Annotated in this window: 43 protein-coding genes and 2 tRNA genes (2 of these 45 only partly in view); 24 read left to right on the top strand and 21 right to left on the bottom strand. The window is 62.1% G+C overall.

Features of this window, described 5'->3' with window-relative positions:
• Window positions 1-889: the 3' portion of a tetratricopeptide repeat protein gene (locus tag ABAC460_RS30635; RefSeq protein WP_023452438.1), read on the top strand. It extends 641 nt beyond the left edge of the window; 889 of the gene's 1,530 nt are visible here — the last part of the coding sequence; its start codon lies off the left edge, out of view; it ends in the stop codon at window positions 887-889.
• Here ABAC460_RS30635 and ABAC460_RS30630 read toward each other — a convergent pair.
• The gene (locus tag ABAC460_RS30630; RefSeq protein ID WP_023452437.1) at window positions 886-2,061 is read right to left on the bottom strand and encodes a 2OG-Fe(II) oxygenase; all 1,176 of its coding nucleotides are present in this window, start codon (window positions 2,059-2,061) and stop codon (window positions 886-888) included. The genes ABAC460_RS30635 and ABAC460_RS30630 overlap by 4 nt on opposite strands.
• A gap of 31 nt (window positions 2,062-2,092) precedes the next feature.
• A complete protein-coding gene (locus ABAC460_RS30625) occupies window positions 2,093-2,917 on the bottom strand; it encodes a universal stress protein (RefSeq protein ID WP_023452436.1) in 825 nt (274 codons plus the stop codon).
• A 99-nt stretch (window positions 2,918-3,016) separates the two neighbouring features.
• Here ABAC460_RS30625 and ABAC460_RS30620 point away from each other — a divergent pair, with 99 nt between their 5' ends.
• Window positions 3,017-3,652: an HD family hydrolase gene (locus tag ABAC460_RS30620; RefSeq protein WP_235075768.1), complete on the top strand. Its 636-nt coding sequence runs from the start codon at window positions 3,017-3,019 to the stop codon at window positions 3,650-3,652.
• Window positions 3,653-3,655: 3 nt separating this feature from the next.
• Window positions 3,656-4,561: an NUDIX hydrolase gene (locus ABAC460_RS30615; RefSeq protein ID WP_023452434.1), complete on the top strand. Its 906-nt coding sequence runs from the start codon at window positions 3,656-3,658 to the stop codon at window positions 4,559-4,561.
• Here ABAC460_RS30615 and ABAC460_RS48155 read toward each other — a convergent pair.
• From ABAC460_RS48155 to ABAC460_RS30585, 6 genes are all read right to left on the bottom strand, one after another.
• Window positions 4,558-5,433, bottom strand: coding sequence for a hypothetical protein (locus ABAC460_RS48155; RefSeq protein ID WP_023452433.1), 876 nt, complete (start codon window positions 5,431-5,433; stop codon window positions 4,558-4,560). The genes ABAC460_RS30615 and ABAC460_RS48155 overlap by 4 nt on opposite strands.
• Before the next feature lie 77 nt (window positions 5,434-5,510).
• Window positions 5,511-6,155, bottom strand: coding sequence for a hypothetical protein (locus ABAC460_RS30605; RefSeq protein WP_023452432.1), 645 nt, complete (start codon window positions 6,153-6,155; stop codon window positions 5,511-5,513).
• Window positions 6,156-6,259: 104 nt separating this feature from the next.
• Entirely contained in the window at window positions 6,260-7,075 is an 816-nt protein-coding gene (locus ABAC460_RS48150) for an OmpA family protein (RefSeq protein WP_023452430.1), read from the bottom strand.
• A gap of 142 nt (window positions 7,076-7,217) precedes the next feature.
• Entirely contained in the window at window positions 7,218-9,887 is a 2,670-nt protein-coding gene (ppdK, locus tag ABAC460_RS30595; protein ID WP_081716460.1) for a pyruvate, phosphate dikinase, read from the bottom strand.
• An 87-nt stretch (window positions 9,888-9,974) separates the two neighbouring features.
• Entirely contained in the window at window positions 9,975-12,023 is a 2,049-nt protein-coding gene (glyS, locus tag ABAC460_RS30590; protein ID WP_023452428.1) for a glycine--tRNA ligase subunit beta, read from the bottom strand.
• Entirely contained in the window at window positions 12,023-12,943 is a 921-nt protein-coding gene (locus ABAC460_RS30585; RefSeq protein WP_023452427.1) for a glycine--tRNA ligase subunit alpha, read from the bottom strand. Before ABAC460_RS30585 ends, glyS begins: the two co-directional genes overlap by 1 nt.
• A gap of 116 nt (window positions 12,944-13,059) precedes the next feature.
• Here ABAC460_RS30585 and ABAC460_RS30580 point away from each other — a divergent pair, with 116 nt between their 5' ends.
• Together ABAC460_RS30580 and ABAC460_RS48900 are read left to right on the top strand one after the other, a co-directional pair.
• A complete protein-coding gene (locus tag ABAC460_RS30580; protein WP_023452426.1) occupies window positions 13,060-14,373 on the top strand; it encodes an AmpG family muropeptide MFS transporter in 1,314 nt (437 codons plus the stop codon).
• A 95-nt stretch (window positions 14,374-14,468) separates the two neighbouring features.
• Window positions 14,469-14,936 (top strand): DUF6157 family protein, encoded by a 468-nt coding sequence (locus ABAC460_RS48900; RefSeq protein WP_081716455.1) that lies wholly within the window; start codon window positions 14,469-14,471, stop codon window positions 14,934-14,936.
• On the opposite strand, the gene ABAC460_RS30570 is transcribed toward ABAC460_RS48900, so the two are convergent.
• From ABAC460_RS30570 to ABAC460_RS48145, 3 genes are all read right to left on the bottom strand, one after another.
• Window positions 14,874-15,722: a 4-(cytidine 5'-diphospho)-2-C-methyl-D-erythritol kinase gene (locus ABAC460_RS30570; RefSeq protein ID WP_023452424.1), complete on the bottom strand. Its 849-nt coding sequence runs from the start codon at window positions 15,720-15,722 to the stop codon at window positions 14,874-14,876. The two genes, ABAC460_RS48900 and ABAC460_RS30570, sit on opposite strands and share 63 nt — an antisense overlap.
• Window positions 15,719-17,503, bottom strand: a complete 1,785-nt coding sequence (locus tag ABAC460_RS30565) for a tetratricopeptide repeat protein (RefSeq protein WP_031236473.1) — start codon at window positions 17,501-17,503, stop codon at window positions 15,719-15,721. The genes ABAC460_RS30570 and ABAC460_RS30565 overlap by 4 nt, the downstream gene beginning before the upstream one ends.
• Window positions 17,504-17,624: 121 nt before the next feature.
• Window positions 17,625-18,716 carry a GDSL-type esterase/lipase family protein gene (locus tag ABAC460_RS48145; RefSeq protein ID WP_023452422.1) on the bottom strand — a complete coding sequence of 364 codons (1,092 nt, stop codon included), beginning with the start codon at window positions 18,714-18,716 and terminating at the stop codon, window positions 17,625-17,627.
• 234 nt (window positions 18,717-18,950) lie between these two features.
• Here ABAC460_RS48145 and ABAC460_RS30555 point away from each other — a divergent pair, with 234 nt between their 5' ends.
• The 3 genes from ABAC460_RS30555 (at window position 18,951) to ABAC460_RS49565 (ending at window position 30,971) form a co-directional block, all read left to right on the top strand.
• Window positions 18,951-21,371, top strand: a complete 2,421-nt coding sequence (locus tag ABAC460_RS30555) for a HAMP domain-containing sensor histidine kinase (protein WP_155914588.1) — start codon at window positions 18,951-18,953, stop codon at window positions 21,369-21,371.
• A gap of 9 nt (window positions 21,372-21,380) precedes the next feature.
• Window positions 21,381-22,031: a response regulator transcription factor gene (locus tag ABAC460_RS30550; RefSeq protein WP_023452420.1), complete on the top strand. Its 651-nt coding sequence runs from the start codon at window positions 21,381-21,383 to the stop codon at window positions 22,029-22,031.
• 333 nt (window positions 22,032-22,364) lie between these two features.
• Window positions 22,365-30,971: a beta strand repeat-containing protein gene (locus tag ABAC460_RS49565; protein WP_023452419.1), complete on the top strand. Its 8,607-nt coding sequence runs from the start codon at window positions 22,365-22,367 to the stop codon at window positions 30,969-30,971.
• 42 nt (window positions 30,972-31,013) lie between these two features.
• Here ABAC460_RS49565 and ABAC460_RS30540 read toward each other — a convergent pair whose 3' ends face one another.
• Window positions 31,014-32,696 carry an electron transfer flavoprotein-ubiquinone oxidoreductase gene (locus ABAC460_RS30540; RefSeq protein WP_023452418.1) on the bottom strand — a complete coding sequence of 561 codons (1,683 nt, stop codon included), beginning with the start codon at window positions 32,694-32,696 and terminating at the stop codon, window positions 31,014-31,016.
• 255 nt (window positions 32,697-32,951) lie between these two features.
• Here ABAC460_RS30540 and ABAC460_RS30535 point away from each other — a divergent pair, with 255 nt between their 5' ends.
• A complete protein-coding gene (locus ABAC460_RS30535) occupies window positions 32,952-33,626 on the top strand; it encodes a uracil-DNA glycosylase (RefSeq protein WP_235075767.1) in 675 nt (224 codons plus the stop codon).
• Window positions 33,627-33,857: 231 nt separating this feature from the next.
• Complete coding sequence (locus tag ABAC460_RS30530) at window positions 33,858-35,570, top strand: lytic transglycosylase domain-containing protein (RefSeq protein WP_235075766.1); 1,713 nt, start codon at window positions 33,858-33,860, stop codon at window positions 35,568-35,570.
• A 5-nt stretch (window positions 35,571-35,575) separates the two neighbouring features.
• Here the strand turns inward: ABAC460_RS30530 and ABAC460_RS30525 are convergent, their stop codons facing one another.
• Together ABAC460_RS30525 and ABAC460_RS30520 are read right to left on the bottom strand one after the other, a co-directional pair.
• Window positions 35,576-36,253: a glycosyltransferase gene (locus tag ABAC460_RS30525; RefSeq protein WP_031236472.1), complete on the bottom strand. Its 678-nt coding sequence runs from the start codon at window positions 36,251-36,253 to the stop codon at window positions 35,576-35,578.
• Window positions 36,254-36,297: 44 nt separating this feature from the next.
• A complete protein-coding gene (locus ABAC460_RS30520; RefSeq protein ID WP_023452414.1) occupies window positions 36,298-37,536 on the bottom strand; it encodes a class I SAM-dependent RNA methyltransferase in 1,239 nt (412 codons plus the stop codon).
• A gap of 160 nt (window positions 37,537-37,696) precedes the next feature.
• On the opposite strand from ABAC460_RS30520, the gene ABAC460_RS30515 reads away from it, so the two are divergent.
• The 3 genes from ABAC460_RS30515 (at window position 37,697) to ABAC460_RS30505 (ending at window position 39,388) form a co-directional block, all read left to right on the top strand.
• On the top strand, window positions 37,697-38,161 hold the full coding sequence (locus tag ABAC460_RS30515) for a hypothetical protein (RefSeq protein WP_023452413.1): 465 nt from the start codon (window positions 37,697-37,699) through the stop codon (window positions 38,159-38,161).
• A gap of 92 nt (window positions 38,162-38,253) precedes the next feature.
• Window positions 38,254-38,766, top strand: a complete 513-nt coding sequence (locus tag ABAC460_RS30510) for a hypothetical protein (RefSeq protein ID WP_155914587.1) — start codon at window positions 38,254-38,256, stop codon at window positions 38,764-38,766.
• 172 nt (window positions 38,767-38,938) lie between these two features.
• Window positions 38,939-39,388 carry a glycine zipper 2TM domain-containing protein gene (locus ABAC460_RS30505; RefSeq protein WP_023452411.1) on the top strand — a complete coding sequence of 150 codons (450 nt, stop codon included), beginning with the start codon at window positions 38,939-38,941 and terminating at the stop codon, window positions 39,386-39,388.
• A gap of 164 nt (window positions 39,389-39,552) precedes the next feature.
• Here ABAC460_RS30505 and ABAC460_RS30500 read toward each other — a convergent pair whose 3' ends face one another.
• A complete protein-coding gene (locus tag ABAC460_RS30500) occupies window positions 39,553-40,746 on the bottom strand; it encodes a glycosyltransferase (RefSeq protein ID WP_235075765.1) in 1,194 nt (397 codons plus the stop codon).
• 115 nt (window positions 40,747-40,861) lie between these two features.
• On the opposite strand from ABAC460_RS30500, the gene ABAC460_RS30495 reads away from it, so the two are divergent.
• A complete protein-coding gene (locus ABAC460_RS30495) occupies window positions 40,862-41,947 on the top strand; it encodes a glycosyltransferase family 4 protein (protein WP_023452409.1) in 1,086 nt (361 codons plus the stop codon).
• Window positions 41,944-43,014: a glycosyltransferase family 4 protein gene (locus tag ABAC460_RS30490; protein ID WP_023452408.1), complete on the top strand. Its 1,071-nt coding sequence runs from the start codon at window positions 41,944-41,946 to the stop codon at window positions 43,012-43,014. Before ABAC460_RS30495 ends, ABAC460_RS30490 begins: the two co-directional genes overlap by 4 nt.
• Window position 43,015: 1 nt before the next feature.
• On the opposite strand, the gene ABAC460_RS30485 is transcribed toward ABAC460_RS30490, so the two are convergent.
• Entirely contained in the window at window positions 43,016-44,149 is a 1,134-nt protein-coding gene (locus ABAC460_RS30485) for an acyltransferase family protein (RefSeq protein ID WP_023452407.1), read from the bottom strand.
• 204 nt (window positions 44,150-44,353) lie between these two features.
• On the opposite strand from ABAC460_RS30485, the gene ABAC460_RS48140 reads away from it, so the two are divergent.
• Together ABAC460_RS48140 and ABAC460_RS30475 are read left to right on the top strand one after the other, a co-directional pair.
• Window positions 44,354-44,866, top strand: a complete 513-nt coding sequence (locus tag ABAC460_RS48140) for a gluconate 2-dehydrogenase subunit 3 family protein (protein WP_023452406.1) — start codon at window positions 44,354-44,356, stop codon at window positions 44,864-44,866.
• 36 nt (window positions 44,867-44,902) lie between these two features.
• Window positions 44,903-46,618: a GMC oxidoreductase gene (locus ABAC460_RS30475; RefSeq protein WP_023452405.1), complete on the top strand. Its 1,716-nt coding sequence runs from the start codon at window positions 44,903-44,905 to the stop codon at window positions 46,616-46,618.
• A 19-nt stretch (window positions 46,619-46,637) separates the two neighbouring features.
• Here the strand turns inward: ABAC460_RS30475 and ABAC460_RS30470 are convergent, their stop codons facing one another.
• The 4 genes from ABAC460_RS30470 to ABAC460_RS30455 form a co-directional block, all read right to left on the bottom strand.
• Window positions 46,638-49,328 (bottom strand): valine--tRNA ligase, encoded by a 2,691-nt coding sequence (locus tag ABAC460_RS30470; RefSeq protein ID WP_023452404.1) that lies wholly within the window; start codon window positions 49,326-49,328, stop codon window positions 46,638-46,640.
• A gap of 80 nt (window positions 49,329-49,408) precedes the next feature.
• Entirely contained in the window at window positions 49,409-49,936 is a 528-nt protein-coding gene (locus tag ABAC460_RS30465) for a DUF2497 domain-containing protein (protein ID WP_031236468.1), read from the bottom strand.
• A gap of 191 nt (window positions 49,937-50,127) precedes the next feature.
• Window positions 50,128-51,552: a TolC family outer membrane protein gene (locus tag ABAC460_RS30460; protein WP_235075764.1), complete on the bottom strand. Its 1,425-nt coding sequence runs from the start codon at window positions 51,550-51,552 to the stop codon at window positions 50,128-50,130.
• A 273-nt stretch (window positions 51,553-51,825) separates the two neighbouring features.
• A complete protein-coding gene (locus ABAC460_RS30455; protein ID WP_023452401.1) occupies window positions 51,826-52,455 on the bottom strand; it encodes a protein-L-isoaspartate O-methyltransferase family protein in 630 nt (209 codons plus the stop codon).
• A gap of 197 nt (window positions 52,456-52,652) precedes the next feature.
• Here ABAC460_RS30455 and ABAC460_RS30450 point away from each other — a divergent pair.
• From ABAC460_RS30450 to ABAC460_RS30445, 3 genes are all read left to right on the top strand, one after another.
• A tRNA-Cys gene (locus ABAC460_RS30450) sits at window positions 52,653-52,726 on the top strand.
• A 150-nt stretch (window positions 52,727-52,876) separates the two neighbouring features.
• Window positions 52,877-53,299, top strand: coding sequence for a MarR family winged helix-turn-helix transcriptional regulator (locus ABAC460_RS48135; protein ID WP_023452400.1), 423 nt, complete (start codon window positions 52,877-52,879; stop codon window positions 53,297-53,299).
• A gap of 46 nt (window positions 53,300-53,345) precedes the next feature.
• Complete coding sequence (locus tag ABAC460_RS30445; protein ID WP_023452399.1) at window positions 53,346-54,335, top strand: glycerophosphodiester phosphodiesterase family protein; 990 nt, start codon at window positions 53,346-53,348, stop codon at window positions 54,333-54,335.
• Here the strand turns inward: ABAC460_RS30445 and ABAC460_RS30440 are convergent.
• On the bottom strand, window positions 54,318-55,451 hold the full coding sequence (locus ABAC460_RS30440) for a methyl-accepting chemotaxis protein (protein WP_023452398.1): 1,134 nt from the start codon (window positions 55,449-55,451) through the stop codon (window positions 54,318-54,320). The two genes, ABAC460_RS30445 and ABAC460_RS30440, sit on opposite strands and share 18 nt — an antisense overlap.
• A 313-nt stretch (window positions 55,452-55,764) precedes the next feature.
• Here ABAC460_RS30440 and ABAC460_RS30435 point away from each other — a divergent pair.
• The 4 genes from ABAC460_RS30435 to ABAC460_RS30420 all read left to right on the top strand — a co-directional run.
• Window positions 55,765-55,840, top strand: a tRNA-Asn gene (locus ABAC460_RS30435).
• Window positions 55,841-55,945: 105 nt separating this feature from the next.
• Window positions 55,946-56,734 carry a CatB-related O-acetyltransferase gene (locus tag ABAC460_RS51115; RefSeq protein WP_023452397.1) on the top strand — a complete coding sequence of 263 codons (789 nt, stop codon included), beginning with the start codon at window positions 55,946-55,948 and terminating at the stop codon, window positions 56,732-56,734.
• Between the two features lie 98 nt (window positions 56,735-56,832).
• A complete protein-coding gene (locus ABAC460_RS30425) occupies window positions 56,833-57,060 on the top strand; it encodes a hypothetical protein (protein ID WP_023452396.1) in 228 nt (75 codons plus the stop codon).
• 52 nt (window positions 57,061-57,112) lie between these two features.
• Window positions 57,113-57,671 carry the 5' portion of a 2OG-Fe(II) oxygenase gene (locus tag ABAC460_RS30420; RefSeq protein ID WP_023452395.1) on the top strand. 80 nt of this gene lie beyond the right edge of the window, so only the first 559 of its 639 coding nucleotides appear in the window; the start codon lies at window positions 57,113-57,115; its stop codon lies off the right edge, out of view.

Below are 57,671 nucleotides of genomic sequence, written 5' to 3'. Positions count from 1 at the left end.
AGTCCACTATGACCTGAAGCTGCGGCCGCTGACGGCGAGGGAAAGCCTCAATGGCAAGCACCTGTTCGTATCCGCCGAACAGGGATTGGGCGACGAAATCCTGTTCGGTTCGCTGCTGCCCGATATCGCCGCCGCCATCGGCCCGCATGGCCGCTTGGGCATAGGGGTCGAGCCCCGCCTGGTTTCGCTGTTCCGGCGCAGCTTTCCCGATGTCCAGGTGGTCGCTCATCGTACACGCACCCTGGACGGCCGCATCATCCGCGACTTCCCGGGTTTCGATCCGAAACCGTTCGATACCTATGCCCTGGCCGGAGACTTTCTGCCGGTGTTGCGGCGCAGCCCCGAGGATTTCGCGCATCCCAGGGCCTTTCTGACGCCCGATCCGGAACGCCAGGCGTTCTGGCGGCAATATCTCGACCGGTTGGGGGATGCGCCGAAGGCTGGCCTGCTGTGGAAGAGTCTGAAAACCGGCGCCCAGCGCGACCGCTATTTCGCCGGTTTTGACCTGTGGAAAGACCTTCTGACGGTTCCGGGCGTTACCTTCGTCAACGTTCAGTACGGCGATTCGTCGGCCGAAATGGCGGCGGCGCGGGCGGCCGGACTGATGGTCCATACGCCCGAAGGGATCGACCTGAAGGACGATCTCGACGACCTGGCGGCGCTGTGCTCCACCCTGGATGTCGTCATCGGGCCGTCCAACGCCACGACCAATATCGCTGCGGCCTGCGGCGCACAGACCTGGCTGCTGGGCGGCAAACATAGCTGGTTGCGGCTGGGTATGGAGCCTTTCCCCTGGTACCCGAAGGTCCTCTATTTCGAAACGCCCGGGCCGGGCGACTGGGCGCAAGCGTTTGCGGCGATTCGGCAAGGTCTCAGCCAGTTGGCTTAGGCCTTGTAGGGTTCCATCCCCGGATCGAGATAGGCGTTGTTGCCTTCCCGGACCTTGGCCGCCGCATCGTCATACAGGAACGGCAGGAAGGCATAACGCTGGCCCTTGGTGATCTTTGACACCGCGTGAAGCAGGGCGCAGGAGAACACTACGGCGCCACCGACCGGCGGCTTGAAGCTGCGCGGGCCATACTCCGGGAAGCTCAGTTCGCCGCCTTCAAATTCCTCATTGAGATTGATCGTCACCGCGAACCGGCGGTGCGCGGTTCCCTTGGTGACATTGTCGCGATGGGCCCGGAAATGGCCGCCATCCTCTTCGGTGTAGCAGCCGATAATATAGCGCTCCATGCGCGTGGCATCGAAATTGTGGATCTTCTTCACCTCAGGCACGATGCGGCGAATAACACGGGCCTGGAGCTGTTTGATCAGTTCGCGGTCCTCGATGGTCACGTCGCGGCGGCGTTTGAAGCTGTGGTCATGAACCGGCTTGGTGACGCCGTCGATTTCGCGCATCACGCCGCTTTCTTCATGGTCGCCGGCTTCGTAGATGCCGATCAGCTTGCGGCAGAATTCCGGCTCGAAAACCCGCGGCAGATACAGGACCGGCGCCATCAGTTCGGTGCCGGCAAAGCGTTCCGGCGCCGGCAGGGCGTCCAGAAGGGCAAACAGGCCCGGCAGGTTGGCGCCATCCTCGGTGATCGGCAACACCTTCATCAGGCGCAGGGTCGGATCCAGCAGCATCCAGAAGCGGCGATAGTTCAGAGGTCCCTGTTGCGGCAAGGCTCCGTACAGGCGCGAAACATTACCGTCGAAATCCCAGAAATGCCTTTGCCCCGGCATATACTCCTTCAGCCGCTGCTGTTCACGGTCCTGGGGGTCGATGCTGATGCCGAAAAAGCAGATCTTGGTATCGTCGAACAGGTGACGATGGGCCATCACCGCGGCCATGGCGTTCTGCGCGATCGGATCGCCGGCCGAGCCGAAGAAGGCCATCAGGACATAGCGTCCGCCTACCGACGAAAAAGCGTAGTTCGGATGGCTGGTGCAGACCTGATGAAACCACGGCGCGGGATCGCCCGGCGCCAGATTTCGGTATAACGGCTTGGGCGGCGGGGCAACCTCGGCGATGGTGTCGTTGAGGTCCTGTTCGGGGGTGTCGGTCTGTGCAGTCATACCGCTAAATTAGCTGGCTTTTTGGCCTTCATCAATGCGCCATGTACAGGTTCAGCAGGGTGTTGTGCAGAAGCGCGCGTGTGGTGCCGCCGAAGGCAAATTCGCGCAACCGCGAGCGCCCGAAGGCGCCGGCCACCATATAGCTGGCGCCGTGGCGCTCATTGGCATCCAGCAACAGCGGCACAATATCGCCCTTGGGCAGCGGATCGACCTCGGTCGCGATGCCGTGGGCGGCATAGTAGTCGGCCAACCGGCTCAGTTCGGCGGGGCTGTCGCCGATGGGCGCACCGATGATGACGACCTTGCCGGCCTTTTTCAGCAGAGGCGCCGCGCGGCGGGCGGCGCGCGACGACGGTTCCTTGCCGTCCCACGCCACCAGGGCGGTGCCGCCCAGATCCAGCGGCTTGCGGGCGATGAACACCCCGGCCCGCTCCTCCATCAGCACCTGCTGGAAGGCTTCGGACAACAGGCCCTGGCCCTTGGCGCTGGTCTCGCCAAAGACCACCAGGTCGGACAGGCGGGTTTCCAGCGCCAGGTCCTGCCACACCGGGGAATGCAGAACGGTAAAGGTCTTGGCGTCATAGCCAACCGCACCGAAGTGCGCGCGGGCCGTCGCTTCAGCTTCCTCGGCAGCCACCTTCAGGCTGTCGATGGTCGACATCTGGACCGTGCCCATAAAACCTTCGCCCAGCCACGGCGCCAGTTCGGCCGGATCGGGCGGGGCAAACAGCACGTTCAGCCGGGCGCCAAAGGCAGACGCGATCTGCGCCCCCAGTTCCAGCACGGTGGTTTCGGTAGCCGCACCGCTGACCGGTAGGCTGATGCGCGACCAGGCCTGGGATTTTGCAACGGTCATAAGTGCCTCCGTTTTTTGTGCATAGACAGAATCAGACCGCGACGGCGGTCGAGGCCCGCATTATACAGGATCGGCGATAAATTCCCCATGCGACATACCATGCCCGCCGTCCCTGCGAAAAAAACTGCCCGAAAGCACGTCCGCGATTCTGCGCCGCGGGCGTGGCAACGCATGCTGTCCGGCCGGCGGCTGGACCTTCTGGACCCTCACGCCATCGATATCGAGATCGACGACATTGCGCTGGGACTGTCACGGGTGGCGCGGTGGAATGGCCAGACCCTGGGCGAGCACGGTTTTTCCGTCGCCCAGCACAGCCTGATCGTCGAGGATATCTGCGGCCATATCGATGCGAACATCACCGTGCCGCACCGGCTGATGGCGCTGCTGCACGACGCGCCGGAATACGTCATCGGCGATATGATCTCGCCATTCAAGGCCGCGCTGGGGCTGGACTACAAACGCTTCGAAGCGCAGCTGGAACAGGCGATCCATGTCCGTTTCGGCCTGCCGGCCCTGATGCCGGCGGCGGTGAAAAAGCTGATCAAACAGGCCGATCACGCCTGCGCCTATTTCGAAGCAACGCAACTGGCCGGGTTCAACGACGCCGAGGCGCGGCAATATTTCGGCGAACCGCCGGAGGGTTATGTCCTGCGACTGGAGTCCTTGCCGTCACGGGCGGCGTCCGAAGCCTTCGTGGCGCGGTTCGACACTCTGATCCGTCAGATGAAGGCGTAATCCATGGGCCTGGCGATCGAACTGTCGGCAGTGGTGGTGACGGTGCGGGCCAATGAGGCCATGGTCCTGTGTCTCAACCTGCCGGCCGGCGGGTCGGCCACGCGTGCCCTGCCGTCCGGTCCCTTCGCCCCGGAAAGCCACCGCACCTTCGACCTGGCCCTGCGCGCCTTCGTGCGCGACCAGACCGGTTTCGATCTCGGCTATGTCGAACAGCTCTACAGTTTCGGCGACGAAGGCCGGGAAACCATGGCGGTCGCCGGCGCCGACAGGGTGATTTCGATCGGCTACCTGGCCCTGACCCCCGGCGGCGATTTCAAGGGCCGGATCAATGCCGACTGGGTGCCGTTCCATCGCTTCTTCCCGTGGGAAGACTGGCGCAGCGGCGAGAGTAATGCGGCGCTGGACGCCTTGCGGCCGGCGCTGGATGGCTGGGCCGATACCGATCTGCGCCGAAGCCGGGTCGATACCCTGTTTCCCGCCGACTTCGACAACTGGAATGAAGAGCGTGTGCTCGACCGGTACGAATTGCTGTATGAAGCCGGCCTGATCGCCGAAGCCGAACGCGACGGTATGGCGGTGCACAGCGGCGAGCCCATGGCGTCGGATCATCGCCGCATCCTGGCTACCGCTCTGTCGCGACTGCGCGGCAAGGTGAAGTACCGGCCGGTCATCTTCGAACTGATGCCGGAGCGGTTCACCCTGCTGGAACTTCAGAAGTCGCTGGAAGCCCTGACCGGTGTCAAACTGCACAAGCAGAACTTCAGAAGAGCCCTGGAACGCACGGGATTTGTTGAACCTTTGGGCGCCATGCGTGAAGACACCGGCGGCCGGCCGGCGGAACTTCACCGCTATGACCGCGACCGTTTCCGCTTCAGTCCGTCGTCCGGTTTGAGCCTGCCGCGGGCTTAGTCCGTTTCGCCGCGCATCCGGCCCGACAGGTAAAGTTCGACGCGATTACCATCGGCGCGAATGGCAAGGCCGGGCTCCCCACCGCCGGCGCCACGATCGGCGCCACCAACATCGCCGGGACGTCCACCCATGCCGCCGTTGCCGCCATAGGTCGGGCGCGCCAGCATGGTCGGCCGGCTGGGTGGCAATTGATACTGGGCAAAAGAACCCCCGACGCCGGTGTTGTTGCCCCCCTGCCCGCCACCTTCGACCCGTCCCGGTCGGCCGGAGTCGGCATAACCGCTGTTGCCCATGCCTCCTACGCCGAAAGGACCGTTGGGAAAGCCGCCACCACCTCCGCCGCCGGCGGTACCGTCACTGGTGCTGCCCCCGCCACCGCCGCCTCCCCCGCTTTCGACTGCGCCGCCTTCGGCCACGGCAATGGTCATCGGCGAGCGCACGACGATCGCGTCGCCACCCTTCGTGCCGTTCCGTGGCCCCGGACTGGGGCCACCATCGCCGCCGCGGCCACCGCCGCCGTAGACCTTTCCGTTGATGGCCAGTCCCAGGGTCACGCCCTGTGGCCATGTACCGGTGTCGAGGGCCGTGCCGCCATCCGGCGCGCCCATAATGACAACGTCTTTCGGTACGACAAAGACGATCTGCGCGTCAACGGCACCGTCATAGCCCGCCTGATCGGCCAGACTGCGCAGATTGCCTGACTGACGTACCTCAAGGGTTTGGACGGGCTTTTTCTTTTTCGGCAACTGCCCCCGGATAGTGACAACCGAATCCGAAGCCCCCTCATCCGGCGTCTGAGCCTTAACGGGCAAGCCCTGAAATCCCGACAAGATCACGGCGATGCCGCAGATCAATCCATGCACGTACCGCATACGTCTTCCCCCATGTTGATGAACACAGGTTATATCGTATACGAAACTATGGCAAGGTCAGCCGATACCGAAATCAATCAGTGCAGGCGCGCCAGACGCGCCGCCTGGGACATCCAGTTTTCACGGGCGATACGGCGCGAGGTCGGCAAGCGGTTGGCAACCCAGGCGACATGTTCCGGCGACCAGCCGGCGATCTGCCAGAAATGGAAGATCCCCAGCGAATTCAACTGCAGTTGCTGGTCGGCCGTGATGCCTGAAATCACCGTCAGATCGTCGACGGGACCTTGCGGCGCGCCCAGACGCACCGGTTCAAGACCTGAACCGGCCTGTTGTACCGCGGCTTCGACGCTTTCTGGCGTCATGGCCGCCAGGCTGGAGACCCGGCGCACGCTGCCAAAATCGTCGACCTGATGCATGGCCATGCCGTTCTGCGCCAACTGCTGCGACGACGGGTTAAACGGCATGTAGGGCGAACGGTCGGGTTCGGGCGCCTTGACCACACCGGACGTAAAGGCCTCGGCGGCGGCATCGAGATAGGTCACAGGTTGCGGGCGGACCGCGGCCGGTTGCTCGACCACGGGTTCGGGCACGGACCAGTCAACGGCTTCGTAGGAACGGATCGGCCGCGCCTTGCGCTTGCCGGCCATAAGCCAGCCGATCACGGCGAAAACGACGAAAACGCCGGCCAGGAAGAGAACGGATTGCAGGACTAGCGACGGCATATCAGCTCACCTTACGGGCGATGAAGCCTGTCGCCAGACCGAGAAAAGCCGCGCCAAGCAGCAGGAAACGCAGTTCAAATAACAGATGCAGCATTTTGCTTCCCCTATCCGGCTGTCGCGCGGATAACGATACGGCGGTTGGCGGCGCGCCCTTCAGGCGTCGCATTGTCAGCAACAGGCGCCGCGCCACCCAGACCCTGAACCAGGATGCGGTCGGCGGACACGCCGCGCTTGACCAGGCCATCGGCGGCGGTCTGGGCGCGAGCCTGGGAAATCAACTGGTTAGCCTTGGCGTCACCCGTTGCATCGGTATAGCCGGCAACGATCAGTTTGACACCGGTCGGGCATTCGGCCAGGACCTTCGAGACGTCATCGAGCAGCGGCTCGCTGTCGGCCATCAGTTCGTAGGTGCCGAAACGGTATTCAAGCTTACGCTTGGCCATGGTGGCGGAGATGCGGTCATCGCAGGTGCGGGCCACTTCGATGGCGGCGTCGCGGGCGTTGTCGCCAGCGACCGCCGGCAGGTTGGCCTGAGCGGTGACGATGGTGGTCGCCTTCTCGCCCTTGATGACTTCCCCCGGCACCTTGAGGGCCGATGGATTGGCGGCAGCGACCTGAACCGGCGTACCCTCGGTCATCGACACGAAACGGACCTCGGAGACCTTGCCGTCCAGCTTGGCGACAACCGCCTTGGCCTGTTCCAGGTGCGATTTGGGATCGGTGACCGTATCGCCGACGCTCAGAGTCACGGTCTGGCCCGACACCTCGGCGCGGACATCGCTGAAACCGTTGTCGGCCAAAGCCTTGACAACGCTGGCGCGGACGTCGTTTTCGACGCCCGGCAGGGTCTTGTACAGACCGACCACACCCAGTGCGACCAGCCCGGTCAGACCCACGACCCAAACGGCCCCGGCTTTCATGCAAGCACCCCACGCGTTGTTTTGTTAACTAAAGGTTATCGCGTTTGACCGAGGTCGGCAACCAGCCAAAACAACCCGTGAGGGACAAATTTCAATGAGACGGCCGGGTGTGGCGCAATTGCCCACTACCCGGCCAACTTGACTATTGATTTCCCGCCGCAATCGCAGCCTGTGCCGCTGCCAGACGCGCCACTGGGACGCGATAGGGCGAGCACGAGACATAGGCCAGGCCGACCTTATGGCAGAAGGCGATTGAAGCCGGATCGCCGCCATGCTCGCCGCACAGGCCCAGCTTGATATCCGGACGCGTCACCTTGCCCTTGGCGACCGCAATCTCGATCAGGGCGCCGACGCCATCCTGGTCCAGGCTGACGAACGGGTCCTTCTCGAAAATACCCTTTTCGATGTAGGGGTTAAGGAAGCGGCCTGAGTCATCGCGCGAGATGCCGAAGGTGGTTTGGGTCAGATCGTTGGTACCGAAGGAGAAGAACTCGGCCGTTTCGGCCAGCCTATCCGCCATCAGGGCAGCGCGCGGCAGTTCGATCATGGTGCCGACCTTATAGGCCAGGGTCTTGCCGCGGGCGGCAAACACCGCCTTGGCCACCTGGTGAGTCAGGGCCGACAGATTGGCCATTTCTTCCTTGGTGGCGACCAGCGGGTGCATGACTTCCGGCAGCGGATTGCCGCCGCCTTCGACCACGTCGATCGCCGCATTGAACAGGGCGCTCAACTGGCTTTCGTAGATTTCCGGGAAGGTGATGCCCAGCCGGCAACCGCGCCAGCCCAGCATCGGATTGGTTTCGGACAGTTCCTTGGTGCGCTTGTACAGCTTGTCCGCGCCGACGCCCGAGGTTTCGGCGACATGGGCGATGTCTTCCTCGGTATGCGGCAGGAATTCATGCAGCGGCGGATCCAGCAGGCGGATCGTCACCGGCAGGCCGTCCATGATCTGGAACAGTTCGGTGAAGTCCTTGCGCTGCATCGGTTCGATCTTGGCCAGGGCCTTGCGGCGGCCGGCCTCGTCGTCGGCCAGGATCATTTCGCGCACGGCGGTGATCCGGTCTTCGTCGAAGAACATGTGTTCGGTGCGGCACAGGCCGATGCCCTTGGCGCCGAAGCCCAGGGCGGTACGGGCATCGGCCGGGGTTTCAGCATTGGTGCGGATATCCAGGCGCTTATATTCGTCGGCCCAGGCCATGATCTGATGGAAGTCTTCCGAGAATTCCGGCTCGATCATGCGGATCGAGCCCTTCATGATCTCGCCCGTCGAACCGTCCAGGGTGATGATTTCGCCATGGCGGTAGGTCTGGCCGCGCGAGGCGAACTCACCGCGTTCGGCATAGATCTGCATCTCGCCGGCGCCGGAAACGCAGGGACGACCCATGCCGCGCGCCACCACGGCGGCGTGCGAGGTCATGCCGCCGCGCGCCGTAACGATGGCTTTCGCGGCATACATGCCCTTGATGTCTTCGGGGCTGGTCTCGTCGCGGACCAGGATGACGTCCTCGCCGGCGGCGGCGTAACGCACCGCGTCCTCGGCGGTGAAGACGATCTTGCCCGAGGCCGCGCCTGGCGAGGCCGGCAGCCCCTTGGCGATGACGGTCTTGTCGGCCTTGGGGTCCAGCATCGGGTGCAGCAGTTGGTCCAGCGTGCCCGGATCAATGCGCATCAGGGCTTCCTGCGCCGTGATCAGGCCTTCGCGCGCCATGTCGACGGCGATTTTGAGCGCCGCCTTCGAGGTCCGCTTGGCGTTGCGGGTCTGCAGCATGTACAGCTTGCCCTGCTCGACCGTGAACTCGACGTCCTGGACGTCGCGATAGTGGTTTTCCAGCGTGTCGACGGTCGACTTGAACTGGGCGAACACTTCCGGCAGCGATTCTTCCATCGACGGCGAACGCTCGCCCATGTCTTCGCGCGCCTTGCGCGTCAGGGCCTGGGGCGTACGGATGCCGGCGACGACGTCCTCGCCCTGGGCATTGAGCAGGAATTCGCCGTAGAGGTCGCTGTCACCGGTCGACGGGTTGCGGGTAAAGGCGACGCCGGTGGCCGAGGTATTGCCCATATTGCCGAACACCATCGACTGGATGTTGACAGCGGTGCCCCAATCCTCGGGGATGTCGTGCATCTTGCGATAGAACTTGGCGCGGTCGTTCATCCACGACCCGAAGACCGCCTTGATGGCGCCCCACAGCTGGTCCTTCGGATCCTGCGGGAAGTCGCGGCCCAATTCGGATTTCACCATGGCCTTGTAGTCGGCGATGATGCGTTCCCAGTCTTTCGCGGTGATGTCGGTATCGACCGTAATGCCCAAGCGATCCTTATGGTCGTCCAGAATGTCTTCGAAGCTGTGGTGGTTCACACCCAGCACGACATTGGAATACATGGTGATGAAGCGGCGGTAACAGTCCAGCGCGAACCGGCGGTCGCCGGTAAGGGTCGCCAGGCCTTCAACGGTGGCATCGTTGAGGCCCAAGTTCAGGACGGTGTCCATCATACCCGGCATGGAGGCCCGGGCGCCCGAGCGCACGCTGACCAGCAGCGGGTTGCCGACATCGCCGAAGCCCTTGGCCGTGGTCTTTTCGAGGTGGGCGAGACTGGTCTCGACCTCGTCAACCAATCCGGCCGGAAGCTCGGAATTGTTCTGATAATAGTGGACGCAGGCTTCGGTCGTGATGGTGAACCCGGCCGGAACCGGCAGGTTCAGCGACGACATCTCCGCCAGATTGGCGCCCTTGCCGCCCAGCAGCGCCTTCATAGACGCATCGCCGTCGGCCTGACCCGCTTTGAAAGCATAGACCCAGTGCTTAGACATGAAACTTTCCCTCTTCATGTTTATTTTTTTGTTTCAGGCACGCATGGAACGCTTTGTTCCATTTAGTTCTTTTGTCAGGCCGCCACGTCAGGCGATTTTGCTCAAATCCGCGATCGGCGCCGACAGGTCGCATATCCCACGCAGTATGGCCAGGCGGTTGGCTTTGACGCTTTCGTCCTCCGCATTGACCAGTACTCCGTCCAGGAAGCTATCAACATTTTGCCGCAATGCAGCAATGCTTTTCAAGGCCCCGGCGTAATTTTCTTCCGAAATGTGAGAAGCGACCGTTGTCCGGGCTGTGTTCAGAGCCTCCAGAAGGGTCTTTTCCAGCGGGTCGATGCCGTCATAGGCCTGAGGCGAGACGTGCGATACGTCTGTCTTGCTGGCCGCCAGGATGTTGGCGGCGCGCTTGTGGAGGGTCAGCAGATCCTCACCTTCGGGCGTGGCGATGACCTCTTCCACGGCGGCGATGCGGCCGATGGTGTTGACGACATCGTCGCTGCCAAGGGCCGCTTCCAGAACATCGAAACGGCGGCCTTCGTCGCGAAGCTGAACCTTCAGACGGTCGGCGAAGAAATCGAGCACCTCGGGACGGACAGTGTCGACCTCCTGCACGGACACCGGCAGTTCGCCGCGGCTACGATACCAGGCGTCGACCAGGCCGCCCAGATGCAGGGTCACGCCCTGCTCACGGATGATGCGCAGGATGCCCAAGGCCGAACGGCGCAGGGCATAGGGATCTTTCGAGCCCGTCGGCTTTTCACCGATGGCAAAGAATCCAACCAGGGTATCGATCTTGTCAGCCAGGGCCACCGCGGCGCTAACCTTGCCGGCCGGCACCGAGTCCGATGGTCCCTGGGGTTTGTAATGTTCACGGATGGCGTCGGCGACTTCGGGCTTCAGCTTTAAGGCATCGGCGTAATAACCGCCCATAACACCTTGAAGTTCCGGGAATTCCCCAACCATCTTGGAGGCCAGGTCGGCCTTGGCCAGGCGGCCGGCTTCACGCGCCAGGGCGACATCGGCGCCGATATGGCTGGCGACATAGTCGGCCAGTTCGGTGATACGCTCGACCCGCTGCGCCATGGTGCCCAGCTTGACGTGGAAGGTGGTGCCTTTCAGACGCTCCAGCCAGCCGTCGAAATTGCCGGGCTTGTTGTCCTCATTCCAGAAGAAGACGCCGTCGGACAGACGCGCCGACAGCACCTTGGCGTTGCCGCGCTTGATCTCGACACCGCCATCCGTGGCGCGGATATTGGCGACGATGATGAAATGGGAGGCCATCTTGCCCGTCGCCGTATCGCGGACAGCAAAATACTTCTGGTGCGTCCGCATCGAGGTCTTGATGACCTCCGGCGGCAGGGCCAGGAATTTCGGATCCATGTCGCCCAGGATGGGGATAGGGAACTCGTTCAGGCCCGCGACCTCTTCCAGCAGGCCCTGATCCTCGATCAGTTCGCAGCCGGCGTCTTCGCAAATCGCCATGGCTTCTTTCAGGATGAAGGCCTGACGTTCGGCATGATCCAGGATGACGGAATTGTCGGCCAAGGCCTTGTGATAGCTGGCAAAATCGCCGACGTTCAGCGCCTTGCCCGAACCCAGGAAGCGGTGGCCTTCGGTCAGGCTGGACGCCGTCAGGCCTTCCAGCTCGAACGGCACGATCTGGCCGTCGAACAGGAACAGGATGCGCTTCAGCGGCCGCACCCAGCGGAAGCTGCTGACGCCCGAACGCATCGATTTCGGCCACGGGAAGGCCAGGATGACCTCGCGCAGCATGTCCGGCAGGGCGTCGATCGTGCGGCGGCCAGGCTTTTCGATCCGCGCCATCCATACGCCGTTTTCGACGGTAAGCTGGTCCTGGGTCAGGCCGACCTTGCGCAGGAAGCCGGCCATGGCCTGCTCCGGCGCACCTTCGCGCGGTCCCTTGACCTCTTCGCTGACGGCCGCCTGTTCAGCGGGCAAGCCCTCGACGACCAGGGCCAGGCGACGTGGCGCGACATAAGCCTTAATCGAGTCAAAGCTTAAGCCGGATGTGTTCAGCTTGGCGCCGAAGAGGCGTTCGAAGTCACGCGCCGCCCCCAGTTGCATACGGGCGGGGATTTCTTCACTGAAAAGTTCGATAAGCAGTTGCGGCATCAGATCGTCCCCCGCGCAGTCTGGGCGACGCCCGCTTCTTCCTGACGCGCCCATTCCTGGGCGCAGGCCTTACACAGATCACGGATGCGACCGATATAGGACTGGCGCTCCGCCACGGCGATGGCGCCGCGCGCATCCATCAGGTTGAACAGGTGCGACGCCTTCAGCACATGGTCATAGGCCGGCAGGACCAGGGGATAGCCCAGGCTGTTCGGCGTATTGAGGATGCGGGTGACGTTGCGTTCCATGTCCTCGAACTGGCGCTTCAGGGTGGCGACATCCGACGCTTCGAAGTTGAAGGCCGAGAACTGGCGCTCCTGCTCACGGAAGACGTCGCCGTATGTGACGCCGGCCTTGTTGAACTTCAGGTCATAGACATTGTCGACATTCTGCAGATACATGCAGAGGCGTTCCAGCCCGTAGGTCAGTTCGCCCGACACAACATCGACCTCGATGCCGCCGACGCCCTGGAAATAGGTGTACTGGGTGACTTCCATGCCGTCGCACCACACTTCCCAGCCCAGACCCCAGGCCCCGACCGTCGGGTTTTCCCAGTCGTCCTCGACAAAGCGGATGTCGTGCAGGTTGACGTCCAGGCCGATCGCCTTCAGCGAACCGAGATAGAGGTCCTGCAGGTTCTCCGGATTGGGTTTCAGGATGACCTGGTACTGGTAATAGTGCTGCAGCCGATTGGGGTTTTCGGCATAGCGGCCATCGACCGGACGGCGCGACGGCTGGACATAGGCGCAGTTCCACGGCTTGGAACCCAGGGCGCGCAGGACGGTGGCCGGATGCAATGTACCGGCGCCGACCTCGACATCATAGGGTTGCAGGATGACGCACCCCTGTTCGGACCAGTAATGATGCAGGGTCAGGATCAGGTCCTGGAAGGATAAGGGCTCTTTTGCGGAGTCGGCCATGGTGTTGAAATCGCCTGAAAATGTGGCGCGAACATAGAGGGACGCCTCCTGAGCCGCAAGCCAAAAACCCGGTAAATTTGCTGTCCGCAAAAGGAGAATCCGTCTTTCATGGCTCCATGACCGATGCCGACGTCAAACCCAGCCTGAAAACGCGCCTCGACCACGTCGCGACGGCGCTGAAACGGCCCACGACATGGACCTTGCTGGGCCTCGGATTCTCGTGCGCCCTGCCCGTCCTGCTGATGGGCGGCACCTTGAACTTCTGGTTAAGAAGCCACGGTATCTCGTTGACGGTTATCGGTTTTGTCGGCTGGGTCAGTATCATTTACGGGCTGAAATTCCTTTGGGCGCCATGGATGGACAAGGCGCGCATTCCGTTTCTCTATGACTGGCTGGGGCAACGACGCAGCTATATGCTGCTCAGCCAGTTGGGTGTCGCGGCCGGGTTGGTTTTGATGGCGGTTATCGGACCGCAGCACCTGTGGGTCTTCATCGCGGCCATGCTGTTCCTGGCCTTTGCCGCCGCGTCGCAGGAGATCGCCGTCGATGCCTGGCGGGTCGAGCAAACCCAAAACGAGGCCGATCAAGCGTTGAACCCCGCCTTCTGGGCCTATGGCTGGCGCGCCGGCATCCTGATCACCGATTCCCTGATCCTGGTCCTGTCCAAGCGCGTCGGCTGGCCCATCTCCTACGCCGCCATCGCCTGCCTGCTGGTGGTCGGCATCGCCGCCACCTTGTTCGCCCATCGCACCGAAGCCGAACTTCAGGTGAAAACTCAGGTCCGCAATTTTCGCGAACTGGTCGTCGATCCCTTCGTCAGCTTTTTCAAGGAACACAAGGGTACGGCGGGGCTGATTCTGCTGACCCTGGCGCTTTACCGCCTGCCCGACTACCTGACCAATATGGCGGGAACCATGTATGCCGATACCGGCATCGACCCGGACGCCATCGCCGCCATGCGCGCCGGAGTCGGGTTGTGGGCGTCCTTGCTGGGGATCGCCGCCGGTGGCGCCTGCCTGCTGGTGCTGGGCTTGCAGCGCGCCTTTATCCTGGGCGCCGTGATCGGACCGGTGTCCAATATCTGCTTTTCGTGGATGGCGGTGGCCCATGGTAACCTGGGTGTGTTCGCCTTCACCCTGGTCGCTGACAATTTTTCCAACGGTATCGCCGAGACCGCCTGGGTCGCCTTCATGACGCGGATGACTGGCCGCGACCACACCCTCACCCACTACGCCCTGATGTACAGCGTGGCGGCTTTGACCGGCAAAATTCTGAAAGGTTTTACCGGCATGGCGGTCGACGTGCTGACGCCGACTCTGGGGCTGTTCAACGCCTATTCGGCCTTCTTCCTGAGCACCGCGGCGTTCGCGATTCCGACCGTGATTCTATGCCTCGTCCTGCGACAAAAAGGGGCCTTCGCCACGCGCTGATTCCTATGGTATCTTTACGTCGTCCGGGTGTTTTATGACGCAAAACCCGGCGCAGTCCGGCGTAAAAATCTCAAGGATTACAGGGATTAAGTGCCATGAAGATTACCAATACGTTCATCGTCGTCGCCGACGACACCAGGGCGACGCAGGGATCGATTCCACCGGCTAAGGACGGCGGACCATCGCTGGCGCGCCTGCATTACGACCTGCTGGGCGAACATCCTTACGAATACGATCTCGACAGTTTCAACTTCGAAGTCTTCTGCCGCCGCAACGGGGTGCCTGACGAGCAGCGCGACCTGCACCGCGCGGCCTTCTTCTCCAAGGGCCATCCGTGCATGCGGGCGTCGCCCCTCACCAAGCAGTACGGTTTCGGCGCCCATTACAACAGTTCCGGCAAGATCGCGCTCTATCCGATGGATTCGGTGGCTTACCGCAAATTCCTCAACGACCCGGAGGTCAGGGTCGAAATGGCCATGCGCTCGAAACGGCCAGCGGCCTCAACGCAGGGTGCACGCCCGCACCCAGGCGGTCGGCCAAAGTGCCTGCATCCGGCGGCTTAAAATCTCCGCCGCCTCCGAGGTGGCGCACAGGGCGAAACAAGTGGCCCCCGAACCGGACATCCGCGCCAACAAGGTTTGCGGCTGCGCATCCAGGCTGGTCAGGATATCGGCGATAACGGGTTGCAGGCGAATCGCCGCGGGCTCCAGATCGTTGCGGGTGTGGCGCAAAGTGGCAACGACATCTTCGGCCCCATCAAACAGGGCCTTGGCTTCGATCTCATCGAACCGCGCCAGATGATCGAAGCCGTTGTAAACGGCTGCGGTGGAGCATTCGACCATCGGATTGATCAGGACGCCGGGCAGTTGCGGCATCACAACCGGTCTGAGGATTTCGCCATAACCTTCTGCAAAGGCTGATCTATTCCACAGACACATGACGCCATCGGCGCCGATCGTGGCGGCGATGGCTTCCAGGTCTCTATCCGGCATGTCCGGCGCGAACGCACAGCGCAGCAGGTGTAGCGCCGCGCCGGCATCGGCGCTGCCGCCACCCAGGCCCGAAGCTACCGGCAGGTTCTTGGTCAGATGCAGGCCGGTATCGACCGTCACGCTCGTAGCCGCCTCGAAACGGCGGACAGCTTTCACGATCAGATTGTCCTCGCCCGTGCTCAGACCATCGCCGAATGGCCCGTCGATCGTCAGGCCACCCTGCCCGGTCAGCGTGACCTCGTCCCCGATGTCGGCGAACATGACCAGGCTTTGCAGCGGGTGATATCGGCGCGCATCAGGCGCCGCCACGTGCAGGTACAGATTGACCTTGGCCGGCGCCAGGCGTGACCGGATCATCGTTGCGACGAAGCGGCCGTTTCGTTCAGCGCGGTGACCTTGACGGTGTTGCCGGCGGCCGCGACCGCTGCCTGGGCGTCGAGTTTCTTCTGCACCGAAGCCGCCTGCTTGTCGCTGGCGCCCAGGGTCAGCACGCGTTGCCACTCATAGGTCGCTTCGACATCGCGACCCAGGGCCAGGTAGACATCGCCCAGATGCTCGTTGATCTCGGCATCGGATGGCGCCAGTTGGACAGCCTGTTCGATATAGATCAGGGCCTGGTCGTAATTGCCCTGTTTGTAATACCCCCAGCCCAACGAATCGAGCATGGCGCCGGACTTCGGGTTCAGCGCCAGGGCCTGGCGGACCAGTTCAATGCCTTCCGCGACCTTGTCGCCGCGATTGATCCAGCCGTAACCCAGGAAGTTGAGAACCTCCGGCCGCGAGCCATTCAGGGCGCGCGCCTTGTTGATCGCTTCCTCGGCCTTGTCCCACTGATCGGCAGAATCATACAGCATGGCTTGCAGGAACCAGGTCTGCCAGGTGAAGTCGTCGCTGCCGACACGGGCGATGCGCCCGTTCAACAGCTCAAGGGCACCGGTGACGTCGTGGCGTTCGTTCAGAAGCGAGGCCTTTTCCATGACCAGACCGAGATGGTTCGGATCCCGCGCCAAGGCCTGGTCAGCAAGGTTGAGCGCGGCCGCGCTGTCGCCCTTGGAACGCAGATTCCAGATGCGGCGCAGGGTGGCTTCGTTGGCGTAGGCGGAATTGACCGGGACGCTGGCCCAGGCGAGGTCAGCCGCACCTGGGTCACGCAGTTCCAGCTGAATCTGGCCCAGAAGAATGCGGCTGCGTTCCGGTGTTTCATCCAGGTGCAGCGACAGGCGAAGCGTCGCCAGAGCCATTTCGGAATCGCGCTCGCTGAAGGATATGGTCGCGGCCAGGAACAGGGCCTGGGCCATGCTCTGCCTCAGGTCCGGCAGGGGCGGCTTGGCGTAGTTGGCGCCATCGATGCGCTGGATGGCCTGGACGGCCGTGGGGTCGTTCGTTTGAGCGGCGACCTCGGTCCAGACAGCGCGGGCGTCGGCCTTACGGCCGCGGCGCTCCAGGAAACCGGCATAGTCCGGCCCGAACAGGAAGGCCGCCGCGCCAGGCTGATACAGCGAGGTGTAGATGGTTTCGGCGTCCTTGTTGCGGCCGCGCAGTTCATGGATGCGGGCGCGCTCGGCCTGGACCAGCATGATCAGCAGCTTGTCGCGGTCACCGCTGCCCAGGGCGCCATCGCCCGATGTGTCGACGGCGCCTTTCCAGTCACCGTTCATGGCCTGGATGTAGGGCTTCAGCAGCACGGCCGCACGGCCATCGCTGTTGACGGCCAGGGCAGCGTAGATGTTTTTCCGGGCTACCGGCGCCTTGCCAGCCTTGACGGCCGTCACGGCGCCGATCAGCGGCACCATGAAGCGGCTGGTGTCCGAGGTCGCCGTCACGCCTGGCGCCAGGAGGGAGGCCTGGTCGATATTGCCGTTGAGGATACCGACCAGGAAGGCTTTTTCTTGCAACTCGACGTTTTGAGGATCGCTGAGCGCCGCCGCGCCCAGGGCGTCGGCGGCCGTGCCGATATCGCCCTGGTTCATGGCATAGCGCCCGACCAGGAAGTGGGCATAGGGACTTACGTCGCCGCCCAGTTGACGGCGGGCATCGGCGAAGATGGGGCGCGCATCGGCGGTAAAGGCAAAGGAACCCAGGACCAGGGCAGCCGTAAGGACGGCATAGGAGGGCAAACGAACCGAACTCAGTTTCACGTTACAGGCATCCGAAATGAGAAAAATGACCAGCCCTCAGAACTTACCGAAAACTTATAACGGTAAATTTGTTAATAGAAAAGCCATTCGGCGCGATCGTGATTCAATCGTGAGGACGCGGTCAGGAGGCCAGCGCATCGCGGAACAAGGGCTCCAGTTCGGCCGCCATGGCAGCATGTTCCGCGGCGATCGGATGAGCGTTGACCGGCCGGCCCGGATAATGGCCGATCCTGGCACGCGTGACCTTCGGCGAGTTCAGCCGGTTGACCGCCTCGTCGAGATAGGCGTTGCAGGCGGACAATTTCGGGATGCCCCCATCACCCAGCATGGGTGAATTGATCACGAAGATATGGGCGTTCGGGGCGTCCCGGCGGATCTTTTCGACGAACTCGACATAGGCCTGGACGAAGTCGGTCTGGTCGGGGATGCCTTGGCTGAAATCGTTGGTCCCCAGACAGATACCGACCGCATCGGGGATCCAGCCCTGATGGTTCCAGAGCTGGTTTTCGTCCGGCGCGGCGCGTTCGTAGAACTGCGGCACATTGACCCCGCTGCGGATGCCCTGCCAGTCGCGGATCAGGCCACGTCCGCCGCACGACACCAGATGGCACTGCGCCCCCAACTTCGCCGCCAAAACCTTGCCGTAGGCCTTGCCGGCATTGGCGAAGGCAATGTCGTTGCGCGTATCGTCCAATGGGACATCGCTGGCCTCGCCGCAGGTGATGGAATCGCCGATCAGCATGATCTTCTTTGCCGGCAACGGCGCCGGATCGAGAAACCGCCCTGCGTCGATCGATGCGCCCGACACATCCCACACGCCCTGCCAGCTTTCGTTACGGCGCAGAATGCGGACATTGTGCTCGCCGGCAGGACCTTCGAAGACGACCAGGTCCTGCGCCCCCTTGGCAAGATGCACGGTCCGCACCGGCCCGCCATCCGTCCAGATGTCAAGATAGACATTGTCGCTTGAGGCCGAGGTTTTCAGAACCAGCTTTGCGGCCTCGAAGTGCAGCCGCAACTCCACCCCTGGGAAGCCAGCGCGCACCACGCCGTCAGGCATGTCCGCCGTACGGCCTTCCCATTGCAGTTGCGGGCTGCGCGCCGTCAGCACCAGGGGCTCGGGCGCACTGGTCTTTTTGCTTCGCGCCAAGGCAGGTGACCCGACCAGGGTGGCGGCCGCGGACAGGGCGAAGGCGCGACGATCGATAGGCATGAAACATCCCCGTAAGATTTGTTATTTTGATTTGATTTATGCGCCGATGAACCAGATTCGTCCAGTTTGGCCGGATTCGTCCAGTTTGGAATGAGCGCGCCATGCAGCGAGGTTGCGCGCCAGCCCAGGCACGCAGCGAAAGAAAATCACCTTTGACATCGGGCGATACGGCGTTATCCACTTACCTGGGAAGACCGTGACGTCAAAAAGCGGTCGATAGGGAAACCGTGAAGCGTGCCTTGGCTGATGTGGAATCCGACGGCGGTCAGCTACTTGGCGCAGTTGGCTTTGAGCCTGGCCATATCGCTATATTTTTTGCGTCGCGTTTTGTTGGCCAAGCGCCAAGGCAGGGACTGGACAACTCTGGTGTGGCTGTTCGGGACCGTAGCAGCCCTGGTTCCCATCATCGCCCTGAACCTCCTGAGGTCGGCGCTCTTGCCTTCACTGATGGCCTACGCCCTGCCGTGGATCAGTCCATTCTGGGCAATTTCCATCTGCGCCTTCATACAGTTTGCTTACCGCTTTCCGCAAAGCTTTGCGATGGCGCCGTGGGAAGCGCGTTGTGTACAGTGTCTCTCGCTGGCCTTTTTCGGTCTTGAAGCTGTCGTTGCCGTATGGCGCTTCGTTGATACGCTGCGGGGAGATGTCTGGTTTCGACCTGGGTACATGGATTATCCTGTCGTTGCCGGCGTAGGCTGGGGCCTGCTGGTGATGATACGCCAGCTCTTTCGCGCTTCCGCCGTTGAAACTTCGCAGGCGGTGGGACTGCACCGCGTCAGGCTGATGCTTTGGCAGGCCCGGAGCCGCGATGCCTGGGCCGCCCGCGCCTATGTCCTGTTTGCGCTCCTGCCGCTGGTCCAGGTCCTGCTGTACTTCCTGCGTGCCCATTCGGTGATCGGCATCGACTTCACCGAAATTGCCGTCACGTGGATCATGCTCGCCATGTTGTCAGGTTATGCGTTGGTGTTTCTGAACTACATGCCCGAACAGAGTTCGTTTCAGGTGAAGATTGCCGGCGGAACCATGACCATTGTTCTGGCTGTTATCGTCGCGGTGTCATGGATGATGGCCCCGACCTACACCGCCGCTTATCGCAGCGACGATCGTATCCGTTCAAATCAGACCTACCGCTTCGAGCCGGATGGGCAAGGCGGGTACAGGGCTTCCGCTATCCCCTATCACTACGACGCGACCGAAGGCGTACCCGTTGACATGGCAAACGGACGGATCGGTCTGCCGTTCGCTTTTCCCTTTTTTGGCAAGTCTTACCATGCCGTCTATGTGCGCGAAGACGGCATGGCGGGATTCGAAAGGGTCACCACCTGGGCCGAGGCGCAGTTTCGATACGGCCGCCAGCCAGGCATCTATCCCGTTGCGGTAGAACTGGGCGGTTACCGGTTCGACGCCCCCTGCGACGCGTGCAGCCTGACGGCAAGGGCCGAAGACGGCAAGGTCGTCGTCACCTGGGACCGGCTGACCGAAACCATGAATCCGGTCAACCGCTACAGCTTCCAGATGACGCTGTATCATGACGGCGCCATCGACCTGTCCTATGCCGAGGTGCCGCAGGCCCTGCACTACGACCTGGCACTGACCAACCTGAGCGCGTGGATGGTCGGTATCACGCCCGGAGGCGGGCGGGTCCAAGTCGTCGGCTTGCGCAATCTGCCAGTCCACACAGCGCCTGGCGAAGGCCTTATGGTCGATCACTACCTAGACTTTCTTCGCTATGTTGACCGGGCCTACGCGCCGGTGGCCGGGTTCCTGCTGGTTGCCGTCCTGCTCACCCTGCTCCTGTTGCCGGCCTTCCTTCGCGGCAATCTGGTCCAGCCGCTGATTCGCTTGTTGACGGGCGTCGAAGCCTTCCGCAAAGGAGATCTGGCGACGCGGGTACCGGTAACCTTCCATGATGAAATCGGTTTTCTGACCACTGCATTCAACGACATGGCAGGAGCCCAGCAGGCCCTGATCGATACGCTGGAACAGCGAGTCGCGGAAAGGACCCGGCAGATTGCCGATATGACCGCCCGCAACGCACGACTGGAAGAACGCTTCCGTCTATCGGGTGATCTGCACGATACGGTCAGCCAGACTCTTTTTTCCGCCGCCATGCTGGCTGACAGTCTGCCCGACCAGATGCGCCAGGATCCTGCTACGGGTGAACGGGCCCTGTCGCGCCTGGGCGGGCTGAGCCGGCACGCCCTGGCGGAAATGCGCAACCTGCTGACGGATCTGCGCACCGCCGGACCGGCGGAGCGAGCACTGGGCCCCGCTCTGGAGTGGTTGGCGCGTGATTTCGAAAGTGTGCACGGCATCACGGTTGAGCTGAATATCTCCGGCGACGCCGCCCTTCCTGCCGAGGTTCATGCGACCTTTCATCGCTTTGCGCAGGAAGCCCTCAATAACATCACCAAACATGCTGGCGCGACCTGTGTAAGAATAGGTTTCGATGGCCTCGGCACCCAGGCCCTTCTGAACGTCAGCGACGACGGACGCGGTTTCGATCCTTCGGCGGTCGGTTCAATGCATCTGGGTTTGCAGATCATGCGGGAACGGGCGGACAGGATCGGCGCCGAACTTGACATCACCTCCGCCCCCGGCCTAGGCACGACCCTGACCCTGATCTGGTTGCCAGAACATGACGCAAGAACATGATGCCCGACCATGATAAATGAAACCATTCGAATCCTGATCGTCGACGACCACATGGTGGTTCGTGCGGGATTGGTCCAGGTCATTAGCACCAAGCCCGGGCTTCAGATCGTGGGCGAAGCCGCCAACGGCGAAGAGGCAATCTTTCTGTGTCAGAAAGTGCGGCCGGATATCATCATCATGGACATTCGCATGCGCGGCATGGGCGGCGTCGCGGCGATCGAATCCCTGAGCAAATATTATCCCGAAACACGCATCCTTGCCCTGAGCACCTTCGACGATCCGGCGTCCGTTGAGCGAGTCATGACGGCCGGCGGCCGGGGCTTTCTGGCCAAGACACTGTCGGCGGCCGACCTGACAGACGCTGTATTCCGGGTCCATGCCGGCGAAATCGTCATCAAGGTCGATAACGACAGCGCGCCACCGGAACCCGTGGCGGCCGGGACCGTTGAGGCGTTCGGACTGGGCGTCCAGCAAAGACGCGTTCTCGCCCTGCTGACCAAGGGCTACACCAATGCCGATATTGCCGGGTATATGGATATTTCACTACCGACGGCGCGATATCATGTGAGCGCAATTCTCCTGAAGCTGGGCGTCGCCAACAGAGCCGAAGCCGCTGCCATGGCGGTCCGGGATCGCCTTATCGGCGACTCCGACTTTTGAATATCTCGTCTTGGGTGCGTCGACTGTACGAATGTACAGCGCTGCCTGTCCGTCCGGTCAGTTCCCTTCAACTATCAGTGGGTTACCCTGACTCTTGAGGCGTGGTTCCACGCAATTCAGATGTAACCCTACGGGTAAAGGCTTGTCTCGTTGCGGTAATTGGATAAGTTGCCGCGCATTCGTAAGTCTTTAACCCTCCGCGGGGGGCGGTGAAGGTTGAAGCCAGGTTTCGGCGCTCGATACGCGTGCAGCGCAATTCACTGCGCGCCGTTTGGGCCAGCCTGTGTCTTCACGTGCTTTTCCGGCTCCCGTCAATCATGACGGAGTTCTACGATGAAGAAAACGCAGTTCGGTTTCGGCGCTGACGAAACCGATGGTCTGGCCGCAACGCCGCAGACACGCGCGGTACTGAACGATGTCACGGTGCCTTCCATGGCAGCGCAGCAACTCTTGTCGTCCTCCGTAAAGGCTTCGATCTTCTCCGCGCCCCCAGCCGCTACGCTTGACTACGTCGCGGGCAGCGAAAGCCGGGTGAATACCTATACTACCAACGACCAGTACTATCCGTACATCGCCGCACTGACCGGCGGCGGATACGTTGTCGTCTGGGCAAGCGCCGGCCAGGACGGGGACGGTTACGGCATTTACGCTCAGCGTTACAATGCTTCCGGCGTTGTCCAGGGCAGCGAAGTCCACGTCAGCACGGCGGCGGCGGATGTCCAGAGCTGGCCTGCCGCAGTGGGAATGTCGGACGGCAGTTACGTTGTCATCTGGCACAGCAACAACCAGGACGGCGGTGCCTATGGCGTCTACATGCAGCGGTACAACGCCTCCGGCGTCGCTCAGGGGACCGAAACGCGTGTCAACACGACGACGGCGGGCGAACAATCCTTCCCGGCGGTTGCTGCCCTTAGCGGCGGGGGCTATGTCGTTTCGTGGCAATCGCCGGATGCCTCAGGTTTTGGCATCTATTCGCAACGCTACAACAATTCCGGTGTCGCCCAGGGCGCCGAAACGGCGGTCAATACCACGACCGCGAACAACCAGCGTAATCCCGGCGCCGCCAGCCTCAGTAACGGTGGCTATGTCGTAACCTGGGAATCCAGCGGGACCGACGGCTCGGGTTTTGGCATCTATGCTCAGCGCTACAATGCCTCCGGCGTGGCGCAAGGCTCCGAAACGCGCGTCAACACCTACACCAGTGGAGACCAGTACCGTTCGGCGGCCATTGGTCTTTCCGGCGGCGGTTATGTCATCGTATGGGAAAGCTCCGATCAGGATGGTGATGATTTCGGCATTTACATCCAGCGCTTCAACGCGTCGGGCGTCGCGCAGGGTTCGGAGACGCGCGTCAATACAACGACCGCGGGCTTGCAAAGTTTCCCGTGGATTTCGACACTGAGCGACGGCGGGTTCGTCGTCGCCTGGTACGGGCTGAACACCACCGGATCCTACGAGGTCTACGCCCAGCGATATAATGCTACCGGCGTCGCCCAGGGCAGCGAAAGCATCATCAACACCACCACGTCCGGCGCGCAGGTTAATCCGATCGTGGCGACCCTCGTTAATGGTGATTACGTCGTGGCCTGGGCCAGCGCCGGCCAGGACGGGGACGGTCAGGGAATCTATCGCAAACATCTCCAGGCCAACTATGAGCCGGTCCTGACCGGCACAGCCACCACCCTGGCGGCCGGGAATGAGGACTCGCCTTATTCCGTGACCCGGGCTCAGCTTGTCGCGGGTTTCACCGACCAGGATGGCGAGACCCTGGATGTCTCCGGCCTGAGCGCCAGCAGCGGTACGGTGGTCAATAATGGCGACGGCACCTGGACGATGACGCCGACCGCGAATTTTAACGGCACCATGACGCTTACCTATTCAGTAACCGACGGGCTGGAGTCTACCGCCGCCACACTGACCTATGCGGTCAACGCCGTAAACGACGCTCCGGCCGGTACCCCGACGGGCACGGTCGCCAACGGCGTCGAAGACACCACCCAAACCATCCTGGCCACCACACTGCTTCAGGGCCTCTCCGACGTAGAGGGGCAGGCCCTCAGCGTCTCGGCCATTTCCGCCGATCACGGCCCCCTTTCAACGACTGACGGCGGGTGGATTTTCACGCCCACCAACAACTACAACGGATCTGTTACCTTAAGCTATTCTGTCACCGACGGCACCGACGTCACCTCCGGATTCACCCGTACCTTCAGCCTGAATGCCGCCAATGATGCGCCGGCGGGCACGCCCACCGGAGTGGTGGCTGACGGCAGCGAGGACACGGCCCAGCTCATCCTCGAATCCCTCCTGTTGGAAGGCCTGACCGACGTCGATGGCCAGACCCTGACCGTATCGGCCATCTCGGTGGATCATGGCACCCTGATCGCCACGACTGGGGGATGGACCTTTACGTCGGCGGCCAATTACCACGGCGCGGTGACCCTGACCTATTCCGTCACCGACGGCACCGACACACTGTCAGGCCTGACCCGCACCTTCACCCTGGCCTCCGTCAACGATTCGCCGGTGGGCGTAACGCCCGTCCTGGCCTCGGCCACAGAGGACGTGGCTTACACTGTGACAAACGCGCAGTTGCTTAACGGCTTTACCGATGTCGACGGCGACACATTGAGCGTCCAGAACTTCGCTGCGACCTATTCTGCCGGATATGTCGGCGGGACGCCGACGGCGGGTACGGCGGCGACGGCGAATGTCTATAGCGGCATCAAGCTCGCCGGCGGCAACTATGTCGAGTCCTACCGCTATTACAGCGGGGCCTTTGTCACCGTCAGCAAGATCTATGACACCGCTAACAACCTGGTTGCGACCATCAATGCCGGGGGTACGATGGTTGCGCTGGCAGACGGCAGTTTCGTCATACTGACGGCCGCGGGTTCCAGTCAGCTCGATGCCTACGCCACCCGATACAGCGCGACAGGCACCGTTTTGAACAGCCAGGTCGCGTTGACCAATAGCTCGGCTTTCCACGAACAGTATCTTGCCGCCACCGGTCTCAGTGACGGCGGCTACGCCCTGACCTGGACGCAATACCCCATCGCCGGCGGCAACCCCGTCGTCAAGTTCCGCACCTTCAATGCCGATGGAACGCCATCCGGTTCGGAAGTCTCCGCGACATCCGGCGCCGGCAATGCCCAGGTTAACTCACAGGTCGTTCAACTGTCCAACGGCACCATTGTCGTGAGTTGGTCACAGGACGGCGCCGACGGCAGCGGTTACGGTGTTCTCGCCCAACGGTTCACCGCGGCGGGGACATCTCTGGGTGACGCGACGGTGGTCAATACGCTGACAGCAAACCAACAACATGGCGTCCGAATGACGGCGCTCTCCGGCGGCGGCTATGTCGTGAGCTGGTCCGACAACACGGCCTGGGCCCGCAAGTTCCAGGTCTACGACGCCAGCGGCGTAAAGGTTGGCACGGAGACGACGCTGGCCAACACCTATGTGCACTGGCTGAATAATCAATCGGTGTCGCTGGCCTACGTGGCGAGCGAAATCTCGGCCCTGCCAGATGGCGGTTTCGTCATTGCGTCATGCGTGACCGACGGCAAGCAATTCAGTCTGTTCCGTTATGATGCCTCGGGTAACCTGTTGGGCTCGCCGTCTGGCATACCGACCGATGTGAGCAATGTGTTCAGCAGCAATCTCTACGCCTTTACCCTGGCGGATGGCTCTGTCCAAGTCATGTGGCTCAATGAAGGCAACGGCAACGCGTTGATGAACCGCAATTTTGCGGCCGGCGACGGCGGCACGGCTACGGTTTCGTTCAATTCCGGCACCAATACCTATTCGATTACCCGCCCCGCAGACACCAATGGCCTGTTGACCATCAGCTATGACGTCAGCGACGGCCAGGGTGGAACCAAGACTATCTCGACCACCCTGAACGTCAACGCGGTGAACGATGCGCCACGCGGGTCCGCAACGACGACGCTGACTGCGATCAACGAAGACGGCACGATCGTCGTTACCCGCGCCCAGCTCCTGGCCGGCTATTCCGATCCGGACACCGGCGCCAATCTCTCCATCCGCAACAACATCGTCACCACCAGCAGCGGCACAGTCAGCTACAATGGCAGCGCTGGAACCTGGACCATTACGCCGGCAGCCAATTACAACGGAACGGTCACACTCAGCTATACAGTCTGGGATGGTTCGGCCAATGCCACCAACGGCGGCTCGCTGACCGTCACGGTTAACGCTGTCAACGACAATCCGACCCTGACCAGCGCCAAGGCGACCGTCACCGGCACCGAAGATATTGCCAAGATCATTACCCTGGCTCAGCTTAAACAAGGCTATTCCGACGTTGACGGCGATACCTTGTCCATATCGGGCATTACCGCCGACCACGGTACCGTAACTCTCAACGGAGACGGTACCTACACCCTGACGCCGGAGGCCAACTATAGCGGCACGGTGACGTTGAGCTACACAGTCAGCGATGGCAATGGCGGAAGCCTTGCCGCCACTCTGGGTGTTTCGTTCGCAGCGGTCAATGACGCACCGTCCGGTACCCCTAACGGCACTGTGGCTGACGGGACCGAAGACACGGCCCAGACCATCCTGGCAGCAACCCTGCTGGAAGGATTCAGCGACGTGGAAGGTCAAAGCCTGTCCGTGTCGGCGATTTCAATTAATCACGGCGCCCTGGCCGTCACGACCGGTGGATGGATCTACACGCCGGACGCCAACTACAATGGCCCGGTGACCGTAACCTTCACGGTCAGCGACGGCAATGGCGGTACGCTAAGCGGCCAGACGCGTACCTTCATCCTGGGCGCGGTTAACGACGCTCCGTCTGCCACCACCGCGACTTTCTCCGTCTCAGAAGATGGGGCGTTGAACGGGAACCTGTCTGGTAGCGATATCGAAGGATCAGGGCTTTCCTATGCCTTGAGCGGCGGTCCATCCCACGGCACGCTGAACCTCAATTCGGATGGCACCTTCACCTACACGCCGGACGAAGACTACCATGGCAGCGATAGCTTTGCCTTCGTGGTCAACGACGGAACCGTCGACAGCGCACCGGCCACCGTCAACCTGACAGTTACCCCCATCAACGATGCGCCTTCGGGTACGCTCACCGGTACGGTTGCCGACGGGATCGAAGACAACTCCCAGACCATCCTGGCGGCGACCTTGCTGGAAGGCCTGAGCGATGTCGACGGCGACGACCTCACCGTCACAGCCATCTCGGTTGAACACGGGACGCTGACCGCCATAGACGGCGGGTGGACGATTACACCGGACGAGAATTACAACGGCGACGTTACGCTTACCTATACGGTCAGCGATGGAACGGCCGATGTCACAGGTCTGACCCGCACCTTCACGCTGGCGGCTGTCAATGACGCGCCGGCGTTCAGCGGTGAACTGTCACTGCCCGATGTTGCCGAAGGTGCCACGCCCTATGTCGCCATCGACGATCTGTTGTCCGTGGTCAGCGACGTCGATAGCGACCTGAGCATCACAGTGATCTCGGTGACCGATGGCTCCGGCAACGTCATCGGCACCGCCACCGGGTCCGGTGGTGTCTTGTCGGCGCCCTTGGCTGGATATGACATCGAACTGGCGGATGCCAATTACAATGGCGATGTCGTCCTGGTCTACACGGTCAGCGACGGCGAGCATTCGGTCGAGGCCACAGCACGCTATACCGTGACTCCGGTCAATGATGCACCTTCGGGCACGCTCACCGGCACGGTTGCCGACGGGACCGAAGACACGTCCCAGACCATCCTGGCAGCGACCTTGCTGGATGGGCTGAGCGATGTCGACGGCGACGACCTCACCGTCACAGCCATCTCGGTTGACCACGGTACCCTTACCGCCATCGACGGCGGGTGGACGTTTACACCGGACGAGAATTACAACGGCGACGTTACGCTTACCTATACGGTCAGCGATGGAACGGCCGATGTCACAGGACTGACCCGCACCTTCACGCTGGCGGCCGTCAATGACGCGCCGGCGTTCAGCGGCGAACTGTCACTGCCCGATGTGGCCGAAGGTGCCATGCCCTATGTCGCCATCGACGATCTGTTGTCCGTGGTCAGCGACGTCGATAGCGACCTGAGCATCACAGTGATCGCGGTGACCGACGGCTCCGGCAACGTCATCGGCAGAGCCACCGGGTCCGGTGGTGTCTTGTCGGCGCCGTTGGCTGGATATGACATCGAACTGAACGATGCCGACTACAATGGCGACGTCGCCCTGGTCTACACGGTCAGTGACGGCGAGCATTCGGTCGAGGCCACCGCTCGCTATACCGTGACTCCGGTCAATGATGCACCTTCGGGCACGCTCACCGGCACGGTTGCCGACGGGACCGAAGACACGTCCCAGACCATCCTGGCCGCGACCTTGCTGGAAGGGCTGAGCGATGTCGACGGCGACGACCTCACCGTCACAGCCATCTCGGTTGACCACGGTACCCTGAACGCCATAGACGGCGGATGGACGTTTACACCGGACGAGAATTACAACGGCGACGTTACGCTTACCTATACGGTCAGCGATGGTACGGCCGATGTCCCGGGCCTGACCCGCACCTTTACCCTGACAGGTGTCAATGATTGGCCCGAACTGGTAACGACCCCGGCGACGCTTATCGACGGAATAGAGGACACAGCCTTCACGTTATGGAAGGGGCCGCTGTCCTATGGCTATGCAGATCCCGAAGGTGAAAGCCTGACGGTCACAGCGCTTTCGGCCGATCATGCAACGGTGGTCGGAGAGGATGAGTCCGCCTTCACGCTTTCGCTGGAGCCAGACTTCCATGGGGTGCTGACCATCATCTACACCCTGAGTGATGGCCAAGGCGGTACGGTCGAGGTGACACGAACGGTTCAAATCCTGTCGGTCCCCGACATCATCATGGGCACCCCCGACTCCGAAACCGTGACGGGCACGGCCGATGCCGACGAAATTCATGCCCTCGCCGGTGACGATGTGGTCGATGGCCTGGGCGGCGGCGACATCATGTTCGGCGGCGCCGGCAACGACACTTATATCGTCAGGGACGGCGACGTCGTCTCGGAGGACCTGGATAGCGATGGCGACGACGGTGGCGTCGATCTGGTTCGTTCATTCGTCACACATGCGCTTGGCGATTATGTCGAAAATCTCGAAATGCTGGGGGCCGGTGCTGAATGGGGCATCGGAAACAGTCTGAACAACCGCATCACCGGCTCGGCCGCAGCCAACCTGATCGATGGCCGGGCCGGCGCCGACACCCTGACGGGTGCCGTCGGCAACGACACATATGTCGTCGATAACACTGGCGATGTTGTGATCGAGGCCGACGGAGACGGCAACGACCTGATCCTATCGTCAGTCAGCTACAGCCTGACCGCGCGCTATATCGAAACCCTGACCCTGACGGGTACCGCCAATGTAGACGCCATGGGCAATACGCTCGCCAACGCCCTTAACGGCAATACCGGCCATAACCGGCTGGATGGCGGCCTGGGCTTCGACACCCTGACCGGCGGCCAGGGCGACGACACCTATGTGGTCAACGTCGCGGGCGACATCGTCGTCGAACAGGCCGGCGAAGGTACCGATACGGTTGAATCGGCCGTCAACTGGGGGCTGGCCGACCATTTGGAGAACCTGGTCCTGACCGGCACCGCCGCCCTGCGCGGCACCGGTAACGCGCTGAACAACGTCATCACCGGCAACAGCGGGAACAACCTATTGCTGGGGGGGCTGGGTAACGACACCTACTACGTCCAGAACACCGGCGATAACGTCACCGAACTGGATGGCGAAGGCACCGACCTGATCTGGTCGAGCGTGAGCTACAACCTGACCGGCCGCTACGTCGAAACCCTCTCGCTGACCGGAAGCGCCAATATCGACGCGCTGGGCAATGGCCTGGCCAATACCCTGATCGGCAATGACGGCATCAATCTGCTGACCGGCCTGGCCGGACACGACCGCCTCGACGGCGGCCGCGGCGCCGACACCATGATCGGTGGCACCGGTAATGACACCTACGTCGTTGACGCGGCGGGCGATGTGACGACGGAAAACGCCAACGAGGGCATTGACCTTGTCGAAGCCCGCATCAGCTGGAGTCTTGGAGCCAACCTCGAAAACCTGACACTGATCGGTTCGGGCGACATCAATGCCACCGGCAATGCCTTCAACAACCTGCTGACCGGCAACGGCGGCCACAACCGCCTGGACGGTGGTCCAGGCATCGATACCCTGGCCGGCGGTGGCGGCAACGACACCTATGTCGTCCACTCGATCTCGGATGTTGTGACCGAAAACTCTGACGAAGGCACCGACACAGTTGAAAGCGCCATCGCCATGACCCTGGGCGGAAATGTCGAGAACCTGACCCTGACCGGTACGGCGACGATCAACGGCACCGGCAATGCGCTGAACAACGTCATCACCGGCAACAGCGGCGCCAACATCCTGGCCGGCGGACTGGGCGACGACACCTACTACATCCAGAACGCCGGTGACAACGTCGTCGAACTGGGGGGCGAGGGCAAGGACCTGATCTACTCTACAGTGACCTACACCCTGAACCAGCGCTACGTCGAAACCCTGGTCCTCACCGGTACGGCCAATATCAACGCCACCGGCAACACCAATGCCAACACACTGGTCGGCAATGACGGCAATAATATCCTCAACGGCAAGGCTGGCCCCGACCGGCTGACCGGCGGCCTGGGGGCGGACGTGTTTTTCTTCGAACTCGACTCGGCCAAGGATACCATCACCGACTTCTCGGCCGCCCAGAACGACAGCATCAATATCCATGCTTTCGCGAACGGCGCGGTCAATGCCGGCTGGGTCAGCCAGATCGGCGCAGATACAGTCATCAACCTGGGCAACGGCAATACGATTACGGTGCTCAACACCGTGCAGGCCGACGTGCTCAGCCACATCGTCTGGTGATCATGAACCGCTGCGGAACGCGCCGGCGTTCCGCAGTATCGCCTACATGTTCGGATAGTTCGGACCGCCGCCGCCTTCGGGCGTGGTCCAGACGATATTGCCCGTCGGATCCTTTATGTCGCACGTCTTGCAGTGAACGCAGTTTTGCGCGTTGATCTGCAAACGCGGCTTGCCCACATCCTGGCCGACAATCTCGTAGACCCCGGCCGGGCAGTAGCGTTGCGCCGGCTCGGCGTACTTGGCCAGGTTGATGTCGATCGGGATATGCGGGTCCTTCAGGACCAGGTGAACCGGTTGATCCTCCTCGTGGTTGGTCGAGGAGATAAAAACCGAGGACAGTTTGTCGAACGACAGGACGCCGTCAGGCTTGGGGTACTTGATCGGCTTGAATTCGGCCGCCGGTTTGATCGACTGGGCGTCGGACTTGCCGTGTTTCAACGTGCCCGAGCCGGTGAGCAGGCTGAAGCCGCCCAGCAGGCTGGTGGCGAACATCTCGACCCCGCCGACGATGGTGCCCAAGGTCGTCCCCAGCCGGGTCAGGATCGGCTTGACGTTGCGGACCAGCTTCAGCTCGCGCTTGATATCGGAATGGTCATAGGCGGTCTGGTAGCCGTCCAGTGTGCGCGGGGCTTCACCGGCCGTCAGGGCCTTGATGGCGGCGTCTGCGGCCAGGATGCCGCTCTTGATGGCATTGTGCGAGCCCTTGATGCGCGGGACGTTGACGAAGCCGGCCGAGCAGCCGATCAGGGCGCCGCCCGGGAAGACCAGCTTCGGCACAGACTGGAAGCCGCCTTCGTTGATGGCGCGGGCGCCATAAGCCACGCGCTGGCCGCCTTCCAGCACCTCGGCGATGATCGGATGGTGCTTGAAGCGCTGGAACTCATCATAGGGCGACAGATAGGGGTTCTGATAGTTCAGGTGGACCACGAAGCCGATCGAGACATAGTGGTCGCCGAAATGGTACATGAACGAACCGCCGCCGGTCTTCTCATTCAGCGGCCAGCCCAGGGTGTGCTGGACCAGGCCGGGTTTGAATTTCGACGGCGAAACCTTCCATAGTTCCTTGATGCCGAGGCCGTATTTCTGGACATCAGCCGTGGCGTCGAGGTCGAACTTGCGGATGACCTGCTGCGACAGCGAACCGCGCGCTCCTTCGGCGAAGAAGGTATATTTGGCCAGCAGGTCCATGCCGGGGACGTAGTCGGGCTTGTGGTGACCGTCGCGGCCGATGCCGGCGACACCGGCGACCACGCCCTTCACGGCGCCTTCTTCACCATAGAGAACTTCGGAACAGGCCATGCCGGGATAGACTTCGACCCCCAGAGCTTCCGCCTGTTCGGCCAGCCACCGCGTCAGATTGCCCAGAGAACCGACATAGCAGCCATGATTGCTCATATAGCCCGGCATGGGCAGCCAGGAGATGTCGAGCGCGCCCTGGGGGCCGAGATAGATGAACTTGTCTTCGCTGACCTTCGTGTCGAGCGGCGCGCCCAGTTCCTTCCAGTTCGGGAACAGTTTCGCCAGCCCCGAGGTGTCGAACACGGCTCCGGACAGGATATGGGCGCCGATTTCCGAGCCCTTTTCCAGCACGGCGACGGTGACCTCGATGCCGGCCTTCTGCGCCTTCTGTTTCAGCCGGATAGCCGCGGACAGCCCGGCCGGACCTCCGCCGACGATGACCACATCATATTCCATCGCCTCGCGTTCAACCGGCATATCGACCATAATTCGCTCTATCTCCCGACGGGTAGTCCCCGTTTTGTTTGAACTTGCCCGCGCGGCCCGCTATGACAGGCTTTGCGTTTTTGAAGGCCCCCCATGTTTCCGTCCGACGATCTGGCAAAGGAGATAGAGAGCTATCTCGGCTTTCTCATCGACCATGAGCTGGAAGAGTCTTACGCGAATGCGCCTCTTAATCGGACTCTGAGCGAAAATAAATCACCAAATCCGCGTGCCGCTGCGGCAGTCACGCAAATTCGTGTGACCCCTGTGGCTTCGGGGCCGCAAGGCGGCGCCGTCAACGCCTTGAAGCCGCAAAACCTTGCCGGGCTTGATACGGGCGCGGTATTGCACGAGGCGAAGCAACGCGCGGCGGCGGCGCGGTCGCTGGACGAGCTGTATGCCGAACTGGAGGCCTTCCAGCATATGCCGATGCGGCATGAAGGGGCGACCCAGATCGTGAAGTTCCGCGGCGCCGCCGATCCCGACCTGATCGTGGTCGGCGAAGGCCCGGATGCGGAGGAGGATGCGTCCGGTCAGGCCTTTGCCGGTAAGCCCGGCGCCCTGATCGACCTGGCGCTGGCGGCGGCCGGGGTCGAAGGACGGACCTTACTGACGCCCTGCGTTTTCTGGCGCCCGGCTGGTGGTCGGCCGCTGACGGATGAAGATATCAGCCTGACGGCGCCTTTCATGCAGGCCCTGATCCGGCTGGCCCAGCCCAAGGCGATCCTGCTTTTGGGCGCCGGCGCCGTGTCGGTGGTGCTGAACCTGGACCAGCGTTTAAGCGAGCTGCGCGGGCGCGTCGTCGGCTATCATGGCGAGCCGAATGTACCGTCCATGGCCAGCTACCCGGCCAACTTCCTGCTGCGCCAGCCGCTGGCCAAGGGATTGTTCTGGCGCGACCTGCTGCAATTGAAGGTTAATGCCGGTCTGTAAAGTCGAGTCAAAAGAAAGTGACTCAACCGGCTGGGAATGTGGCTTGCGGCATCACCCTTCCTGTCACAATGTTACGGTGACAATGCGCAATGGGTTGCCCAGGCGTAAAAGTTTCATTAGTCTCCCGTTCTTTCGGCCAGCCGGTCGCCGCCTCCAGGTGTAGTTTTGACGTCCAACCGCCAAACCCTGTGTTGTCTTGCCGCCGTGCTGATGGTTATGTCAGCGCCCGCCATGGCGCAGGATTTCCTGAACCCGGACTTTGCGGCCCCGACTGCGGCGGATGCCGCGACACCGGCGACCGACCAGACCATCATCGTCAACGAAGCGCCCCTGCCCTATGCCCTGGTCGCGGGCCAGGCCAAGACACCGAAAACGGCCGTCGCCCAGAGCCTGCCCCTGTCGCCCTGGGATGCCCAGCTCTACCAGGCCGCTTTCCAGATGATCGAGGCCGGCGATTTCGAGGCCGCCGACGCCAAGCTGGCCGAGGTCAAGGACCAGCGGCTGATGGGCTACGCCACCTTCAACAAACTGTTCCATCGCAAATACACCTCGACCTACGAAGAGCTGATGGCCTGGCTGGGCACCTATGGCGACCAGCCGATGGCGATGCGTGTCTGGGGCCTGGCCAAGCGCAAGAAACCCGATGGCGCTCCCGATCCGGCCTTCCCGTCCCTCGGAGCCGCGGTTCCGGCCGGCGAAATGGCCGCTACGGCCAACGGCGCAGTGCGCCTCAACGCTACAGGTTCGCTGAACAGCGCCCCCCAGGCGACCTACAATCCCGGTGCGCCGACCGGCGAGGAATTGACTCCCAAGTCGGCGCGGTCGGCCTATAACAACGGTCAGCTGGAACAGGCGGTCAAGCTGGGCAAACAGATCGGCGACCATTGGGTGGTCGGCCTGGCCAATTGGCGTCTGGGCCGCTACGACCAGGCCATGGCGGCGTTCAAGTTCGTCGCCAGCGATCCCAGCCAGAACGCGTGGAGCCAGTCGGGCGGCGCCTACTGGGCCGGCCGTGCGGCCATGAAGCTCGGCAAAAAGGACGAGGCCGAGGGTTACTTCAAGATCGCGGCCAGCTTCCCCTTCACCTTCTATGGCCTGGTGGCCGAACAACGTCTGGGCGTCACGCCCGCCGTGGCCCTGTCGAAGAAGGGTGAGTTGCCGACCTTCTCCGGCGAAACCCGCACGGCGGTGACCGCGGCCCTGGACGGTGACTTCGCCTGGACGCAGTCGCACCCCAAGGCCCAGCGGATGAACGCCCTGATCCAGGTCGGCCGCGTCGGCGATGCCCAGGACGAACTTCAGGCGGCTATCCAAAGCGCCACAAGTGGTGAAGAACGCGATCGCTGGCTGGCCCTGTCGGCCCAGACCCAGATCCCGGTCAGCCAGCTCAAGCGCACCGACAAGCTGTTCGATGCCACGCTGTATCCGATCCCCGATTTCGCCCCCAAGGGCGGCTATACGGTGCCGAAGGCGCTGATCTATGCCTTTGCCCGCAAGGAAAGTAAGTTCAACCCAAAGGCCTATTCCTATTCCGGCGCCTACGGTTTGCTGCAGCTGATGCCGGCAACGGCGGCCCTGGTCGAGAACGATCCCAGCTTTACGGCCACGCCGAAGCAACTTCTGACGCCGGAGGTCAATCTGCGGGTCGGTCAGAAATACATCCAGCGCCTGTTCGACGCCAAGGTGATCGAGGGCGACCTGCTGCGGACGATCGCTGCCTATAATGCCGGTCCGCGGCCGGTGAAGGACGCCGTCGACAGCCTGGGGCCGGATGCCGATTCCCTGCTGTTCCTGGAGTCGATCCCGGTGGCCCAGACCCGGCAATATGTCGAGGAAGTCGCCGCCAACTATTGGATCTATCGCCAGTTGATGGGCCAGCCGACCAAAACCCTTGGCATGGCAGCTAACGACGCGCGGATCATCGACGCTTCGGCGGATAAGTAAGAAGCTTACGCCGCCCGCTTGACCATCGGCGGTTTCGGCGGAACACCCAGCAGATACAGCATGAACCGCGCACTCTTGGTCATCAGGCCGACCGCCCAGCCGCGCGCCTTGAACCGGCGGGCATTGGTGGTGAGCGAGGTCGTCATCGGCCGCAGCCGCGCCCGTCCCAAGGCCATAGCCAAGGCCACGTCCTCGAACGCCGCCTGGTCCTTGTATCCGCCGACACAGTCATACAGGGCGCGCGACAGCAGCAGGCCATGGTCGCCGCTGGGCATGGCCAGCCAACGCGAGCGCAGGGACAGCAGCTCGGCCCATAAAGAGGCCAACCACGACGGGTCATCGAACTTCAGGTGGAAGAAGCCCGCTTGGGTGGGATGCTTGTTGATATGGTTCTGGACCTCGTCCATCCAGCCGTCGCCCAGTTGCGAATCCGAATGCATGATCATGATCCAGTCGCCTTTGGACGCGCGGCAGCCCTGCCACAGTTGAAGGCCGCGCGCGGCATCGGTCCGGATGATCTTGCACCCGGTCGATTCGGCGATTTCCAGGGTCGAATCCTCCGACCCGCCGTCGACAATGATCACCTCGCGAATCAGCCCTTCGACGACACCCGGCACGAGCGACGACAGGGTGCGCACCAAATGGTCTTCGGCGTTCAGGACAGGCATGACAATGGAAATCACGTACGCGACTCTCTGAGAACTTCTGTAACTTAAGGGGCTAATTTTTAGCGAGAGAAGACGCCCACCAGCTCCACGTGGGCGGACCACAAGAACTGATCTATCGGCGTCACCCTGTCCAGCGAAAAACCTGCGTTCACAAGGATTTTAGCGTCACGGACAAAGGTCTGTGGATTACAGCTCACCGCCACGGCGCGGGCGACGGTGGAGCGGGCGATTTCGGCGGCCTGGGCTTCAGCGCCGGCGCGAGGCGGGTCGAAGACGATGGCGTCGAAACCCTTCATTTCCTCGGCCACCATCGGCCGGCGGAACAGGTCGCGGACCTCCGGCGTGATGGTTTTCAGCCCCGGCGCCGAAGCCAGGGCCGCTTTCAGCGCCGCCACGGACGGCGCAGCGCCGTCGGCGGCATAGACCACGGCGGTTTCGGCCAGGGGGAAGGTAAAGGTGCCTGCGCCGCAGAACAGATCGGCGACCTTCTTCGCGCCGGCGACGGCCTGCGTGACCAGTGAGGCCATGGCGGCTTCAGCCTGTGGCGTGGCCTGTAGAAAGGAACCCGCCGGCAGGGCCACGGTTGCCTTGCCGAAACGCACCCGGGGCTGACGCGCCTGATAGAGGATGTCGTCGCCCAGGGTGACGCGGGCGAAGTCAGCTTCTCCGGCCGTCATCGCCACCTGCATGCGGGCATCGGCCGACAGTCCACCGGTGCGGGTACGCTCGACGCCGGAAATGTCGATGTCGAGCCCCGTCAGGGAGGCGGTCACATGCAGGATCGGCGCCGACTTGGGGTGTTCGAACAGCGGCGCCGCCAGTTGCCGCAGCATGGGCAGGGCCGCGACAATGGCTGGATCCGAGATCGAACAGACCTCGATCGGCACCAGCGACCACGACCGTCGTGCCTTGAAACCGATCTGGATGTGCTTGCCCTGTTTGCGGGCGTGCAGACCGACACGGCGTCGCGACTGCGGCGGCGTGGTGAAGCCCGGCAGAACCTCGGTCTCCAGCCCGCCACGGCGCAGTTGGGCTTCGACCACCTCGCGCTTCCAGGCGCTGTAGGCGTCCAGGTCCCAGTGTTGCAGGGTGCAACCGCCGCAGGCCGAGAAATGCGGGCACGGTGGGGTGACGCGCTGCGGACTGGCGTCCATGACCTCGACCAGTTCCGAACGTTCCTTACCCTGGTGCACCAGGACCCGTTCGCCGGGCAGGGTCAGGGGCACGATCAGGCCGCCGGCGGTAATACCGTCGCCCTGGAAGCCGACCTTGTCGATAAGTGCTTCGAAATCCGCCATGACTGCCTGTTGTAAAAAGGGAGACGCCCAATAAGGCCCCTGCCATCCTATGTCAAATTCGCCTGGAAGGCGTACCCTGTTTGCCTCGTCCACGCACGCGGCGAAAATGGCCGCGACGGGTGGGCGTCGCTTTCCATAATTCGTTCAGGATATTTCGAACATGACCAGGTTGAAGTCCGCACTGTTAACCATGATCCTGTCGGCCACGGTTGCCGCCGTCGCCCTCCCCGCCGCCGCCCACTGCCCCGACGGCAAGGCTCACAGCCATAAGACGGTGAAAAAGAAGGTCAAAAAAGCCAAGGCCGTGGCCTGCAACTGCGACAAGCCTGTAAAGGCGTCGCCTGTGAAGGCCAAGGCGGTAAAGGTTAAACGCAAAACCTCCCACCCTGCCCCGGCGCCCAAGCCGCGCGACTATGCCTGGCGCAGCAGCGACACCTATTTCAACGACCACAGCGAGCGCAGCCCGGGTGTCGACCTGAACCGGACATCGTGGGAATCGTCGACCGTCACCACCCGCGTTGTGTCGCGCCGCGTGGTCTATATCCGCCTGGAAGACGGCCGGCTGCTGCGTGATCGTGACGACTGCCGCGACCAGCGTCATCACCACGTCTGGCAGGCTTATTGATTCTTTGTACGAAAAGCGAAGATCGGCATATCTTCCTGCGGCGCAACGACCGACATAAAAAGGGTTAATGTCCTTTTCGGTCGAGGCTTCCCATGCCGCACTCACCTCTTATTCGTACCGCTGCAGTGGCCCTGGCGCTCCTGATGGCGGCGCCTGTCGCCATGGCGCAGGATTATACCGAAGATGGCTACCGCCGCGACGACGGCCGCCGCAGCGACAATGATTATGACCGCCGTGACGACCGCGTGCCCTATGCTGGCGCCGATCTCGCCTATGATTATCTGAGCGGCGAATATTATCGCTACGAAGGCCCGCGCCAGCAGGATCCACGGGCGCGCGAACAGACCGGCTATCGCGACGGCACGCTACACACCAAGCCCAACCACGGTTACTATGCCGGCGTGAACTGGTTCGGCGGCCATCGCCGCTATCGCGGCTGCGGCTGCTCGGCCTGGTATGGCCGCAGCCATGGTTATTATCGCGGATCGTCCTACGAACCCTATGAACGCAGCAACGGCTATTTCGAGCGCTACGCCAGCAGCAACAGCAATGACTGGGGCTATCGTGATCGCCGGCAGTATCGCTTCTACAACTGGGGGTATTGACCCTGACAAACCCCGCTTCGGCGGGGTTTTTTATGGCCATAACAAAGTTCGCTTTATGAACGAAGATGAACGAACCTATCAAGCACCGTTCATATTCGCTCCTTTATACAGGTCACATCAGCCGGCGGTGAGATCACCTGACCCGGTAAACCTCCGGGAAGGAACCCACACCATGATCCGCATGACCGCGACCCGCAAGTTGATCGCCGCTGCCATTACCGCCACGGCCATTGCCGGCTTCGCTCTGCCGGGCATCGCCTCGGCCGAAAGCTGCCGCGGCCAGAAGAAGGACGCTCAGCGCAATGGCGCCATCGCCGGTGCCGTGATCGGCGCCGCGGTCGGTGGCACGGCCTCCAACACCCGCAACAAGGGCCTGGGCACCGTGGCCGGCGCCGTTGTCGGTGCGGCCGTCGGTTCCTCGATTGCCAAGAACAACACCAAGTGCCGTTACGACTACGGCTACAACGACTATTACGACAGCGGTTACAATAATAACTATGACAATGGTTATGACCGTTATGACGACCGCTACGACCGCCGCGATGACCGTTACGACCGTCGTGACGACCGCCGCCACAGCCGTCATGACCGCCGCGACGATCGTTACGACCGCCGCTACTAAGCTTTTCTGATCAGATCCCTGAACGCCTCATGCCCCACCCGTGGCATGAGGTCTGGAAGCCCGATGCATCCCCCCGCGCATCGGGCTTCATTTTTTGCCGCTCAAGCGCCGCGAGGCTCGCGCAAACGTGCGCGGCGGGCAGTCGCCCGCTGGAAAAGTAGGTTTTATTTCTTCGGCGTCCGCCATGACAGCAGCATCGCGCCCCAGAAGTTCCACACCGAGCTCAGCACGGCGGCCAGGATACCGGCCGGGAACCAGTGGATTTTCAGTTCTTCCTTCATGAACAGCGCCAGGGCCAAGCTGATCAGGGCACCGACCGAACAGGCGACATAGAAGCCCAGCAGGCCGCGCAACAGGCCCCAGCCCTGAAGGCGTTTGTCGCGGAAGGTCAGGATGTTGTTGATGAAGAAGTTCCAGGTCATGGAAATCAAGATCGCCAGGCTGTAGCTGACCACGTCGTCGGTCCGGAACTGGAAGCGGTATAGCGGCAGGTAACTGCCATCGCGGAACAGCAGGTGGGCCAGGATCAGGACCGCCGAATAGACGACGACGCCGCTCAAACCCACGCCGACAAACATCACGAACCGCGCCGGCAACAGACCACGGCTGCCTTTTTCGATCAGCACGGCGACCAGGTCGAGAACGACGCGCACATCCAGCTTCGACTCGCCGCCCTGGCGCTGGCGCAGCGACGCCTTGACCTCGGCAAAACGCGGCTTGATCTTGCTGGACGAAGCGATGTCGAGCAGAATCTTGAAGCCCAGGCCGGTCAGTTTCTGACGCGCCGACAGGTAATAGTCGCGCGTCATCATGAAACAGCCGCTCATCGGGTCGGACAATGGCACTTTCAGGATCAGGCCGGTTGCCCAGGTAAAGGCCTTGGAGCCCAGGTCGCGGATACCGCTCAGGCCGGTTTCGGTCTTGCCGATATAGCGCGACACGCAGACTAGGTCCTTGTCGCCCTTCAGGATCAGTTCGGCCAGTTCGCGGATGGCGGCCGGGTCGTGCTGACCGTCGCCATCCATGACACCTAAGAACCGACCGCGCGCGATGTCCCAGCCCTTCATGGCGGCCGAGGACAGGCCGCGCTCACCAACGCGGACATGCAGGCGGACATTGGGACGGGTGGCCGCGACGGCGCGGACCTCGTCGGCGGTATTGTCCTTGGAATCGTCATCGACCACGATGATCTCGTGGCTGATCCCCGCCCCCCCATCCTTCCCACTGAGAATGTCACAGATCTCCTCGATGACGGCGCGGATGGCGGCGCCTTCGTTCAGGGTACAGATGACCAGGCTGAGATCGGGAGCGTTCGGATCGACCGGAGCAGACGAAGGGGTGAGAGTATCGGTCGACAAAAAAAGCTCCATTAAAAGCGTTCCGCTCCATAATGGTTTCAGCGGCGGAAAACAATGGCCTGCTTGTGCGGCTATCCTGAGGCGGCTACAGAGGAACAGCCTTGTGGAAAGCCCAATGAAGATCGCCATCGTCCTGCCGCCGGAGTTCAAGTTCTGCGCCCGCCGGCCCCATTCCATCGAAACCGTCATCCGCACCTTTGCCGCCTATAATCCGTGGGGGCATGAGTTGCGCATCTTCTGCGACTGTGGCGCCGAGGCGCGCTGCGACATTCCGGTGGTGGAATTACCTGTCGGCGCAGGCCGTTCTGCGCGGCTGAAGGCGGCGGTGGCGGCGTTAAAAGATTTCGAACCGGACTATATCGAAGTCCATCATGAGGCGCGGCTGGCGAACCAGATCGCCCGCGCCCTACCCGCCGTCCCGACCACCATCTACCGCCACAACTATATCAAGCCGCCGAAGAACATCTTCCAGCGCCTCGACCAGAACTGGCGCTACGGCGCGCTGGACCGGTTTCTGTTCGTCAGCAATGACACCCGCGCGCATTTTCTGGAGGCGTTTCCAAAGTTCGCCCCGCGCGCTTTTTCGATCTTCAACCCGATTGATGCCGCCAAATGGACCGGAGATCCGGAGGCCAAGGACAAGACCATCGTCTTTGCCGCCCGCGCCATCGTCGAAAAGGGCCTGGAACCGCTGTGCGACGGCCTGGCGGAGGCCCTGCCCCGGCACCCGGACTGGAAGGCCATGCTGATCCTCAGCGCCTTTGACGACGCCAACACCTGGGCCCAGGCACAGGTCGCCAAGCTGAGAGGTCTGGAAGATCAGGTGAGCATCCTGACCAACCAACCCTTGGCGGTCGTACAGGCAAACCTCGCCAGGGCCGCCATTTCCGTGATCCCGTCCGTGTGGAAAGACCCCTTCCCGCTTTCGGCGTTAGAGGCCCATGCCGCCGGTACGGCGGTGATCTCGTCGGGAACCGGTGGTCTGCGCGACATCAGCGGCGACCAGGCCGTCTATCTCGACAAGGTCGAAGGTCCCGATGTCGCGGCGGCGATCGATCGGCTGATCGGTGATCTTGGTCTGCGTCGGCAATTGGCGGCCTTTGGTCAGGCCCGCGCCCGGGTCGAACACACCATTCCGCGGCGCGCCGAAGAACTGAACTCCATCCGCGAAGGCGCCGTCGCCGCCCGGAAAGCATCATGAAGATCGCCATCGTCCTGCCGCCGGGCTATACCTTCTGCGCCGTCGAGCCCAACTCGATCGAGACGGTGATCCGTACGCTTTCGGCCGGCAGCACGGATGACATCCGGGTTTTCTGCGAAACCGGCGCCAAGGCGCGGGACGATATCCCGGTGACCGAGATCGATCCCGGCGGCAACCGACTGGTCCGACGCAAACGGATGATCGACGCCGTGAAGGCCTTTGCCCCCGACTATATCGAGTTCCACCAGCACGCCATCTCGGCCTCGGCGATCGCTGGCGCTTTGAAAGCGATCCCGAACAGCCTGTATCGCCACAACTACGTCAAGAAGCCGAAACACCTGATCGATCGCTGGCGTAACGTCTGGCGCAACCGTTCGTTCAACAGCTTCATCTTCGTCAGCGAAGCGGCCAAGGCGAACTTCCTCAGCAACTACCCGCAATATGCCGGGCGGACCTATGCGGTGGCCAATCCAATCGACGCGTCGCTCTGGCCGGGCGATCCTTTGGTCAAAGACAATACGATCATCTTCTCCGGCCGGGCGGCGCCGGAAAAAGGCCTGGCGCCCCTATGCGACGCCCTCGCCGAGGTCCTGCCGCGCCATAGCGAGTGGAAGGCCGTGCTGGTGCTGAACCGGTTCGGTGTCCATGGTGATTGGGCCCAGGCGCAGATCGACAAGCTGCCGTCTGCACAGGTCACGGTGCTGAAGGACCAGCCCCTGGATGCGGTCAAGGCGCAGATGAAATCCGCCGCCGTTGCCGTCATGCCGTCGGTGTGGGAGGAACCCTTCGGTCTGGTGGCCTTGGAAGCCCATGCCGCCGGCTGTGCCGTCGTGTCATCAGGCAGCGGCGGCCTGCGTGAAGCCTCCGGCGAGCATGCCGTCTATGCACCGGACGTCACTGGCCAGGCTCTGGCCAAAGGTCTGGAGCGGCTGATCGACGATGAAGCCCTGCGGCTGAATCTCGCCCACTCCGGCCAGGCGTTCGTACGTGAGATTCACACCCGCGACCATCGTGCCACTCAGCTACGCAACATCCGCCAGGAGATCGTGGCCAAGGCAAAAGCCTAGACTACCCGGCTTTCAACAGTCTCCCTGCCAGCCAGCGCCGAAGCGGTTCGTCGTACAGCTTGAGGCAGGCCCAGGCGATGGCGACGGCCGCCACGAAGACACCCGCGCCGACCAGCGCGCCTTGTTCCGGCGGAATTTTCTTATCCACCACCCAGCCGGTGTAGATGTAGATCAGCGGATAGTGAGTGATATAGAGCGGATAGGACAGGTCGCCGAAGAAGCGCGCCATGCGCACCGAAACGCCATCGACGTCTTTTTCGCCGGCGCCGATCGCCACGATCAACGGAAACAGCAGGATCACGCAGGCCGAGTCGTAGATACCGTTGAGCCACAGCTTGTCGGTCCCGCCGAAACGCGGCAGAGCCAAGGCTACGATGAGCAGCAGGCTGCAGACCGCGAAGCCGTTGGGCACCTTGATACGCCTGCCCAGCCGCATCAGCAGGACACCGGCAAAGAACGGGAACATAACCCGCGTCAGGCCGATATGAATGCCTTGCGGATCCAGAGACCAGCCGCCGATCAGATCGCCGCGCGGGCCGAAGACGGCCAGGTAAATGACGGCCACACCGGCCAGGGCCACCAGGACGCCCAATGCCTTGTTCGACAGTTTGCGGACACCGACCGCATAGAGAATGTTGGCGACATATTCGTAGAGCAGCGACCACGCCGGACCATTGACCGGGTGAGTCTCGTTCCAGCCGCGGATATCGGCGGATGGCGGCAAGGGAATCATGGTCATGCCGATCACCATGACCAGGACCACCTGCCACGCCGGGGTTCCCGCGATTTTCGGGAAGATAGAATAGTCCTGAAAGAAAAACAGCGCCGCGCCGATCAGGCTGCCCATGATGATCATCGGCTGCAGCCGGACCAGACGGCGTTTGTAGAAATCCCACTGGGTCATGTTGGCCAGCCAGCGGTCATCATAGGCATAGGCCACGACAAACCCCGACAACAAGAAGAAGAAGTCCACCGCCAGATAGCCGTGATTGATGATCTGCTTCTGGGCGCTTCCGCCGGAATAGGCTTCGAACAGGTGGAACACCACCACCATAAGTGACGCCACGCCACGCAGGCCGTCCAGGATGACAAAATGGCTCTTGGCGGGCGTGATGGCGGTGGTAGAGGGTTGCATGAGTCTTCCCGGCATTTTTTGTCTATTGCCATGCCAAATCAAAGTCTTGGCCGGCCCATACAGCATGCCATTGGTTGCAGCCGACGTACAGCGGGATACCATTCTTTGCACATGGCGCATGGTCGCTCTTGCGTTTCAGCGAAAGCGTGAAAGTATGGTACGACAAATCAGAATATGGGTCTGCAAAAGAGACCGGAGGAAACCATGACAACACGCCGGCAGGTCTTACAGGGGCTGATTTTCAGCCTGGGTGGTGCGGCGGCCCTGTCCGCCTTTCAGAATGCCGAAGCCGGTGAAAAGAAGGCCGGCTTCTACAGCGCGGATGAACTGGCGCTGGTCACCTTCCTGGCCGATAGCGTCATCCCGCGTACCGACACACCGGGCGCTATCGACGCCGGCGTCCCCGCCTATATGGACCATTTGCATCTGACCTGGGCTTCCGCCAAGACGCAGGCTGAGCATCGTGGGCAACTGGCCGGGATCAAGGCGAAACTGGACGGCTTTGGCGGACGCAACGTCAACGCCCTGAAGCAGCTCGACACCGCCGCCTTCGCAGGAAATGACCATTGGGATTACCGCTCGGTGAAGTCGCTGATCGCCACGGTCTATTACCTGTCGGAGCCCGGCGCGACGGAGGAACTGCACTACGAACTGGTGCCCGGCCGGTGGATCGCTTCGGCGCCGATCGGCGAAATCGGCCGGACGTGGGCACAATAAACGGCGCAATAACGAAAACGATTACAGGTGAGCGTGATGAACGACGAATTCGATGCCATCGTCATAGGTTCCGGCATGAGCGGCGGATGGGCCGCCAAGGAACTGTGCGAAAAGGGCCTCAAGGTCCTGGTCCTGGAACGCGGCCGCGAGCTGAGCGTGGAGAAGGACTATTCCGACATGCTGTCGCCGTGGGAGCTGCCCAACCTCGACCGCATCAATGAGGAAGAGCTGAAGACGCACTACCCCGTCGCCGCCGAGTCGGTGGGCTATGCGCTGCACGAAACCACCAAGCAGTTCTGGGTTAAGGAGGACGAACAACCTTACGAAACCCCAGAAGGCGCGCCGTTCGAATGGCTGCGCGGCTATCACAGCGGTGGCAAGTCGTTGATGTGGTCGCGCCAGTCCTACCGCTTCGGGCCGCAGGATTTCGAGTCCAACAAGAAGGACGGTCACGGAGTCGACTGGCCGATCCGTTATGACGACCTGGCGCCGTGGTACGACCATGTCGAACGCTTCGCCGGCATTTCGGGCAATCGCGACGGTATCCCCAGCCTGCCCGACGGCCAGTTCCAGCCGGCCTTTGAATTGACCCAACCGGAAAAGGCGTTTGCCGAACGAGTCAACAAGGCCTTTCCATCGCGGCACGTGATTGCGGCGCGCGTCGCACACCTGACCCAGCCGACCCAGGAACAGATGGACCTGGGCCGCGGGCCGTGCCAGGTGCGCAACCACTGCCATCGCGGCTGTTCGTTCGGAGCCTATTTCTCATCGGTTTCGGCAACCCTGCCCGCGGCCCGGCGGACCGAGAACCTGACCCTGATCAGTTACGCCATCGTCCAGGCCATCGACTACGATCCGGTGTCGAAGCGCGCCACCGGCGTTCGAGTGATGGATGCCAATACCCGCGAGACCAAAACCTACACCGCGCGCATCATCTTCCTGAATGCTTCGACCGTGGCCTCGACCCTGATCATGCTGAATTCAAAGTCGGAAGCCTTCCCGACCGGCCTGGCCAACAGCTCCGGCCAACTGGGCCACAACCTGATGGATCACTTCGGCGGCGCCGGCGCCGGTGGCGAATTGCCCGAGTTCGACGCCTATTATCATGCCGGCCGGCGGCCGGGCGGTATCTACGTCGCCAACTACGCCAATATCACCGAGCACGACAAGCCGTTCCTGCGCGGATACGGCTTCCAGGGCGGATCCTCGCGGCCGGGCTGGACGGGTAATCGGCCGGGGATCGGAGAGGACTTCAAGCAGGCCAACCGCACACCCAAACCCTGGACGATCGGCATCAACGCGTTCGGCGACATGCTGCCCAACTTCCGCAACAACATCAGCCTGCATCCCACAAAGACGGACAAGTGGGGTATGCCGGTCGCCGTCATCGACTGCCGGCTGGGCGAGAACGAACTGAAGATGATGCAGGCGGCATCGAAGGACGCCCTGGCCATGATGAAGGCGGCCGGCTGCACGAATATCTGGTCGTCGGAAGACAGAGGCGTGACGATGGAATCCCTCACTTCGCCCGGGAACAAGATCCACGAAATGGGCACGGCGCGGATGGGTCGCGATCCAAAGACCTCAGTGCTGAACGGCTGGTGTCAGTCGCACGACGTGCCCAACCTGTTCATCACCGACGGCAGTTGCATGCCCAGTTCGGCGGTGCAGAACCCGTCATTGACCTATATGGCACTGACGGCGCGCGCCGCCAACCACGCGGCGGAACTGGTGAAAGCAGGCGTGTTGTAGGACATCCTGAAGGTCGTGCTTAAAGCGCGACCTTCAGGCGTTCCAAAGCTGCCGCGAGCTTGGCCTTGCCGCTTTCGGCTTCGGCCAGGCGTTCGCGGTTCTCTTCGATCACCTCCTCCGGCGCCTTCTTGACGAATTCCGGGTTGTCGAGCTTGCGCTTCACCCCGTCGATCGACTTGTCGAAGGCCGCAATGTCCTTCAACAGGCGTGCCTGCTCGGCCTTCAGGTCGATGAACTCGGCAATGGCCAGGTGCGCTGTCGCCTCACCGGCCACGAACGGCACCGAACCCGCCGCCGCTGTCTCGGCCGCCTCGACCTTTGACAGACGGCCCAGGAACAGGATCAGGTCCTCGTGCGTGGCAATGCGCGACCGCGTCACATCCGAAGCGCCGGTCAGGGCCAGGGGCGCCCGCGCCGAACCCGGCACGTTCATCTCCGACCGGATCGAGCGGATCTCAGTGATCAGGTCGATCAGCCAGTTGATTTCCTCATCGGCTTCGGCATCGATCGCCGAGGCGTCGGCCTTCGGCCAGGCCCGCGTGATCAGCATCCCTTCCCCACCCGTCTGCTGCCACAGCTCTTCGGTGATGAAAGGCATGACCGGGTGCAGCATGACCATGGCCTGGTCCAGCACCCAGGCCGTCACGGCGCGGATCTCGGTCGTGGCGGTTTCATCGTCCCCGTTCAGGATCGGCTTGGCCAGTTCCAGGTACCAGTCGCAGAAGACGTTCCAGATGAACCTGTACAGGATGTTGGCAGCGTCATCGAAGGCACAGGCCTCCAGTGCCGCCGTCAGGGCAGCCTGAGTCTTCTGGACCTCGCCGCGAATCCAGCGCGACAGGGTCAGCTTGGCCGATGCCGGATCAAAGCCGTCGACGCGCGCGCACTCGTTCATCTGGGCAAAGCGCGTAGCGTTCCACAGCTTGGTGCCGAAATTGCGATAGCCTTCAATACGTTGCTTCGACAACTTGATGTCGCGGCCCTGCCCCGACATGGCGGTCATGGTGAAGCGCAGGGCGTCGGCGCCGAACTCGTCGATCAGGACCAATGGGTCCATGACATTGTTCTTGGATTTCGACATCTTCTGGCCCTTCTCGTCGCGGACCAGGGCGTTGATGAAGACGCGCTTGAACGGCGCTTCGCCGGTGAAGTGCAAACCCATCATCATCATCCGGGCAACCCAGAAGAAGATGATGTCGAATCCGGTGATCAGGGTGTCGGTCGGGTAGAAGCGCTTCAGGTCTTCAGTCTGATCGGGCCAGCCCATGGTCGAGAACGGCCACAGGGCCGACGAGAACCAGGTGTCCAGGACATCCTCATCCTGCTTCAGCGGAGTCGCGTTGCCGTAATGGGCCTGGGCGGCCTTCTCGGCTTCGGCTTGTGACATCTCGACGAAGATGGTGCCGTCCGGACCGTACCAGGCCGGGATACGGTGGCCCCACCACAGTTGACGCGACACGCACCACGGCTCGATGTTGCGCATCCATTCGAAATAGGTCTTTTCCCACGACTTCGGTTCGAAGACGGTGCGGCCGTCCTCGACCGCACGCACGGCTTCCTTGGCCAGTTCGCCGGCATTGACGTACCACTGGTCGGTCAGGAAGGGTTCTATGACCACGCCGGAACGGTCGCCGTGCGGCACCATATGGCGGGTCTTTTCGATGGCCTTCAGCCAGCCCTCTTCCTCGGCGCGGGCGATGATCGCCTTGCGTGCCGCGAAGCGATCCTCATTTTCGTAAGGCGCAACGATGATCCGCGCCATCTCGTCCATGACATTGATCTGCTCCAGGTCATGGCGCTTGCCGACCTGGAAGTCGTTGAAGTCGTGCGCCGGCGTGATCTTGACCGCGCCTGAGCCCTTTTCCGGATCGGCATAGTCGTCGCCGACGATGGGCACACGACGGCCGGTGATCGGCAGAATGACCGCTTTGCCGATCAGCCCCTTGTAGCGTTCGTCCTCGGGATGAACGGCGACACCGGAATCACCCAGGAGGGTTTCGGGCCGAGTCGTGGCGACGACGATATAGTCGCGCGTCTCCGGCGTCTCGTTGCCGTCCTCGTCCTTGACCGGATGCTGATAGGTGACGCCATCGGCCAGTTGATAGGCGAAGTGCCAGTAATGGCCGTCAACCTCTTTCTGCTCGACTTCCAGGTCGGAGATGGCGGTCTGGAACTGCGGATCCCAGTTAACCAGACGCTTGTCGCGGTACATCAGCCCATCGCGATGCAGTTGCACGAAGACCTTGCGGACCGCAGCCGACAGGCCGTCATCCAGGGTGAAGCGTTCGCGCGACCAGTCGCACGAGGCCCCCAGGCGACGCAACTGACGGACGATATTGCCGCCGGATTCGGCCTTCCACTCCCACACCTTGGCGACAAAGGCCTCACGGCCCATATCGCGGCGGCCGATATTACCGGCGGCGGCCAGTTGCCGCTCGACCACCATCTGGGTCGCGATACCGGCATGGTCGGTCCCGGGCAGCCACAGGGCAGCCTTGCCGCGCATACGCTCAAACCGGGTCAGGACGTCCTGCAGGGTATTGTTCAGGGCGTGGCCCACGTGAAGGTTACCCGTCACATTGGGCGGCGGAATGACGATGGAAAAGGTCTCCGCCTTGGGGTCGTCGATCGGCGCAAATACGCCCGATGTCTCCCACATCTCGTACAGACGGGGTTCAACGGCGGCGGGATCGAAGGTCTTTTCCAGCATGGTCTTTCAGACAGTTTAAAATGAAAAAAGCGGCGTCACAGGACGCCGCTCTTATCAGGTGGATTGGAGGAAATCCAGTTTTACCGGCGGCCCTGTCGTGCAATGCGTTCGACTTCGGCACGTACGGCTTCTTCGACGATGGCCGGCAGATGCGAGTCCAGCCATTGCTGCAGCAGAGGGCGCAGCAGGTCCTTGGTGACGTCTTCCAGGGTGCGGTCGCTATGCGGAACCAACAGGGACGAGGTCAGCGAACCGAAGGCCGAGGCGGCGCTCGATTCGGTACGCTCGCTCACCAGCGACTCGCGACGCGGTTCGGGCTTGTAGACCGGTGCAGGCGCGGGTGCGGGCTCCGGCTTGATCGGTTCATAGGCTTCAATGTCGCCGATCGAAATGCTGGGGGACGCATCATAGGTTTCGGTCAGCTCCAGAACGTCCTCTTCGGGCTCTTCTTCGATGACCGGCAAGGGTTCGGGCTCCGGTTCCGGCTCAGGGGCCGCGGCAACCGGCGCGGGCTTCTCGGCCTCCGGCGCATCATCTTCCGAGATGATACGGCGGATAGAGGCGAGAATTTCCTCCATAGTCGGTTCGTGTGCGGATTGTTCTGCCATGTTTTTAAGCGCCTGCGAATCGGATTTCAAAACTGAAGTCGCGGTAAGGGTGCCACGTGTTCGCCGTGCTTGGCAACTCTCAAGACAGGGTTTGCGGGGCGAATTTCGTCGAAAAGGCTAATTTTTCTGTGATAAAGCGAGCGCCTGCGACGGATCGCAGGCGTCACGTCGCATAAAAAACCAATGCGGAATTACTTGTTTCCGCCGGCCGCCAGACCATCTACCGCGCGCGACACGGATTCCAGCGGCGTCCAGCCCTTCGACTTGACGCTATCCAGGTTTTCCTGCGGGTCGTAGACCTCGATATCTGGCACAAAGGCCTGGACCGTCATGCCGCCCATAACCGACAGAAGCTGGCTGGCGGCGACATACTGGGTGCGCTCGGCCTCCAGCAGCTGCAGCTGGGCCGACTTCAGTTCCTGCTGGGCGTTCAGCACTTCGATATTGGTGCGCAGGCCGACCTGCTGCTCGGTCTTGACGCCTTCGGCGGCAACCTGGGCGGCACGGACCTGCTCCTGGTTCGACGTCACGGCCGAACGGGCGGCGATCATCTGCGACCAGGCCTGAGACACCGACGACACCACAGCGCGGCGGGTGATTTCGGTGCTGATCTTTTGGGCATTGTAGTTTTCGGCCGCTTCGCGGACGCGCGAACCGTTCATGCCGGCGCTGAACAGCGGAACCGAGAAGCGCATGGTCGCCGTGGCGCCCATATTGTCGCCCAGGCCGCCAAAATCGTCCGTCGGGGTGGTGCCGCTGTAGACGGCGCCCAGCGACACGGTCGGGCCGAAGGCAGAACGGGCGGCGCCCAGATTGGCCTTGGCTGCGTCTTCAGCGTAGTGCGAAGCCTGCAGGTCGGGGTTGTTGCGTTCGGCGATTTCCAACGCGGCATTGAAGTCCGCCGGCAGGCCCGGCAGGACCGGCTCGGTGGCCAGGGCGATCGGCGCCTGGCCGACAATGGCGATGTACTGAGCGCGATCGGCATCCAGTTGCGCCTGGGCCTGAGCCAGGGAGGCGGCCGAGGCCGAGAGGCGGGCCTGGGACTGGGCGACATCAGTGCGGGTCAGCTGACCGGCCTCGAACTGGGCCTGGGTCTGTTCCAATTGCTGCTTCAGGATGTCGTAATTGTCCTGCGAAATCTTCAGAGCCTGCTGGTCACGGCGTACAGCCGTATAGACTTGGATGACGTCCAGCAGCACTTGCGATTCGGTCGAACGCAGGTCCTGCTGGCCGGCCTTTATATTGGCTTCCGAGGCGCGCAGCGAATTGGTCAACCCGCCCGACGTGTAGATGTTCTGATCTGCGCTGAGCGACAGCGAAGTGTTTGAACGCTGGTTGCCGGGCAGGAACGAGGTGTCGGTATCGGTGTAGTTGACGCTGCCGCCGAGGCTGAGCGAAGGACCGAATTCCGAACGCGTCTGGACGTAGCGTTCGTCCGCGGCGCGCTGTGCCGCCCGGGCGCGCGCCAGGGTCGGATTCTGGTTGTAGGCCTGGGCGATCGCCTCATTCAGGCTTTCCGCGCTCACCGCCGTAGCGGCGCCCAGGGCCAGCACCGACACGGTCATCAATGTTCCCAGACCCAAGGTTAAGGAACGGCCGAACTTCAACATGGTCATCATGTACCCCGATAGTAACACCGGCCTGGGCCGGCAGGTCGAGCGGAATGGTCCTGGCCACCCTGCCCGTTCATTGCGAAAAACTTGTAAGCTCTTCCTGCCAGACATTTTTTGTGTTGGCGAGTTAAGCTTTTTTCATTTGCCGTTTCAGGCGTATCTAATGTGCCAGGCGTCGCATGGTTGCATCACTCTACCGCGGCGATGGCGCAAATATGTCATCAGCGGCGCCTCATGTTTATCCAAAAAGTGCTGCACACTATTTGGCATGAGGCTTTAGAACTCGAAACTGGGCGTCCGCGCGAATCCCGGCAGGGTCGAGGGCGACGAATCAAAGACTTCGCGTTCCGAGAAACCTGAATCCAGGCGGATATAGAGACGAGCGCGGCCGATCTTGCTGTCCTTCAGCACGACGGCCAGACGGCCGCCTGGCTTCAGCGCCTTCAGCCAGGCGGCTGGCAGCTCAGCGACGGCACCTTCGACGATGATGACGTCATAGTCCTTGCCCGCGGGCGTTTTCAGATCGGCCGTTTCGGTCTTGACGCCCAGTTCCTTGAGATAGGGCTCGACAACCGCCATGGCGCGCGGATCGGCTTCCTGAACGGTGACATTGAGACCGGCATGGGCCAGTACGGCGGCGGCATAGGGGGCGGCAATGGCCAGGGCGGTTTCACCGGCGCGTGGGTGCGCCGACTGCAGCAGCTTGGAGACATCGCGCGGCGCCATCAGCACACGGCCCGGCGCGACGGCGACCTCGACATCGCCATAGGCGGCAAAGGCCTGAGACGGTGCGCACAGACGTTCGCGCGCGATGTGGCGCATGGCCAGTTGCAGCGGCGTGTCGGTGACGTCGTTGACCCGGACCTGGGATTCGACCATGTTCTGACGGGCGGCGTGGAAATCCATGGGAGCAGTTCTCGAAAAAAGACGCGGACTCGTATGCGCCCCTTATAGGCATGCCCGCGTCAGACTGCAATTGCCCCGCACTGCAAATTGCACCGTCCGATGAAATGCAATCCTGGTAAATATTCCTCAGGAATTTTCATATAAGCAATTGCGATGACAGGGACGATCTGATAGCTGATCGCCCTTCGCTCCAGTGAGGCCTGATGGCGGAGCGGTTACGCACCGGATTGCAAATCCGTGAAGCCCGGTTCGACTCCGGGTCAGGCCTCCACTTCCTCGCAATGCGAGGAAGTGGTTTTTAGTATGCGTTCAGGGGCTTCGCCCCTTGGCGCCCAGAAAACACAAAAGAAGCAGGCTGCGCTCTCCCTTGGTCGCTATTTGGAGTCAGGCTTGCTTTGCTTGATTTCTTTAGGGCACAGCGTTGCACGATCCAGTCGAGATAGCCGCGCGTTTTCAGAACATCGCCACGCGCCTGCTGCGCCAGGCGCGTGTCCTTGACGAAGGTTCCTCGATCACAAGCGCACAATATTCGACACTGAGCACCCTCTTCAGCCACCCCGGCCTGCCGTTGACCGAGTTGGCGGCGTTCGAAATGGTCAGCCATCCGACCATGAGCCGCACCGTCTCCGCCCTGATCAAACAAGGCCTGATCGTCAGCGCCAAGGACAGCCAGGATCGCCGCGCCGTCCGCCTCAGCCTCAGCGAGGCCGGCAAGGTTGCGTACCAGCAGGTCTATGCCAAACGGCTGGCCATTATCGGCGCAGTGCTGAAGCGACTGAAACCCGAAACCGTCGCCGACCTGCTCGACAATTTCGAGCAACTGATGGGCAAGCCCGACTCTTGACAGTCCAGGATATGTAGCTAGGCTACACATATCTTGGGAGCGCATCATGAAAAAGCGTTACATCGTCGGCGGGACCTTCCTGGCCATCGCAGCCGGCCTCTATATCGCGAACGCATCCTGGCTGGTGGCTCCGCCAAATACGCAGCCGCAGCTTCTGGCCCACCGCGGCATGTATCAGCGCTATAACCGCGAAGGCCTGACGCGCGATACCTGCACGGCCACGCGGATCGAAAAGCCGTCTCACGACTTCCTGGAAAACACCCTGCCCTCGATGCGGGCGGCGTTCGATGCCGGCGCCGATGCCGTCGAAATCGATATCCATCCGACCACCGACGGCGACTTCGCCGTGTTTCACGACTGGACGCTGGACTGCCGAACCGACGGCATGGGCGTCACCCGCGACCACAGCCTAGCGCAACTGAAGGCGCTAGATATCGGCTATGGCTATACCCATGACGGCGGCAAAACCTACCCGTTCCGCGGCCGGTTCAAGGGCGCCATGCCGTCCCTGTCTGAGGTGCTGAGTGCCTTTCCGGACAAGGCCTTTCTGATCAACATCAAGAGCAACGATCCGCGCGAAGCCGAAAAGCTGGATGTCTGGTTCAAAGCCCATCCGCAAGCTCGGCCGCAGCGTCTGAACGTCTTTGCCGGTGAACGCCCCGGCAACCGTCTGGCCGAGTTACGCCCGGAGCTCAAACCCGTCAGCAAGCCGTCGTTGAAGTCCTGCGGTCTCAGCTATCTCGCCGCGGGCTGGAGCGGCTACATGCCCAGGGCCTGCCACAACACAACCCTGTATGTGCCGCTGAATCTGACCTGGCTGGCCTGGGGCTATCCCAACCGCCTGCAGGAACGTTTCGCAAAAGCTGGAAGTTACGTCTACCTCGTCGGTGCGATGAAAAACGACAACGGCCTGCCCAGCATCAATACGCCGGAAGACTACGCGAAGGTACCCAAGTCGTGGCGCATGGGTGTTGCGACCGACTCGATCGAGACGATCGGGCCGCTAGCCAAAAACACGTCAGGCGGCGCGCACTGAAGTCAGGAACTTGCTGACCTCACGGCGCAGCGAGGCTGAGACTTCGCTGACCGACTTGGCCTCCTCGAAGACCACGCTGGCGACCTGACCGGTTTCGCTGGCGACGTTGCGCACCGAATCGATGTCGTCACCGACGCTCTGCGAGCCGGCGGCCAGGTTTTCCACCGTGTCGGCGATTCGCGACGTTGCCATCTGCTGGGCGGCGACCGAGCGGGCGATGTCGTCGGCGCCGGCGCGCAGTTCACCGATGGTGGCGACAATGGCGGCGATGGCCGTACGGGCGTCGTTGGCGTCAGCCTGGATCTGCTGGACCTTGGCCGTGATGTCGCGTGTCGCCTTTTCGGTCTGCTGCGACAGGGTCTTGACCTCGGCGGCGACCACGGCAAAGCCGGCGCCGTGCTCCCCGGCCCGCGCCGCCTCGATCGTGGCGTTCAGCGCCAGCAGATTGGTCTGCTGGGCGATCGAGGTGATCATGTCGACCACGGCCGTAATTTCATCGGCGCTGCGGCCCAGACGCGTCATCATCGCCGAGGTCGCTTCGGCCTCGGCAGAGGCGCGCGCCGATACCTGGGACGATTCGTGGGTGGAATGGGCGATCTCGTTGGCCGTCTGGGAGAGTTCCATGACGGTCGAGGCGACCTTCTGGGCATTTTGCGAGGTTTCGATGGCGACCGAAGCGACCTTACCGGCGCTTTCGGAGGCCGAGAAGGCCGATTGGCTCATATGTTCGGCGGATGAGGTCATGGCGTGGGACGACCGCGTCAGGGCTTCGATCAGGCTGGATACCTGCTGTTCCAGTTGCGCGGCCAGGGACTGCAAAGACGTCCGCCGTTCATCGTCCAGGGCCGCCGCCATCTGGGCCGCCTCTTCATCGCGCTCGGCCTGGGCCGCGGCGCGGTTGCGCAGCGAATCAATATCACGATCCAGAGTGTCGGCCTGGCCCGACAGTTTGCCGGTCAGGATCAGACCGACAATGGCAATAACGGTAACAGCAAGGGCCGCCAGAAGGCTGATCAGCTTGAACGGAAACGCCGCCAGAGCCGCCAGAGCCACGGAGCCCACGGTGACGGCGGCCAAAAGGATGCGGACGCGGGACAGTTGCGCAGAAAGGCTCACGGCGAATTCCTCTATCGTTTTGGCGACCTTCGTCCGCGCCGAGTTAATTAGTCATGAATGCATCTTCCCCCTGTTTATTTTTCGCCAACCAAGAGAATTTACGCTTCATTAACCCGAAGCCCGCAATAACGGCGTTGTCTTTGCTTTTTTGAAGACACCCACCATCACCAAACTCAAGAGCCCGGGCGGATGTTCGGGCTTTTTTTGTGCCTGAAAGGCCCGGCGACGATTTGTTGTGAAAAAATGTCTTTCAGGCTTGCCATGGCCCTCGAACCCTTGCTATAGGGCGCGCCTTGCCAAGGCCTGAGGTCATTCCCCGATAGCTCAGTTGGTAGAGCAGTCGACTGTTAATCGACTTGTCACAGGTTCGAGTCCTGTTCGGGGAGCCAGGCTTTTCTTCCAGACATCATAAATGTTTGCGCGCCCTTCGCCATGGGTGAGCGGGTATGCGGCAATATAGGACCGAAGCCTCTGCCGATATTGAGGATATTGAGATGGGATTTACGCGCAATCAGTTGATGAGCCGGACCTGGCGGTATGGAACCGACCGGCGCAACCCCATCGCCGCCCCCGTGCGCCTCCTGCCCGACGGACGGATCGAAGGTTACAGCCATCCGAACGAGGCGTCCTGGCTGCTGGATGATCTGGGCCAGTTGTGTTTCTACCACGAGTCCGGCCAGATGAGCCTCTGCTTCGACACGGTCAACCGGGTGAATTCACGCATCTGGATGTCGGGCCAGCACCGGTTCAGCGAACAACCGCTCATCCTGCACCTCGAAACCATCACCCCGGGCATGGACGACGGACAGGACTGGACCGAACGGGCTCTGGAAGAACAGATACTCACCCATGGCTGGAACATCGGAGAATATACCCGTGGCGTCCCCTCGGTTCGCAATGAAGGCCGGTCGGGACTGACCATTGGCCGGTACAGCCACATCGGCACCGGCGTCGTTATCAACCAGGGCGATCCATCCGCCGACGGCGTCACCATCGGCTCGGATGTCCGGATCGGCGACGACGCCGTGATCGCCTCCGGCGTGACCATCGGGGACGGCGCAGTCGTCGAGGCCGGCAGCACCGTCACCGCGAATGTCCCGCCCTATGCCATCGTTGCCGGCAATCCCGCCCAGGTCACGCGCTACCGCCACGACGAAGCGACCATCGCGAAACTGCTTGAGATCGCCTGGTGGAACTGGCCCCACGACAAGGTTCAGGAAAATATCGCCGCGATCACAGCGCTGGACGTCGAAGCCATTCAGCAGGCGGCTGTGGAAGCCTGACGCATCGCCGCTTTGCATTTTCGCCGGCGGCGTCCGATTTCAAACTTACCGTCCCTTATCCGACACTGCGCCTCAAGATCCTGCTGTGGAGGCGTCCCATGTCTGCTCGTTCCCTGTCCTATCGTTTGCCGTCCTACGGTTTTGCATCGTCGGCCGTTCTCGCCCTGATGGCGCTGATTCTGGTCGCCGTCACCGCCATTTTGGTGACCAACATGCCGCCCCCGTCCCTGGAGGGGCCGACCATCGACACGGCCACCTATTACGAGCCCACCGCCGACGAACCGGCCGTCATCGACGCCCGTGTCGAAGACAAGCAGGAGGTCTAGGATTTGCCATGAAGGCCGTGTTATAAGACGCGGTCTTTATAAGGTAATTCCCATGCTGCGTTACGACTCGATCGCCACCACCCCGGCCAGTGACTATCCCTTCCGCAATGTCATCGGCGCAGGCGTCCTGCCGCCCGAGATGGAGGGCGAGATCGAGCGCGACTTTCCGCAGATCAACAAGACCGGCTTTATGCGTCCCGAGGATTTTCCGATGGGACCGGCCTTCAAGACCCTGCTCGACGAAGTGCGCAGCCCCGAATTCGCGAAGGCCATCGGCGACAAGCTCGGCGTCGACCTCGTCGGCAAGCCGTCCTGGGTGACTGTGCGCAAGTGGTCAGCGCTGAAGGACGGCCGACCGCACACCGACGGCGCCGACAAGCTGGCCTCGGCCCTGATCTACCTCAACCGCGAAGGCGCCAGTGGCGGCAATCTGCGCTTTCTGGAAGGCCCGGACCAGGACGGTCCCGGAACCGATGAGGTCAATCCCGGATATGGTCACTTCATCGCCTTCCCGCGTCTCGACAATTCGTGGCACGGCCACAAGCCGTTCGAAGGCGAACGCCGGGTTATCCAGATCGCCTGGCTGGTCAATGAGGACGCCGTCGCCCGCA

The sequence above is a fragment of the Asticcacaulis sp. AC460 genome, from assembly GCF_000495795.1.
In the GTDB taxonomy this organism is placed as follows: domain Bacteria; phylum Pseudomonadota; class Alphaproteobacteria; order Caulobacterales; family Caulobacteraceae; genus Asticcacaulis.
This window is presented reverse-complemented; position numbering and strand designations above follow the sequence as displayed.

Excerpts from the sequence above, each read along its gene's own strand:
- ABAC460_RS30630 (WP_023452437.1), bottom strand. The coding sequence starts at position 2,061 with ATGACTGCACAGACCGACACCCCCGAACAGGACCTCAACGACACCATC.
- ABAC460_RS30625 (WP_023452436.1), bottom strand. The coding sequence starts at position 2,917 with ATGACCGTTGCAAAATCCCAGGCCTGGTCGCGCATCAGCCTACCGGTC.
- ABAC460_RS30620 (WP_235075768.1), top strand. The coding sequence starts at position 3,017 with ATGCCCGCCGTCCCTGCGAAAAAAACTGCCCGAAAGCACGTCCGCGAT.
- ABAC460_RS30615 (WP_023452434.1), top strand. The coding sequence starts at position 3,656 with ATGGGCCTGGCGATCGAACTGTCGGCAGTGGTGGTGACGGTGCGGGCC.
- ABAC460_RS48155 (WP_023452433.1), bottom strand. The coding sequence starts at position 5,433 with ATGCGGTACGTGCATGGATTGATCTGCGGCATCGCCGTGATCTTGTCG.
- ABAC460_RS30605 (WP_023452432.1), bottom strand. The coding sequence starts at position 6,155 with ATGCCGTCGCTAGTCCTGCAATCCGTTCTCTTCCTGGCCGGCGTTTTC.
- ABAC460_RS48150 (WP_023452430.1), bottom strand. The coding sequence starts at position 7,075 with ATGAAAGCCGGGGCCGTTTGGGTCGTGGGTCTGACCGGGCTGGTCGCA.
- ppdK (WP_081716460.1), bottom strand. The coding sequence starts at position 9,887 with ATGTCTAAGCACTGGGTCTATGCTTTCAAAGCGGGTCAGGCCGACGGC.
- glyS (WP_023452428.1), bottom strand. The coding sequence starts at position 12,023 with ATGCCGCAACTGCTTATCGAACTTTTCAGTGAAGAAATCCCCGCCCGT.
- ABAC460_RS30585 (WP_023452427.1), bottom strand. The coding sequence starts at position 12,943 with ATGGCCGACTCCGCAAAAGAGCCCTTATCCTTCCAGGACCTGATCCTG.
- ABAC460_RS30580 (WP_023452426.1), top strand. The coding sequence starts at position 13,060 with ATGACCGATGCCGACGTCAAACCCAGCCTGAAAACGCGCCTCGACCAC.
- ABAC460_RS48900 (WP_081716455.1), top strand. The coding sequence starts at position 14,469 with ATGAAGATTACCAATACGTTCATCGTCGTCGCCGACGACACCAGGGCG.
- ABAC460_RS30570 (WP_023452424.1), bottom strand. The coding sequence starts at position 15,722 with ATGATCCGGTCACGCCTGGCGCCGGCCAAGGTCAATCTGTACCTGCAC.
- ABAC460_RS48145 (WP_023452422.1), bottom strand. The coding sequence starts at position 18,716 with ATGCCTATCGATCGTCGCGCCTTCGCCCTGTCCGCGGCCGCCACCCTG.
- ABAC460_RS30550 (WP_023452420.1), top strand. The coding sequence starts at position 21,381 with ATGATAAATGAAACCATTCGAATCCTGATCGTCGACGACCACATGGTG.
- ABAC460_RS49565 (WP_023452419.1), top strand. The coding sequence starts at position 22,365 with ATGAAGAAAACGCAGTTCGGTTTCGGCGCTGACGAAACCGATGGTCTG.
- ABAC460_RS30540 (WP_023452418.1), bottom strand. The coding sequence starts at position 32,696 with ATGGTCGATATGCCGGTTGAACGCGAGGCGATGGAATATGATGTGGTC.
- ABAC460_RS30530 (WP_235075766.1), top strand. The coding sequence starts at position 33,858 with ATGGCGCAGGATTTCCTGAACCCGGACTTTGCGGCCCCGACTGCGGCG.
- ABAC460_RS30520 (WP_023452414.1), bottom strand. The coding sequence starts at position 37,536 with ATGGCGGATTTCGAAGCACTTATCGACAAGGTCGGCTTCCAGGGCGAC.
- ABAC460_RS30515 (WP_023452413.1), top strand. The coding sequence starts at position 37,697 with ATGACCAGGTTGAAGTCCGCACTGTTAACCATGATCCTGTCGGCCACG.
- ABAC460_RS30510 (WP_155914587.1), top strand. The coding sequence starts at position 38,254 with ATGCCGCACTCACCTCTTATTCGTACCGCTGCAGTGGCCCTGGCGCTC.
- ABAC460_RS30505 (WP_023452411.1), top strand. The coding sequence starts at position 38,939 with ATGATCCGCATGACCGCGACCCGCAAGTTGATCGCCGCTGCCATTACC.
- ABAC460_RS30495 (WP_023452409.1), top strand. The coding sequence starts at position 40,862 with ATGAAGATCGCCATCGTCCTGCCGCCGGAGTTCAAGTTCTGCGCCCGC.
- ABAC460_RS30490 (WP_023452408.1), top strand. The coding sequence starts at position 41,944 with ATGAAGATCGCCATCGTCCTGCCGCCGGGCTATACCTTCTGCGCCGTC.
- ABAC460_RS30485 (WP_023452407.1), bottom strand. The coding sequence starts at position 44,149 with ATGCAACCCTCTACCACCGCCATCACGCCCGCCAAGAGCCATTTTGTC.
- ABAC460_RS48140 (WP_023452406.1), top strand. The coding sequence starts at position 44,354 with ATGACAACACGCCGGCAGGTCTTACAGGGGCTGATTTTCAGCCTGGGT.
- ABAC460_RS30475 (WP_023452405.1), top strand. The coding sequence starts at position 44,903 with ATGAACGACGAATTCGATGCCATCGTCATAGGTTCCGGCATGAGCGGC.
- ABAC460_RS30470 (WP_023452404.1), bottom strand. The coding sequence starts at position 49,328 with ATGCTGGAAAAGACCTTCGATCCCGCCGCCGTTGAACCCCGTCTGTAC.
- ABAC460_RS30465 (WP_031236468.1), bottom strand. The coding sequence starts at position 49,936 with ATGGCAGAACAATCCGCACACGAACCGACTATGGAGGAAATTCTCGCC.
- ABAC460_RS30460 (WP_235075764.1), bottom strand. The coding sequence starts at position 51,552 with ATGACCATGTTGAAGTTCGGCCGTTCCTTAACCTTGGGTCTGGGAACA.
- ABAC460_RS30455 (WP_023452401.1), bottom strand. The coding sequence starts at position 52,455 with ATGGATTTCCACGCCGCCCGTCAGAACATGGTCGAATCCCAGGTCCGG.
- ABAC460_RS30445 (WP_023452399.1), top strand. The coding sequence starts at position 53,346 with ATGAAAAAGCGTTACATCGTCGGCGGGACCTTCCTGGCCATCGCAGCC.
- ABAC460_RS51115 (WP_023452397.1), top strand. The coding sequence starts at position 55,946 with ATGGGATTTACGCGCAATCAGTTGATGAGCCGGACCTGGCGGTATGGA.
- ABAC460_RS30425 (WP_023452396.1), top strand. The coding sequence starts at position 56,833 with ATGTCTGCTCGTTCCCTGTCCTATCGTTTGCCGTCCTACGGTTTTGCA.